Consider the following 56,082-nt stretch of genomic DNA (forward strand, 5'->3'; position numbering starts at 1 on the left):
GGTGGCGTCGCCGGGCGGGTCGGTCGCGGCGGAATACTGGGTGGGGAATGGGTTTGTATCGGTGAAACGCACCGAGAACAGTTTTCTCGCGACCATGAGCAATCTGCACAAAGGCGTGGGATTGAGCGTGGGCTGGGTGCTGCTCATCGATACCTTGGCGGGCAGCATTATTTTGCTGTCGCTGACAGGCGTGTTGCTGTGGACCGAGTTGAATAAACGCAAGACGGTGGGCGCGGTGATTGTGATGGCGTCGATTGTCGCGATGGTTTGTATGGGGTTGATGTGAGCAGTAGTAAGCATTAGTGCTTGAATGTCAAACCAGCGGCTTCCATAGCGCCACCTACTCGTCAGCAATCCGTGAGCAATCGGAAAACCCCGCCATCGACGCGTTCGATGCTCTCAGATTGATCCGCGCACCGCCGCCAACGGCAAGAACATCGTCAACGGCGTATCGGGTAGCGCAATAAAGCCGTGATGCGCGTAAAACGCCGCAGCCGTTTCATCTTTCGCATCGACTACAAGCGCAAACGCCGCAATTTCCGAGCGCGCGGCACGCTCAAGCGCATCAGCCAGCAACGCGCCGCCAAGCCCTTGCCCCTTGAACGCCTGATCGACCGCCAGACGCCCCATGCGTATCGCCGGAACACTCGGGTAGCGCGGCAACTTGTTCGCCGTCGCTCCGGGAAGCTCTGCCAACAACACACTGGTCGCTGCTAACGTGTAATAACCGGCCACGCGTTGCTCGCCGTCCAGCGCCACGAAGCACGCGGCAACCCGGCGCCGTACGTCCTGCGTAACCTGTTGAAGGAAGTAGCGATTCAACGTCTCTGAATCGCTCGCGAACGTCGTTCGTTCCTGCTCGCTCTCAAGCGCTACGACTCGATAAGGCGCGCTACTCATCGGCACCCAGCAGCTTGCGCCGGCGTGCGAACGCGCGCTTGAGCGCAGGCGTGGGCTTGGGCGGGGACAGCAACGCCTGCGCGAAACACGCCTGATCGGCCAGCGACAGACGCATCACCTCCGCTTGCTCAATCGCGCGCTGCGCCGCGTCTTGCACCGCCGCAACCACGAAGTCAGTCATCGTGCGCCCCTGCAGTTCGGCCGCGCGCTTGAGCATAGTGTGCAAATCGGTGCTGATACGCGCTTCGAGTCGGGCAGTGGATTGGACGGTGGGCATAGTGAAATCCTCCTGTATTTGCATAGAATACGGCAATCCGCCGTACATTTCAAGACAATTGATCTCTCCGTTGCCGCGTATGACGAACCAACTTCGACGTGCAAAGTTGCTGCACGCACGCCGCCATTTGTTGAAGTCAGAACGCCCCTCTCTTTCTATTTCCGTTCCCGCGCGATAACCACAGATAAAGCCCGCTCCCCAACACGACAATAGTCAGTACATCGAATGCCGCCCAGAAGACCTTCAGCGGCATGCCGCCGAAATCGCCGAAATGCAGTGGTTGCGAACCGAGCAGCAGTTTCAGATACCACGGCAATTCACGCGAATCCGTGAGCGCACCCGTTTCTGCATCGATTAGAACCGGGCGCAGCAATCGCGTCGTCAAAATGCCATCGCCGCGCATGAAAACCGTGTAATGGTGCGGACTGCTGAAACGCGTACCGGGAAAAGCGACGAACGATGGAATCATCGAAGGCGCTGTGTCGCGGGCGATCTTGATGGCTTCATCGACGGATGCCGTCGCCTTCACCGGCGGCTTGCCTTGATAAGGCGCAAGCATTTGCGCGAGTTGATCGTTGCGCCAGGCATCGAGGAGGAGATCGGCGAGCGTGTTGATCGACCCCGTTACGCCGACCAATAGCGCCCACACGAGCGTCAACATGCCCAGCGCGTTATGGCCATCGAGCCAGGCGATTCGACGCGACTTTTTGATCCGTACGCGACCGAGACCGACCTTCTTCCAGAACGGCAGATAGACGATTACGCCCGAGATAATCGCCATGACAAAACTCACGCCCATCGCGCCGAAAAACAGCTTGCCAGGCAAGCCGGCGAACAAATCCACATGCAGTTTCAGCAGAACGAATTTCAGCGATCCTTTCCCCGGTGGTGCGCCCAGCGCCTGAGCGGTGCGAGCATCGACGGTCGTGCTTTGAGTATCGTCGGGCGGCGTATCGGCGCGCGGCGCTGTGACGATGATCGGAAGCATTGGCTCATCCGGTTCCCAAATCATGTATTGCGGCACGTGGTCCGGGTTCTTTGCCAGTGCTGAATTCAGGATTGCGTCGTAACTCGCGCGGGCGCTGGATTGATGCGCGGGGAGTTCAGGCGCTTCGATGCCATCGCCTAAAAGCACATCGAGCTCGTGGCCGAACACGAGCGGCAATCCCGTCAGGCAGAGCAACAGCATGAACGCCGTGCAAACGATGCTCGTCCATCGATGAATAAAGGACCAGATGCGAAGGGATTGCGGAGAGGGCATGGAGCGATGGGGGGGTCGTCAGTTCGGTGGCGAGAAGCGGCGCGGCGACAGGAATAAATGCATCGCTGGCGAATTTGATCGGAGATGGACGTTGGAGGCGGTACCGACCCGTCTGGAATCGGTGGGTTTACATCGCTCAAATGAGAATGATTATTATATACGGCGAGTGTGAGGCGGCGTTCAATTTGCTTAATCTTTACGTTTCGCCGATAGGTGGTGGAGATGGGGCCGCGCCTTCCACCCCCGATTGAAACTCTTTGCGACCTTCGACAGCAAACAAAACGAAACGATCCTGGTCCGCACAACATGTACCATCGAGGGTTCAATCCTCGCGCAACTCTTTCGCATCGCTAAATTTTTCACAATCGACTATGTCCAACCACCACGTCCTCATCTGCCTCCCCACCTACAGTGAAGAAGTGCACATCAACTTCGCCTTCTCTCTACTGGACTTGACTCACGCATTGACCAAATCTGGCGCGACGTACGAGACGTTGCATGTTGCGTCGTCGCAGATCATTCGCGCACTTCTTCGCGAATTATTTCTTGAATCACCCTAAATTCACGCATCTGCTTTTCCTCGATACCGACATGAAGTTTCCCGCCGAAGCTGTCCTCAAGCTTCTGGCCGCGAACAAAACGCTCTCGGGCGTTGCGTATCCGTTTAGACGCTTCAGTTTGGATCGTGCCGTAGAGCCCGGCGATGCCGGCCTCTGCATGCATCAATGGCTGGAAAGCCATGCCGACTACACGTTTGCGCCTATTACCAATGCGGACGGAGATCTCGACTTCGCGAATGGATTTGCTGAAGCGCGGCACATTGGCACCCGCGTTTTCCTCGCACAGCGAGAAGCGTTTGAGGTAACGAAACCCTTCTCCGATTGCTATTCGCCGCCGAAACAATATGCGTCGTTGCTACCCAGCGGCAAGTTCTACGGATTCTTCGAAACGATTGAAGAAGACGGCGTTTATCTGGGTGAAGACGTGTCGTTCTGCATCCGCGCGCGTCAGGCGGGATTATCGATTTGTGCACTGATTAATCAAACCGTGGTCCATTACGGCGCGTCGGAGGTATCCGGCCAATACCTTCAATCCATGCGGCTCAACGGCAAAGTGACCTGACTCTCACGAACGCCGCGCTGGTGTTTGAAGCGATCCAAAGCGCGGCAATACCGCATCAATCTATATCCCGCAAACCTCCCCCGTTCCTTCAAGTTCCCGCGCCGCTTTCGCGCCTTCAACCTGCAGAATAGTCGGCAACGAAACACCGTTTTTAGCCGCCGTTACCTCAGCGAGAATAGACACCGCAATCTCCGGCGGCGTCCGGCTGCCGATATAAATCCCCACCGGTCCATGCAGACGCGACAACTCGGCATCGGAGAGATCGAACTCTTTCAGCCTTTCCCTGCGTGCCGCATTGTTCTTCCGCGATCCCAACGCGCCGACATAAAACGCCGGCGTCTTCAACGCCTCCATTAATGCGAGATCGTCAAGCTTCGGATCGTGCGTCAATGCGATCACCGCACAGCGTTCATCGAGTTTCATTTCCATCACGGTATCGTCGGGCATGGTGCGCACGATCTTCGTGCCCGGCACATCCCATTCGTCCGTGTACTCCTCACGCGGATCGCACACCGTCACGTGATAATCCAGCCCGACCGCGATGCTGCATAAATACCGCGACAACTGCCCCGCGCCAATCACGAGCATCCGATACCGCGGCCCGTGAATAGTCGAGAGCGTGGTTTCATCGAACGTAACGCCATCTGTTTCCCGCGCCGCTTCCAGCTTGACGGCGCCGTTGTTCATATCGAGCGTGCGTGTCACCAGCCGTCCCGCGAGAACGGCCTCGCACAATTCCGCGATACCGCTCGCCATCGACAAGGGTTCAAGCACCAGTTGAATGGTCCCGCCGCAAGGCAATCCGAACCGATGCGCTTCTTCCGCCGAGATTCCATATTTCACGCTTTCGGGCTTCGTCTGCTCAATACCGCGCTGCCTGACGCGCTCGATCAAGTCGTCTTCAATACACCCGCCCGACACCGATCCCATCACCGCGCCGTCATCGCGCACGGCGAGCATCGCGCCTTCTGGCCGGGGCGACGAGCCCCAGGTTTTCACCACCGTCACCAGCAACACGCGATGCCCACGTTCGAGCCATCGCGCGCTGTTTCTCAGGACTTCGAGATCCACGCTGTCCATGATCTTTTCCCCTTCTTCTCTTCACCTGCATCGTCCGCAGAATCGGCGCCGAGTTCACTTTCGGTATCGTCGCCCTGCGTCAACTGCGCACTGAAGCGCTTGAAAAATTCCCCGGCAATCTTCCGGGCCGCGCCATCCACGAGCCGCGAGCCGATCTGCGCGAGCTTGCCGCCCACCTGGGCATTCGCCGTGTAAGACAACATGGTTGAATCCGCATTGTCGCCCGGTTCCAGATTGACCTTCGCCTGCCCCTTGCCGAAACCGGCCGTGCCGCCTTGCCCCTCGAACACGATGGTGTACGTGTGCGGCGCGTCGATGTCCACCAAATTCATGCGTCCCTTAAATTTCGCTTTCACGGGTCCAACCGATGCCGTCATGGCTACCGCATACGCATTTTCGCCATCGGCTTCGATGCTTTCGCAACCCGGAATGCACGCGCGCAAGATTTCGGTATTGTTCAGCGCTTCCCACGCAACATTCTGCGGCACGGGCAGATTATGCGTCTCGGTCAGTTCCATGATGTGTCTCCGGCTGATTTCCGGTCTGCTCGACGCGTGACCGCCGCGAGCTCCCGGCCGACAGCGTTCAGGCTGTCGAGGTTATGAGCCGCAAGCATCGCATCGACATGCGGCAGGATCGCCCGCACGCCCCGCGCGCGCGGGGTGAAATCGGTGTATCGAAGCAACGGATTGAGCCACACCAGCCGATGCGCAAAACGGCGCAGACGTTGCATCTCGGTTTCGAGGACATCGATTGCTTCGTGATCGAGCCCGTCCGTGACAAACAGAACCGTCGCCCGACCGCTCAGCACACGCCGCGCCCAGCGCCGGTTGAACTCGGCCAGCGCCGCGCCAATCCGCGTGCCGCCCGACCAGTCGACGACCTGATCGGAGATCGCGGCGATCGCCACGTCGGGATCGCGTTCGCGTAACGCGCGCGTGGCGTTGGTCAGGCGCGTGCCGAACAGGAAAACCTGCAGGCGTTCGCGCGATTGCAACAAAGCATGGCAGAAGTAAAGCACAGCCCGGGAATACGCGCTCATCGACCCGGAAATGTCGAGCAACAGGACAAGCGGTGGGCGGCGTTCGACCACTTTCTTGTATTTCCACGTTGTCCAGTCGCCGCCCGAGCGCACCGCGCTCCGGGCGCTGGCGCGCAAATCGGCGTGCGTGCCGTGCGATGCGGTTTTTAAGCGGCGTGTGGGCTCGGTGGCAAGCGGCATTCTGTGCGAACGAATTTGATGCCGAAGCGCGCGCCATTCATCGGATGTAAGGGTGTCGAAATCGCGATGGCTCAACCGTTCTTGCGCGCTGAACGTAAAACGCGCGTGGAGATGTTCAACGTTATCCGGCTGTTTGTTCGGCGGCTTCAGTTCAGCCGCGCGTGCGGCGAGGGCATCGGCGAGACGATTGTTGCGCTTGGGCGGCGGCACGCCGTTCGTCACTTTTGGCAGCAATAACGCGCGCAGTTTCCCTTCCCAATCGGGATCGCGCCAGAAAAGATCGAAGGCCTGGTGGAAGAGTTTGCGCTCATCGGGCGCGTGGACAAGCAGCGCGGCGAGCGCGGCGCGGACATCGTCGCGACGGGTGATATCGATCCAGCGCAGCGCTTCGAGCGCGTCCACGCTGTGGGCCGGCGACATCGCCAAACCCGCGCCGCGCAGCAATCGCACGAAATGCACGACATTGCGCGCAAGTGTTGGGGTTTCAATCGTTTCCATGGTCGTTCATGCAGGTGCGGCGAGGCACTGCGCGATCTCGGCGGCGTCCACGCGCACGAGATCGTCCTGGTACTTCAGCAGTACGCCCAATGTGTCCTGCACCGATTGCGGATCGAGCTCGCTGACAGAAAGCGCCGCCAACGCTCGACACCAGTCGATAGTCTCCGCCACGCCCGGCGCCTTGAACAAATCGAGCGTCCTCAACCGATGCACAAACGCCACCGCTCGCACCTGCAAGTCCGCGCTGGCCTCGGGCGCGCGCGCGGCCACAATCTGCAGTTCCACATCGCGAGCCGGATACCCGATCCATTGATATAAACAGCGCCGCTTGAGCGCGTCGTGGACCTCGCGCGTGCGATTCGATGTCATCACGACCAGCGGCGGCCGCTCGGCGCGCACGGTTCCGTATTCGGGAATCGAAACTTGAAAATCCGACAGTAACTCGAGCAGGAACGCTTCGAACGGTTCATCGGCGCGATCGATTTCATCGATGAGCAAAACGCGTCGAGTGCCCGGATTCAACGGGTCGGGCAAAAGCGCTTGCAATAATGGGCGCTTGAGCAGGAACTCGCTTCTATAAAGCGAATCGTTCGAAGGTTGTTCGCCAGAGGATTCGGCCACGCGCAGCGCCATGATCTGGCGCGGATAGTCCCATTCGTAGAGCGCACTGGCTGTGTCGAGACCTTCGTAGCATTGCAGCCGCAGCATTTGCGTCCCGAGCATGCCGGCAGCCGCCTTCGCCAGCTCGGTCTTGCCAACGCCCGGTTCGCCTTCCAGAAATAGCGGGCGCTGCATTTTCAGCGCAAGAAAAAGCCCCGTCGCGAGTTCTCGGCTGGCGAAGTATTGCTGCCCGCTCAGCGCGGCGAGGGTTTCATCGATGGATGCCGGGTCCATGAGGTTCCTGGGTCTTGGGTAGGTCGGTGTTTATTTCGCTCACGCCGGGAGAACCCCAGCCCGTTCATCGGCGCGAGCAAAAAGAACTGAAACGCTAAAACGCATTGGCCCGCTCGACCGCCCTACCGGCAAGAATCGGGATCAAATGCGCCCGATACGCCGCGCTCGCGTGCATGTCCTCGTTGAGGGTATCGGCGGAAATCGATGTACTGCGCGCCGATGCAACCGAGAAATCCTTCGACAATGCGTCCTCAAGTGCCGATGCCCGAAACACCGACGCCGCCGCGCCCGTGATCGCCACGCGCACGCCGCCGTCATGCTTTGCAACGAACACGCCGACCAGCGCAAAGTGCGACGCAGGATTGCGAAACTTCTCGTACCCGGCGCGCTCGGCAATCGGAAACTCAACCGACGTAATCAGCTCATCAGGTTCCAACGCCGTCTCGTACATGCCGAGGAAAAAGTCATCGGCGGCGATACGCCTTCTATCCGTCACGATCGTCGCGTTCAACGCCAGGACAGCCGCCGGATAACACGCCGCCGGATCGTCGTTGGCAAGCGATCCGCCGATCGTTCCGCGCTCCCGAACCTGCCGGTCGCCAATATGGCCGGCAAGGTCAGCCAACCCCGGCAGCGCGCGCTGCACCTCCGGGTTCGCCGCAACCTGCGCATGACATACGGCGCCGCCAATCGTCACCCTGTCACCCGTCACGGTGATGTCCTTCATCGAACCGATACGCGTCACATCCACCAGCGCCGAGGGCTGCGCGAGCCGCAAGCGCATGGTCGGCAGCAAGCTCTGCCCGCCCGAGAGATATTTGGCGTCATCGTGTTGCTTGAGGAATGCCACCGCTGCGTCGGATTGATCCGGCCGTTGATAATCGAATGAGTACATGTCGAAGTCCTCTCAAGCGGGAGTCGAAGCGCCACGAGCGGCTGAAGCATCGGCGGCGGCATGCATTGCGGCCCACACGCGATGCGGCGTGGCAGGCATCTGCAGGTCGGTCACGCCGAGCGGCGAAAGTGCGTCGATGATCGCGTTGATCACCGCCGGCGGCGAACCGATCGCGCCCGCTTCGCCGCAGCCTTTCACGCCCAGCGGGTTATGCACGCACGGTGTACCCTTCGACGTTTCCACATCGAAATTCGGCAGGTCGGACGCGTGCGGCATGGCGTAGTCCATGAACGAGCCGGACATCAACTGGCCGCTTTCGTTGTCGTACACGGCGCGCTCCAGCATCGCCTGACCAATTCCCTGCCCGATCCCTCCATGCACCTGTCCTTCGACGATCATCGGATTGATGATGTTGCCGAAATCATCGACGGCGGTAAACTTCTGGATCCGCGTTTCGCCGGTGTCCTGATCGACTTCCACCTCGCACAAATACGCGCCCGATGGATACGTGAAGTTGCTCGGATCGTAGAACGCGTTTTCGTTGAGGCCGGGTTCGAGTTTGTCGAGCGGGAAGTTGTGCGGCACGTAAGCCGCCAGCGATACCTCCGCGAACGCCTTAGTCCGGTCGGTCCCCACCACGCGAAAAATCCCGTCCTTAAACTCGATATCTTCCGCCGATGCCTCCAGCAAATGCGCCGCGATTTTCTTGGCCTTGTCCTCGATCTTGTCTAGCGCCTTCATGATCGCCGAGCCGCCCACCGCGATAGACCGTGAGCCATACGTGCCCATGCCGAACGGAATCCTACCGGTGTCGCCGTGGACGATCTCGATGTTATCCATCGATACCCCCAGCCGGTCCGCCACCACTTGCGCGAAGGTGGTTTCGTGCCCTTGCCCGTGGCTATGCGAGCCGGTGAACACGGTGACCGAACCCGTGGGATGCACCCGGATTTCGCCGGCTTCGAACAAGCCCGCCCGCGCGCCCAACGCGCCCGCCAGATTCGACGGCGCCAGCCCGCACGCCTCGATATAGCAGGAATACCCAAGCCCGCGCAGCTTGCCGTTTTTCTTCGATTCCTCGCGCCGGGAAGGAAACCCATTTACGTCGGCGAGTTCCATTGCACGGTCGAGCAATGCCGAGTAATCGCCGGAATCGTAGGTCAGGCCAACCGGCGTGGCATACGGCCACGAACGGATGAAGTTGCGCCGCCGCAATTCCGCCGGATCGATGTTCATCTCGCGCGCCGCCGTCTCCACGATGCGCTCAAGCACATAGGTCGCTTCGGGACGTCCTGCGCCGCGGTAAGCATCGACGGGAACCGTGTTCGTGAAGACCGCCTTCACCTCGGCGTAGATCGCGGGCGTGGTGTACTGGCCGGCAAGCAGCGTGGCGTACAGGATGGTCGGAATCGCGGACGCGAACGTCGATAAATACGCGCCCATGTTCGCCGTCGTATGAACACGAAGGCCGAGGAACTTGCCGTCGGCGTCCATTGCGAGTTCGGCTTTAGTGACGTGATCGCGGCCGTGTGCATCGGAGAGAAATGCTTCCGAGCGCTCGCACGTCCACTTGATCGGCCGCCTGACTTTCTTCGATGCCCACGTCAACGCCACATCTTCCGCATAGAGATAAATCTTCGAGCCGAAACCGCCGCCCACATCGGGCGCAATGATCCTCAGTTTCGATTCCGGCAACGACAACACGAACGCCGCCATCAACAAACGCTCGACGTGCGGATTCTGGTTCGCGACGTACACCGTGTAGCTATCATCGGACTTCGAATAACTCGCGTTCACGGCGCGCGGTTCGATCGCGTTCGGCACCAGGCGCTGATTCACGATATCCAGCGTGGTCACGTGCGCGGCCTTCGCGAACGCGGCGTCGGTGGCGGTTTTATCGCCGTGGCCCCACGTGTAGCAGAGGTTGTTCGGCGCTTCATCGTGGACTTGCGGCTGGCCTGGATCGGCTGCGGTGGCGGTATCGACGCAAGCCGGCAGCACGTCGTAATCCACCTCGATCAACTCGAGCGCGTCCTTCGCTTCCTTCACCGATTCCGCCACGATCAACGCCACCTGATCGCCCACATGGCGCACTTTGGTATGCGCGATCACGGGATGCGGCGGCTCGTTCATCGGCTTTCCGTCGATGTTGTGAATCAGCCAGCCGCAAGGCAATCCGCCGACGCTCTCGCCGGCCATGTCGGCGCCGGCGAAGATCGCGACGACGCCGGGCGCTTCCTTGGCGGCGGTGATGTCGATGCTGCGGATCGTCGCGTGCGCGTAGGGCGAGCGCAGGAAGACGCCATAGGTTTGACGCGGGAGGACGACGTCGTCGGTGTACTGGCCGTTGCCCGTCAGGAAGCGATAGTCTTCCTTGCGTCGAACGGCGGCGCCAATCATGTGATGGGTATCGGGTGTCTCAGGGGCGTTCATCGCGGACTCCTGTTCAGGCGCGAATCTTCATCGGAAAGGTGAGTGCGGCTTCGTTACAGCTTTGGTTGAAGCGCGGACGGCAGCTCAGGGCGCGGCCTTCATGGCTTGGGCGCCCTGCACTATGGCTTTCACGATGTTGTGATACCCCGTACATCGGCAGAGATTGCCGTCGAGTTGTTCGCGGACATCGGCTTCGGAGAGATCGGGTTTTTGCGCGGCGAGGGAAGTCGCGCTCATTACCATGCCGGGCGTACAGAAGCCGCATTGGAGGCCGTGGCACTCCTTGAACGCCGCTTGCATGGGGTGGAGCTCGCCATCCTTTGCCATTCCTTCGATAGTCGTCACCGACGACCCGTCTGCCTGTACGGCGAGGATGTTGCACGACTTGATGGCGCGGCCATCCAGGTGGACTGTGCACGCGCCGCACTGAGCGGTGTCGCAGCCGATGTGCGTGCCCGTGAGACCCAACTCCTCACGGAGAAACTGGACTAGCGGGATATGAGGTTTGACGGTGGCGGTAACGGCTTTGCCGTTGACCGTCAGACTGATGCTGAGCGCCATGCTTCTATCTCCTTCGGGGGATGTTTCAGCCGAAGCTCACTCACCGTTTTTTCTTCACTGGCCTTGCGACTTCACGAGTGTGAGGGTCTGGCTGGGTTCGTGTTTATTGAATCTGGTAATTAGTAAAGCACAAAACGAAGATGGTCGCTATTGGGCTAAAGGCGGGTGGGGCGCGGGTTATCAAGACCTCCGAGAGCGCGAGCGTAAAAACGCCGCCTCAAAGGGCGGCGTAAGGCTTCTTAGCGAGGTTCAACCCGGGCGCGTCACACCTCCCCGCGCCCCAGTTTCGAATGCCGGCGTGAGTAGCCGAAATAAATCGCCAGCCCGATTGCCAGCCACGCCACGAACGCGATCCACGTCACGGCCTTCAGGTTCAGCATCAGGAACAGGCAAGCCGCGACCGCCAGCACCGGCACCACGGGCACGCCTGGGCAACGAAACGCACGCGGCAGATCCGGATGCGTACGACGCAGAATCAGCACGGCGATAGACACCATCGAAAACGCGGCCAGCGTGCCGATATTGATCAGTTCCGCCAGCACGTTGAGCGGCACGAGCGCACCGATCAGCCCGAAGAACAGGCCCACGAGCCACGTCGTGAAGAACGGCGTGCCGAACTTCGGATGCACGGTCGACAAACGCGCGGGCAACAAGCCATCGCGGGACATCGCGTAGATGATGCGCGTCTGACCGTAGCCCATCACCAGGATCACGGTCAGCATGCCAAGCACCGCGCCCAAATCGATGAAACCCGCCACCCAGTTTTGCCCCACGACCTGCAGCGCGTACGACACCGGATGCGAAACATTTGCGAACTGCGCCGCCGGGACAATGCCGGTCACCACCGCCGCCACCGCCACATAAAGCACGGCGCAAACCGCCAGCGACGAAATAATCCCGATCGGCAAATCGCGTCTCGGATTCTTCACTTCTTCCGCCGCCGACGACACCGAGTCGAAGCCGATAAACGCAAAGAACATCACGGCCGCCGCGCCAAACACGCCATGCCAGCCGTTAGGCATGAACGGGTGCCAGTTGGCCGGCGTGACGTGGAACACGCCGACGCCGATCACCATCAGCACGACCGCCACCTTGATCGCGACCATGATGTTGTTCACGCGTGCCGATTCCTTGATACCAATCGACAGCAGCGACGTGATCACCATCATCACGAGAAACGCGGGAAGGTTGAACAGCGTGAAATGTCCGGGCACGGCGCCGGGCGCCGCGGTGAGAACCGTGGGCAACGAGATGCCGAAGCCTGACAGCAGCGACTGCAAATAGCCCGACCAGCCAACCGATACGGCAGACGTCGCCAGCCCGTATTCGAGCATCAAATCCCACCCGATGACCCACGCAGCTAGTTCGCCGAGCGTGGCATACGAATACGTATAGATAGATCCGGCGACGGGAATTGTCGATGCAAATTCCGCGTACGCGAGCGCCGCGAGAGCGCATGCGATGGCCGCCAAAATAAACGACACCATCAGCGCCGGTCCGGCTTGCACCGCGCCGGTCCCGGTCAGCACGAAAATCCCCGTGCCGATAATCGCGCCAACACCCAGAAACGTCAGATCGAGCGCCCCCAGCGTTTTTTTGAGTCCGGCGCGTTGCGCCCCGGCGAGCATGTGCTCGATGCTTTTCTTGCGGAACAGGGACATGAACGGGTGACTCCTCAAACCTCGGGCGCAATGCGCCAAATCGATTGGAAAACCCGCGATTTTATCGGATTGAGGAGGTGAAGCGCCGCAAAACGTTGCACACAATTGATTTTTGACTTCCCGGTGTCAGCGTAAATTTCTAAAAATCGTTCGAAAATTGCTTAATGGCGCTAATTTGAGATGAGATCGGCTTTCCTCAACTCAACCAATAGTAAAAGCCGCTCATTAGGGCTTCTCATCGCAATGCGGAGTTGCATATCGCGATTGGTTTAAAGCACGGCCCAAATGAAAAAACCGAAGCACAAAGGCTTCGGTTTTCGTTTCCAGCGCGCCGCGGCAAGGCAGCACCCGCCAAGCTCAACCCACGAAGGCCTTCTCCACGACGTAATGTCCCGGATGATTGTTGCTGCCTTCCTGGAAGCCCATTTCATCGAGAAGCTGACGCGTGTCGCGCAGCATGTGCGGGCTGCCGCAAAGCATGACGCGGTCGTTTTCCACCGAGAACGGCGCTACGTCCAGATCGGCGAACAGTTTCTTCGTTTCGATCAGGTCCGTAATCCGGCCGCGATTGGCGAACTCTTCACGGGTAACCGTCGGGTAATACACCAGCTTTTCCTGGATTAGCTCGCCCAGATGCTCGTGCGCCGGAAGATGCTCGGTGATGAAATCCTTGTACGCGAGTTCATCGACGAAACGGCAGGTATGCGTGAGAACGATCTTGTCGAAACGATCGTAGACGTCCGGGTCCTTGATGATCGACATGAACGGCGCCAGGCCCGTACCCGTCGACAACAGCCACAGCGTCTTGCCCGGCAGGAGGTTATCGGCGACCAGCGTACCCACCGGTTTCTTGCCGATCAGCACCGGATCGCCGACCTTCAAATGCTGAAGACGCGATGTGAGCGGACCGTCCTGCACCTTGATGCTGAGAAACTCGAGATGCTCTTCGTAATTCGCGCTCGCGAGGCTATAAGCGCGGAGCAGCGGCTTGCCATCGACTTCGAGGCCGACCATGGTGAACTGGCCGTTTTCGAAACGGAACGCGGAATCGCGCGTGCAAGTGAAGCTGAACAGCGTGTCGGTCCAGTGATGGACGCTAAGAACGGTTTGAGGATTAAGGTTGCTCATGGCTTCATGGATAGTGCGGAATCAGGGCGGCGCAGTAGTGCGTTCCGGCGGCCGTTGTTGCTTGATAACTCGGGCTCGATTCCGGCGACAACACATAGAAGGCGCAACGAAAGCAATGTGTGATGCTAAAGCGGAATTTCTGGCGATATACGCAAACCGGGGCGATTGCTTCGAAGACCCGAACGTTCCGCCGAATGTCGAATCTACTGCATTCCCCGCTTGCGTCACGCGTAATCCGCTATTTTACCGCACACGCGATTTCCGGGTTTAGGGCGCTTTCTTTCCGCGCGTAGCACTGGAACGGCCGATGGAGGAAACCCTCAGGCGGACATAGAGCAAGGAAGCAAGCGTTCCGGAGTCCGCATGATAGCAACCCGTGCGCGCAGCAAGGCAAAGGCCCTGCTGCCGTCAGGCTGGTATAGGCGAAACGGAAAGGAAGGTGGCGCTGATCAGCCGGTTTTGCACCGGCCGTGAGTATCGAAGCAACGATTCGGCTTCGGCTTCGGCTTCGGCTTCGATCAATAGTCAGGGAACGCAGCGATAACCGCGTCCCCCATGCTTATCGATACAGCTTTAAATCCGCTGATCCGTCGATGGCTTTTCCCACAGGTTGATCCCGCCTTCGGTCGCGTGCTGATCGATTTCGGCGAGTTCTTCCTTCGAAAACTCCAGGTTTTTCAACGCGCCGACGTTCTCCGTCACTTGTTCCGGACGGCTCGCACCGATCAGCACCGATGTCACGCGCCCGCCGCGCAACGCCCACGCCAGCGCCATTTGCGCGAGGCTCTGACCGCGCCGTTGCGCGAGTTCATTAAGCTTGCGCACGTGCTCGATATTCTTCCCGCTCAAATGCTCCTGCTTCAGCGACCCGCCGCCCGGCTTGTTGACGCGCGCATCGGCCGGAATGCCGTTCAGATACTTGCCCGTCAGCAGCCCTTGCGCCAATGGCGTGAACGCGATACTGCCAGCGCCCACGTCATCGAGCGTATCGAGCAGATCTTCTTCGATCCATCGGTTCAGCATGTTGTACGACGGCTGATGAATCAGCAGCGGCACTTTATGCTCGCCCAGCAGCTTTGCCATCTCGCGCGTTTTAGCCGACGAATACGACGAAATACCCACGTACAGCGCCTTGCCTGAATGCACGGCGGTCGCCAGAGCACCGGCGGTTTCTTCGAGCGGCGTGTCGGCATCGAAACGATGCGAATAGAAGATGTCGACGTAATCCAGCCCCATGCGCTGCAGGCTCTGATCCAACGATGCCAGCACGTACTTGCGCGAGCCGCCGCCCTGGCCGTAGGGGCCCGGCCACATGTCCCATCCCGCCTTCGACGAAATCAGCAATTCGTCACGATACGGCCGGAAATCGTCCTTGAACAAGCGTCCGAAGTTCGTTTCCGCGCTGCCGTACGGCGGGCCGTAGTTGTTCGCGAGATCGAAGTGCGTAATGCCGAGATCGAACGCGGTGCGCAGGATGTCGCGCTGCGTGGAGATCGGCGTGGTGTCGCCGAAGTTGTGCCAAAGACCCAGCGACAACGCCGGCAACTTCAGGCCGCTCTTGCCGCAGGTGCGGTAAGTCATCTCTGAATAGCGTTCGGAAGCTGCTTCGTAAGCCATGACGGAATCCTCGAATTGGTGAAGGGACAAAATGGGGTGTGCGAGCACAGGCAAGCAACAATCGCGCGGTTCATGTCGTCTGACGTGCGCCGAGTCCGTCATGGTAGCGAATCGCGCGGACTTGCGTCGACCTTGACCTGAAACACTTCAAGGCTATCCCGATTTTCGGGACATGGCCAAATGCCCAGCAAGGGGAACGATTAGGGGCCGGAGCCAGCCCAACCCTGTTCATTCGAATGAGGAGAAGTTTCATGGACCCGCTGGACAAACTACGCCCTGCCTACGATTTTCTACTGACAGCAGGCGTAACGTACGGATTCAACGTATTGATGGCCGTCGTGATTTTGCTGGTCGGCTGGTGGGTATCGAACCGCGTGGCAAACGCGGTGAAACGCGCGCTCGGCCGCACGAACGCTGACGCCACCTTCACGCCCGTCATGGCGAGCCTCGTGCAATGGGCGATCCGGGTGGTCGCCATTGTCGCGGCGCTGGGCAAATTCGGCGTGGCGGCGGCCAGCATCCTGACCGTGCTCGGCGCGGCCGGACTGGCTATCGGCCTGGCGTTGCAAGGCACGTTGCAGAATATTGCAGCCGGTTTGATGCTGTTACTGCTACGGCCGTTCAAGGTCGGGGACTACATTGAAGGCGCCGGCGCGACGGCTGGAACCGTTAACGAAATCGGCCTGTTCACCACTCGTCTGACGAAAAGCGACGGTGTCATCATGTTCGTGCCGAACAGCACGATCTGGGCGAATCCGGTCACCAACTTCACCGCGAACGACCGTCGTCGCGTGGTGCTGAACGTGGTTATTCCGGAGGATCAAAATATCGAAGAGTCGCTGGCGTCGCTGCATCGGATTGTGGAAACCGATCCGCGCATCATCAACGACGAGAAGACCAAACCGTGGATTGCTGTGTCGGAATACACCGATACCGGCGTGAAGCTCAATGTTGGCGCCTGGACGAACCGCACCGATTACGCGAACGTGCAAGCCGACTTGCTGCGCCAGATCAAGCCGGGGATCAAGCCAGCGCCGAATCCAACGCCACCCGAGCCTCAAGAAGCTGCCGCGGCGCTGGACTCATCGGCCAAGGCCCAATAAGCTGGGCGCCCGCACATTGACGAGATTTTCATGACCAAGGCGATATCCATTGCACTGATCGCAGGCGGCATCGTGCTGCTGTATTTCGGCGGCCAGTCGTACCATTCGCTGGGCAACGACGTTTCGCGTTTCTTCACCGGCGCGCCGACCAACAAGACGATCTGGCTGATCGCAGCAGGCGCGGTTGCCATGCTGGCCGGGTTGATCGGGCTGGCGATCCCGGCCAAACGCTGATGCGTTCAGGCGCAGGCGTCAAATAAGCGGCACGTCTTGCATCGACGCCGACCGTGTTCCCGGCAACGGCAAGTTGCTGGCGCCACGGTAGGTGTAGACCAGCGAGAATTTCACTTGATCCGTGAGATTCTTGCCGGCCGAATGCAGCGTGTTGCAGTGGAAGAAGACGACGTCCCCGGCATTCAGTTTCGGCGATACCGCGCTGCGAATCAGCACTTCGTTCTCGGGAAGATCGGAACGGAAGAACTTGGCGTTATCGAAACGTTCGGACGTGAATGGCAACTTGTGCGACATCGGCACGAACCACAATGCGCCGTTCTCGACCGTCTCGTTACCGAGCGCCACCCACGCCGACACGAGATCATCCCGCTCGAAGTTCCAGTAACGCACATCGCGATGCCAGCCGGTCAGGCTGCCGTAAGCCGGGTGCTTCGTCATCACGCAGTTGTGGTGAGCGCGCGAAAGCGTCGGTGCCTCGCCGAAATACACTTCCATCCAGCCACGCACGTCGGGCGACGTAGCCCAAGCGGCGAAGCGTGGATCGCGCCCGTATGCATCGAGCAAGCGCCGCACGGTATGCCCGCCGGGCGCGTCTTTTGAATTCGGCGCGCCGGGATATTGCAGGTCGGCTTCAAACTCCACCGGCGCTGCCGCTTCCACCAATTGCTGCTTCGCCACGTTGCGCATGGCTTCGCAGCGCTCCGGCGAGACCAGGCCGGGCACCACCACGTAGCCGTTCTCACGCAGCTCGCGGACTTGTTCCATCTTCGATTGATTCGGCATATCGACTCACAGGGAAAGCGTCTGGCCGGCTGGCTTCATCGTGCTGCAAGAGAGCCGGCTAATTAGGGCGAATACATCGATTGTAAATCGCCCGGGGCGTCCGGCGCTCCGTCCTGCGGGTTCTGGCCGTCGAACATCCGTGCGGGAAAATGCCGACTTCCGGCAGTAACAATTCTTCTATAACCTGCCGTCGTGCATTGAGAGAGCCCATCGAAAATTCCGCTCGATGAAAATCTATTAAATAAGTGCGCGCTTCAAGTTCGCAACTTTTATTGTGTTCAATCGATCAAACTATTGAACGCTTTTTTTGATCCGACTAATGTCGGGTTGCAGCCATTGCGAACCCGAGCCTGTGAAATCCATGAATATCCGTTTCACGAATCGTCTTACCCGTGCCGCCGTCCGTGCTGCACGTCCCGCCGGCCGCAGCGTTGTTCGGGCCTTACGCCATCATTCCGCGCGCACCCAGTTGCTCGCAGGACAATTCAGGAATACCCATCCCGTCAATGGCATTCGTTCCTGGTTTCACGGATTTTTTTCAAATCTGCGATTAAGGGCGGCATCGCGTCAGGCCGCATTTAAAGCGTTATTGCGAAAACCAACGCAATTACGCGCACCCGTGGCTAAATTGAAATTGGCACCCGGTGTAATTAATACGACGAGTCGTCGTCCGCGAAGGCTTTCGACCAGCAACGAATGGTTTGCATTTGGTGCACGCTGATTATTTCTGAAGACGCCTGGTCTGGATTCGCTCGCGCGTGCGTGCGCGGTTTTGCCGCTGTGATCGCGAGATGAAGCAGCGTGCGCTGCCAGCGGACAGGTCGGCGTCAACCGCAACAATAAAAAAAGCCCGCTGAGCGTGATGCTCAGCGGGCTTTTTACATACTCAAGCTCAAACTAGACGTTCAGGCTGTTTCAACAACCGGTTCTGTGCCGGCGGCTTCTGCCAGCAACAGCGCTTTGTCCGTGGCTTCCCACGAGAATTCCGGCTCTTCACGGCCAAAGTGACCATACGCCGCAGACTTCTCATAGATAGGACGCAGCAGGTCGAGCATCTGGATGATGCCCTTCGGACGCAGGTCGAAATGCTCGAGGACGAGCTCCTGGATCCTTGCATCCGACACGCGGCCCGTGCCGAACGTGTTGACCATGACCGAAGTCGGACGCGCCACGCCAATTGCGTAGGACACCTGGATCAGGCAGCGCGAAGCCAGTCCTGCCGCGACAATGTTCTTCGCGACATAACGGCCGGCATACGCTGCCGAGCGATCAACCTTAGACGGGTCTTTGCCCGAGAACGCGCCGCCGCCGTGAGGCGCTGCACCACCGTATGTATCGACAATGATCTTGCGACCCGTCAATCCGCAATCGCCTTGCGGACCGCCGATCACGAAACGACCGGTCGGATTCACCAGGAACTTGATGTCGCCCTTGATCAGATCGGCCGGCAGGACCGGCTTGATGATCTCTTCGATCACGGCTTCACGCAGCGCCTTCAGTTCGATTTCCGGTGCATGTTGCGTGGAGAGCACGACAGTGTCGATGCTATGCGCCTTGCCATCGACATAACGCACGGTCACCTGGGACTTCGCGTCCGGACGCAGCCAGTTCAGGCGGCCATCGCGACGCAGATTCGCCTGACGCTCAACCAAACGGTGCGCGAGGTGAATAGGCAACGGCATGAGTTCGGGCGTTTCGTCGCATGCGTAGCCGAACATCAGGCCTTGGTCGCCTGCGCCCTGATCAAGGTTGTCGTCATGAGCGGCGTCCACGCCTTGCGCAATGTCGCGCGACTGCTTGTCATACGCGACGAGCACCGCGCAACCGCGATAGTCGATGCCGTATTCCGTATTGTCGTAGCCGATGCGCTTGATGGTGTCCCGCGCGACCTGGATGTAGTCGACGTTCGCCTGCGTGGTGATTTCACCCGCCAACACGACAAGACCCGTGTTGCAAAGGGTTTCGGCCGCGACGCGCGAATACTTGTCCTGCGCCAGGATGGCGTCGAGGATGGCGTCGGAGATCTGGTCGGCTACCTTGTCCGGGTGGCCTTCGGAGACGGATTCAGAGGTAAAGAAATAATCGTTTGACACGCTTCAGACTCCATTTGAGTACGGGTAAGTTGCTCACGTAGCCGACTTCGTCTGGAGTCTGAAGCGGCGACGCTTTAGCGGAAAACATGGTCCGGATAGCGCCGTAAACGCTATCCAGCTTCGCCCCGCAAGTTGTCCATTAACTCGGCGAAGGTTTTATTATAGCGGCTTCTCACTTTTGTCACAGAGCCGAACGTTTGCTGCCATCCCAGAAATACCCTCACCCGCGTCATGCCCGGAACGCTCCCGGGCAGAGTCGAAACCCCGTTTTCCTGACCCATGGGAGCGTCACATGTTAGGTCGCATTGGCGTCGCCCTCGCAGTGGGCTTCCTGAAACTGCTCGCCCTCATTCCCTACGGCATCACCGCACGTTTCGGCGATGGCCTCGGATGGCTGCTTTATCAGATTCCAAGCCACCGCAAACGGATCGTACATATCAATCTCGGCCTGTGTTTCCCCGAGTGGACGCCTGAGCGCCGGGAAGAAGTCGCCCAGAAGCATTTCCGGCACGCGATCCGCAGTTACGTGGAGCGCAGCGTGCAATGGTTCGGCTCGGCGGAAAAGCTCGCCAAGCTGATCGAGGTGGACAGCGAAGTGGATCTCCTCGATCCCGACATGCCGCCCACGTTGTTGCTCGGTTTCCACTTCGTCGCAATCGAGGCGGCTTCGGTGTGGATCAACTACTCGCTGCACAGGACCTGCGGATCGCTGTATCAGCCGATGTCGAACAAAGCGCTCGACGACATCGCGAAGAAACAACGCGGCCGTTTCGACGCCGAAATGGCGAGCCGCGCGGACAGCGCGCGGATCGTGCTGCGCTGGCTGCGGGACCGCAAGCCCGTCATGCTTGGCGCCGATATGGACTACGGCATGCGCAATTCCACCTTCGTGCCGTTTTTCGGCGTGCAAGCCTGCACGCTGACCGCGGTCGGCCGTCTCGCCAAGACCGGGCATGCGCAAATCATGCCGTTCGTGGGCGAAGTGCTGCCGAACTACAAGGGTTACCGCCTGCGGGTATTCAAACCCTGGGAAAACTACCCGACCGGCGACGACGCAGCCGACGCCCGCCGCATGAACGCGTTCCTTGAGGATCAGGTCCGGCTGATACCGGAGCAGTATTACTGGGTGCACAAGCGCTTCAAGACGCGACCGCCGGGCGAACCGGGCTTCTATTGACCGGCTGATACCAGTCTGCGGGAAACAATGGGCAATTGCAGTACAAGTTCGGGGTCATCGGCCATTTGGTCTAGTGCATGCCCTTGCTGCGCGTCACTTACAATAGCGGCATGAAACTCGAATTCACCAAAATGCACGGCGCGGGCAACGACTTTGTCGTGCTCGACGGCTATTCCAAACCACTCTCGCTGAGCGGAGCGCAAGTGCGCGCGCTCGCGGATCGGCATTTCGGCGTCGGCGCGGATCAATTGCTGCTGGTCGAGAAACCGGACATCGACGGCGTTGATTTCAAATATCGCATCTTCAATTGCGACGGCGGCGAAGTGGAGCATTGCGGTAATGGCGCGCGCTGCTTTGTGAAGTTCGTGCGCGACCGGGGCCTCACCAGCAAGACAAGCGTTCGAGTACAGGTACATCAAGGCGTGATCGTGCTGACCATGCAGGAGAACGGCGACGTGGTGGCGGACATGGGCCGTCCGGAGTTCGAACCCGCCTTGGTTCCCTTCAACCCGGAAGGTTTGCAAGGACGCTCCGAAGGCGCCGACACGCTCTGGCCGCTCGACGTTCAAGCAGAAACCCGCTGGGTTTCGGTGGTGTCGATGGGAAATCCGCACGCCGTACAGATCGTGGCCGACGTGGAAAACGCGCCGGTATTGATCGAAGGGCCGGTGATCGAACATCACGCGCGCTTTCCTAACCGAGTGAACGCCGGATTCATGCAGATCGTGAACCGCAACGCGGTCAAGCTGCGTGTTTTCGAACGCGGCGCCGGCGAAACGTTGGCATGCGGCACCGGTGCATGCGCAGCGGTCGCTGCCGGTATCCGGCGCGGTCTGCTCGACTCGCCTGTGCAGGTCGAGACCCACGGCGGCACGCTGACCATCACCTGGGCTGGCGCGCGCAACGCCGAGGCGCCGCTCTTTATGGCCGGCCCCGCCACCACCGTATTCGAAGGCGAGATCGAGCTTGATCCCACACTTGCGAATGCTGAATAAAGCCGACTGACCGTCAGGAACCCGATGCTGCCCGATACCATGAACGAACGCGAAGTCGCCGATTACCTGATTGCGAATCCTGATTTCTTTGCCGAACACGCCGAGTTGCTCGGCACGATCCGGCTGTCCAATCCGCATGGCAAGTCGGCGGTGTCGCTGCAAGAGCGCCAGATGCAAATGCTGCGCGACAAGAACAAGCAGATCGAACGCCGGCTGGCCGAATTGCTTCGTTACGGACATGAGAACGACAGCATCGCCGCGAAGTTTCATCGATGGACAATTCGCGTAATGTCCGAGCGCGATCCCCATGCGTTGCCGAAAACCATTCCCGCTGGCCTGTGTGAAATTTTCGAGGTGCCACAAGCCGCGCTGCGGGTGTGGGATGTCGCCGAGCCCTACGCGCAAGCCGAATTTGCAAGGACCACGAGCGAGGAAGTCCGCTCCTTCACGAGCGGTCTGACTACGCCGTATTGCGGGCCGAATACCGGCTTCGAGGCCGCTCAGTGGCTGACATCGGCGAGTTCGGTCTCGGTGGCATCGGCTACAACGGATGGTGTCGTCGATACCGCCAACACCACGGAATCCATCGCCCTGCTCGCGCTGCGTGACCCGTCGGCCGGCCCCGAAGCGCCTGCATTCGGCTTGCTGGTCATGGGTTCGCCCGATCCGCGCCGGTTCCACGAAGGCATGGCGACCGACTTCCTGACGCAAATCGGCACGCTCGCCAGCGCCGCGCTCAGCCGCTTGCTGCCCCACTAACATGACCGACGATCCGGTAACCGCCTATCTTTCGATGCTCGAGCACGAGCGACGGTTATCGGATCACACGCTGCGCGGTTATACGCACGAACTCGACGAACTGAAGAAGCTGGCGAACGGCCGGGCGCTGGAGTCGCTGACCGCCACCGACATGCGGGGCGCTGTAGCCCGCGCTCACGGCGGCGGATTGTCGGCGCGCTCAATTGCGCATCGGTTATCGGCGTGGCGGGCGTTTTATCGGTGGCTTGCCGAGCAGGTTGAAATGCAAGCCAATCCGGTCGCGACCGTGCGCGCGCCGAAACGCGCGAAGTCCTTGCCCAAGGCGCTTTCCGTCGATGACGCCAACGCACTGATGGAAGCGCCTCAAGGCGATACACCCGAAGCGCTGCGGGACCACGCCATCCTCGAATTGTTCTATTCGTCCGGCTTGCGGCTCGCCGAACTGGTCGGGTTGGACGTGCATTTTGTGCAATCCGAAGGGCATTTGTCGGCGGGATGGCTTGACCTCGCCAGCACCGAAGTCAATGTGCTCGGCAAGGGAAACCGGCGGCGGTCCGTGCCCGTGGGCAGCAAGGCGATCACCGCGCTGCGTGCGTGGATCGAAGTGCGCGGGCAATTTGTGAAAGACGATCCCCACGCGCTGTTTCTGTCTGTGCGTGGCAATCGGATGTCGCCGAATGTGGTCCGTGATCGGGTGAAACGCATGGCGTTGCTGGCCGGCGTGCCGTCGAATGTGCATCCGCACGTCTTGCGGCATTCGTTCGCCACGCACGTGCTGCAATCCAGCGGCGACCTTCGGGCCGTGCAGGAACTGCTCGGCCACGCGAGTATTGCGGCCACGCAGGTTTATACATCGCTCGATTTCCAGCATCTGGCCCGCGTGTACGACCAGACGCATCCGCGCGCAAAAAAACGCGACTAACCTGGCATTTGGCGGCAAGCAACAAGATGTCGGCGCGGCGCCGCGCCCAAAAACGCGGCCCACTCACCGCGAAACTAACATAACCGACGGACCCACCCGATTCTCCCGCTGCCAATAGAAACAGACACAAAACGCGGCCCGAACCTGCACCGGCGTTCACTCCGACGTTCAGTCAGCGCTTTCACCGAAGACCCGAATGAACATCATTACGCTGAAAGCGGCGAACGAAAAGTCGCTTGCGCGCCGCCATCCGTGGATCTATTCAAATGCGATCGAGCACGTGGAAGGTAAGCCCGCGCCCGGTGCAACCGTGCTGATCCGCGCCCACGATGGCCGGTTTCTGGCGCGTGCGTCGTACAGCCCGATCTCGCAGATTCGCGCCCGCGTCTGGAGTTTCGACGAGAGCGAGCCCATCGATCACGCGTTTTTCAAGCGCCGTGTACAGCGGGCAATCGCGCACCGGCAAACAATGGTGCGCGACACAGGCGCCACGCGGCTGATTTTCGGCGAGGCGGACGGGCTGCCGGGCTTGATCGTCGATTACTACGTCGCGGACGATGAAAGTCAACGTGGCCAGTTGGTCTGCCAGTTCATGGCGACGGGCGTGGAACACTGGAAAGAGGCGATCGTGCAAGCGCTGATCGGCGCAACCGGCTGTCCGAACGTCTATGAACGCTCCGACGTGTCGATCCGTCAGAAGGAAGGGCTCGAACAGATCACCGGCGTGCTGGCCGGCGATCCGCCCCCAGCCACCCTGATCGCGAATGAAGGCGGCGTGCGGTATCACATCGACGTCGAACGGGGCCATAAGACGGGTTTTTACATCGATCAACGCGACAATCGCGCGCTCGTGCGCCAATACGCCGACGGCCGCGACGTCCTAAACTGCTTCTGCTACACCGGCGGTTTTTCGCTGGCGGCGCTGAAAGGCGGCGCAAAACGCGTGGTATCGATCGACTCCTCCGGTGACGCGCTGGCGCTCGCCCAGCAAAACGTCACGGCAAACGGTTTCGATCCGCAACGCGCCGAATGGCTCGACGCCGACGCGTTCAAGACCTTGCGCCGCTTGCATGAGGGAGGCGACCGCTTTGACCTGATCGTGCTCGATCCGCCCAAGTTCGCGCCGTCGCGAGAACACGTGGACCGCGCCGCGCGTGCGTACAAGGACATCAACCTGACCGCCTTCAAACTGTTGCGCCCGGGCGGCTTGCTGTTCACCTATTCGTGCTCGGGCGCAATCGACGCCGATCTGTTCCAGAAGATCGTTGCGGGCGCCGCGGCCGACGCGAAAGTTGACGCGCGTATCCTGAAGCGCCTTGGCACAGGCATCGATCACCCGCTTTTAACCGCGTTTCCCGAAGGGGAATACCTGAAAGGCCTATTGTTGCAAATCGCGTGATCGCCCATAGTTGAACGCTTCGGACGGCGCGCGTTCAAGGGGGCACAGAGGAGCGCAAAGCGTCCGCTTGACAAATATGTTTCAATAATCGACCGACCGCATGTTTTCGGGCGTAGCGCGGGAGTCTTAGATCACGCCCCCAGCCTGAAAACATGCCGCACGATCCTTCGACTTTAAAGAACAGGGCGACCACCATGATTCCCGTTACCATCCTGACCGGCTTTCTAGGCAGCGGCAAAACCACGTTGCTCAAGCGCATCCTGAACGACAAGCACGGCATGAAGATCGCCGTGATCGAGAACGAGTTCGGCGAAGAAAATATCGACAACGAGATCCTCGTCCAGGAAACGAACGAGCAGATCATCCAGATGAGCAACGGCTGCATCTGCTGCACGATCCGCGGCGACCTCGCGCGCGCGCTTGAAGATCTCGCCGATCGCAAGAAGGCCGGCACGCTGAACTTCGATCGCGTGGTCATCGAGACAACTGGACTCGCCAATCCGGGCCCGGTTGCGCAGACGTTCTTCATGGACAACGCCATCGCCGACGAATTTCTGCTCGACGCAATCATCACGCTTGTCGATGCAAAGCACGCCAACCATCAGCTTGACGAACACGAAGTCGTGCAGCGCCAAGTGGGTTTCGCGGACCGCCTGTTCATCACGAAGTCCGATCTGGTCGACGCCGCCGCGCTTGACGCGCTCAAGCACCGTCTGGTTCACATGAACCCGCGCGCCGCGATCAAAGTGGTGAACTTCGGCGAAGCGGACATCAAGGAAATCTTCGATCTGCGCGGCTTCAACCTGAATTCGAAGCTCGAAATCGATCCTGATTTCCTCGCGGAAGACGATCACGCGCATGACCACGATCACGCCGGGCACGACCATGCGCACGACGACGATCACGACCACGCCACTTGCGGCCACGACCACAGTCACGACCACGAGCATGGCCACGCGAACCACCACCACGCGCACCACGACGACAAGATCAAGTCGTTTGTATTTCGCAGCGACCGCGCCTTCGATCCCAACCGCCTTGAAGACTTCCTCGGCGGCATCCTGCAGATCTACGGTGAGCGACTGCTGCGGTACAAAGGCGTGCTGTATATGAAGGGCGTCGATCGCAAGGTCGTGTTCCAGGGCGTGCATCAAATGATGGGCAGCGATCTTGCCGCGAAATGGCAACCGATCGAAAAGAAGAACAGCAAGATGGTGTTCATTGGCATTGAGCTGCCGCAGGATTTGATCATCGACGGGCTGACCGCCTGCCTGGTCTGATCGAATACGCTGAAGAAAACGGCGAAACCGAAGAAAACGGCGAAACGCGAAGCCCTTAAACGACAGCTTCGCGTCGCCGCTCAATCCGAAAAGCGCCATTTCCGGCACAGTTCTCGCTATTTCTCCCCTGAAGCGCAATCATGCCGACACGGCGGCGAGGCTAAAATCGCTGCGCTTCCAGGAGCCGGCGCTTTTTGGCGATGAACGTCGTTGCAATATGTGTTCACGCTCACCGAGAACCATCGCTTTTTAAACGTCAGCGCGTTATATTTTTGAGATAACGAACGAATTGCGGCAGTGTTTTGCTCAGGTGTAGTACGCAATTGCGATTCAGTTACAATACAGCCCCACTGGAGAATCCGGGACACCGCCAAGCCTTGACTACAAAGCCCGGCGCAATTGCTACTGAAAAAGAAGCGGGCCGGACGGAAGTGAAAGGGCAGAAGTGAACAGTAAAGTGTTGTTCCGAACATCGGGCACCGGTCGAATCGCTTGAAAATCAGTCCAGATGAATTGATCAGAATGCAGTGTTCCAGATGAAATTGGCCCCACGTGGCGCCGCGAGAGTCGCAGCCCGTTTAGCGTAGTAAGTGCATGCAGTAATTGTTGGCGAATATCGCCGGAGTGCGGGAAATCCGGACAACGGCGGCGGCGAGCGCGGCGAGCGACCGCGAAGATGGCGAACGACATCGCCCCACATTGAAGAAGCAAGCCAGATGACGACGAAACGATTGTTGACTGAAGACGAAATCCAGAAGATGGCCGACAAGGACTACATGAACGAGGATCAGCTCGCGTTCTTCAGGGTCCGACTGGAACAGTTGCAGGCCGACATTCTTAAGAATGCGGGCCAGACGACGGAAAACCTGCGCGAAACGGTCATCGTTCCGGATCCGGCCGATCGCGCGACGATCGAGGAAGAGCACGCGCTCGAACTGCGCACGCGCGACCGCGAACGCAAGCTGCTGAAGAAAGTGCAGCAGTCGCTTGCGCGCATCGAGTCGGGCGATTACGGCTGGTGCGAGGAAACGGGCGAGCCGATCGGCATTCCGCGCCTGATCGCGCGCCCGACGGCCACGCTCTCGCTCGAAGCGCAGGAGCGACGCGAACTGCGCCAGAAGCTGTTCGGCGACTGATCTGTCCCAGGCAGCGTTCGCCGCGGCCTCGGTCGCGGCGGGAAACCTGCCGGCCGGGATTTGGTCCGACGAGGTTGGACAGCGCTCGAAACACGTTGAAAAAACAAAAGGCACACGAAAAATCGTGTGCCTTTTGTTTTTGTGCCGCGTTTTTTGCGCCCGGCAAGGCGTGTTCCGTCGTACCGGTGCGCTACAAACCTGGCCCAATGGCCAACGCACACAAGATGCCGCGCGAAGCGCCTTGATAAATTCCGCTGCGCCCTAAAATAAACTGGACGCGCTCTCGTGGCGCGGGCGTGGCGAATGTCCGCTGGAGCGCAACATTGCAGCGCACCCGGCCTTCTCACGCTGCCAAAGGATTCCCCGGCGGCGCGGCGGCATACGGGTTTTCCAACTGCCGCGCCCACTCCGCTTTCAAAGGAATGCACATGGAACAGTTTCACGGCACGACCATCGTCTCCGTACGACGCGGTGACAAGGTCGCCCTCGGTGGCGACGGCCAGGTCACCCTCGGCAATATCGTGATGAAAGGCGGCGCGAAGAAAGTGCGCCGCATCTATGGCGGCAAGGTCCTGGTCGGTTTCGCGGGCGGCACGGCCGACGCGTTTTCCCTGCTCGACCGCTTCGAAGCCAAGCTGGAAAAGCACCAGGGCAACCTGACACGCGCTGCCGTCGAGCTCGCCAAAGATTGGCGCACCGACCGCATGCTGCGCCGGCTGGAGGCCATGCTGATTGCCGCCGACGCGCAAACCACGCTCGTCATCACGGGTAACGGCGACGTGCTCGATCCGGAAAACGGCATTTGTGCGATCGGTTCGGGCGGTGCCTATGCGCAGGCCGCGGCGCAGGCGCTCGCCGAAAACACCGAACTCTCGCCACGCGATATCGTCGAAAAGGCACTCACCATCGCGGGCGATATGTGCATTTATACGAATCACAATCGCGTCATCGAGACGATCGAGTAACACGGCTTTCGCGTAACACGCGAGCACAGGACAAGGACCAACGATGACCACCATGACTCCCGCCGAGATCGTCTCGGAACTCGATAAACACATCATCGGCCAGGGCCGCGCGAAAAAAGCGGTCGCTGTCGCGTTGCGCAACCGGTGGCGGCGTCAGCAAGTCGCCGAACCGCTGCGCCAGGAAATTACCCCGAAGAACATCCTGATGATCGGACCGACAGGCGTCGGCAAGACGGAAATCGCGCGCCGCCTGGCGAAACTCGCCGACGCGCCGTTCATCAAGATCGAAGCAACGAAGTTCACCGAGGTCGGCTACGTGGGTCGCGACGTGGACAGCATCGTGCGTGACCTGATCGAGATTTCGGTCAAGCAGACGCGTGAGAGCGAGATGCGCAAAGTGCGTTCGCGGGCCATCGACCGCGCCGAGGACCGGATCCTGGACATCCTGCTACCAAGTGCGCGGCCGACCGCGGGTTTCGGCACGGCCGAATTGCAGGACGACAGCGCGAACAGCACGCGCCAGACATTCCGCAAGCGCCTGCGCGAAGGCCTGCTCGACGACAAGGAAGTGGAGATCGACATCGAGGCGCCGCAAGCGACCATGGACATCATGGGGCCGCCGGGCATGGAGGAAATGACGGACCAGATCCGTTCCATGTTTGCGAATATCGGCGGCGGCAAGAAGACGCAGCGCAAGGTGAAGGTCAAGGATGCGCTGAAACTGCTCACCGACGAAGAAGCCAGCAAGCTGCTCAATGACGAAGAGGTCAAGACCAAGGCGATTCAGAACGTCGAGCAGAACGGCATTGTGTTCCTGGACGAGATCGACAAGATCGCTTCGCGCAGTGAAACGGGCGGCGCGGAAGTGTCGCGTGCTGGTGTGCAGCGCGACCTGCTGCCGCTTGTGGAAGGCACGACCATCAATACGAAATACGGGATGATCAAGACGGATCACATCCTGTTTATCGCTAGCGGTGCGTTCCACTTGGCCAAGCCGAGCGATCTGATCCCCGAACTGCAAGGACGTTTTCCGATTCGCGTCGAACTGGATTCGCTGTCCGTGGAGGATTTCGAATCCATCCTGAATACGACCGATGCCAGCCTCGTGAAGCAATACACGGCGCTGTTGGCGACCGAAGATGTCGAGCTGGATTTCAGCTCGGACGGGATTCGCCGGATGGCTGAGATTGCGTTTTCGGTGAACGAGAAGACCGAGAATATCGGCGCGCGGCGGCTTTATACCGTGATCGAAAAGCTGCTTGAGGAAGTGTCGTTCGCGGCGGGCAATCACACGGGTCATCCGGTGAAGATCGATGCCGCTTATGTCGACAAGGCGCTGAACGATGTAGCCGAAGACGAAGATTTGTCGCGCTACGTGCTGTAAAGCGCGTTTGAATCAAAAAAGGGCGGTTCATGATTTCAGCAAATGACTGAAATCATGAACCGCTCTTTTACGTTCTACATAACGTTTATTGCCGCACGGGTTTCTTAGCCAGCTTGCGCTGCAGTGTACGTCGATGCATGTTTAACGCTCGCGCCGTGGCTGAAATATTGCCGCTGTTCTCGGCCAGCACGCGCTGGATGTGCTCCCACTCCAGCCGCGCGACCGACAGCAGCGCCGGATGCTCGATAGCCTCTTCCGCCGTCTGCTCGCTGGCTTCTTCCTGCAACGCGGAGAGGATTGTCTCGACGTTCGCCGGCTTCGCCAGATAGTTATCGGCGCCATCTTTCACGGCCTGAACTGCCGTCGCGATGCTCGCATAACCCGTCAGCACGAGAATCCGTGCATCGGGCTGAAGATCGCGCAAAGGCGCGACGAGCGTCAACCCGGAATCGTGCCCGAGGTGCAAGTCGACCGTGATCTGGCCGAACTTCTGCGTGTTCGCCAATCTCAACGCCGTGGCGGCGTCATGCGCCTGATGCGGCGTATAGCCGCGCCGTGTCAGACCGCGCGCGAGAATGCCCGAGAAAACCTCGTCGTCATCGATGACCAAAAAATTTGTATCGCTCATGCTCTTTTCTCCGTAGTGACGGAAGCGGCGACGCCGCCGCGGCCCGTCCTTGCTGCTTTTTCCCGCGATGCTGGGGCGCTTGTGTCGGCGAGACGCAGGATGGCGTGCGTACCGTGCGGGTTGGCTGGCGTGAGCTCGATCGACCCTCCAAGCCGCGTTGCCGCCGAGAATGCCAGATACAGGCCGACACCGTGGCCACCCTGCGTACTGTCGACGGGCATCGCGCCGAGCGAACCCCGCAATGCCGCCGGAATGCCGGGGCCCTGATCGCGGATATCGAATTGAATCACGGGCTCGCCAAGATGCCGGCTCGCCGACGTCGCGAGCGTCACCGAATCGCTGCTGGCCCGCGCCGCATTATCCAGCAGAATGGTCAGTATTTGCCCTACCGCGACGGGATCGCTCAGAAACTGCCCCGCCCGCTTGCGCTCCTTCGTTTCGTCTCCCGACTCATCTTTCGCTTCATCGTACGGCTCGATCAATTCAAAACGCACGTGCGGATGGCGTAAGCGCCATTGTTCAACAAACCCATGCAGCCAGTCATCCAGCGGTTGCCGCGGCGCGGGTCCGGTCGCACGGCTGCGCAGGCGCGCGAGGGCGGACGTGCACAACGTCATTTGCTGCTCGAGCAGTTCGATATCGGCGGAATAGGGGGCGAGATTCGGATCGTGGCGGGCGGAGTCGCGTAACTCCTCGCTCAGCATCGCGATGGTCGACAGCGGCGTGCCAATCTCATGCGCAACCGTGGCTGCCTGGACACCCAGCGCCACGGCGCGCTCGTCGCGCAGCAGCCGCTCCTGGGCGTCGGCCAGCGCAAAATCCCGCGCGCGCAGCGCCCGCGACATCCGCGCCACGAACCAGCCGATCAAGCCCACGCTGACCATGAAGTTCACCCACAGCCCGATGCGGAAATACTCGAACAAATTCAGCGGGTCTTCCATGTTCAGCGGGACGTAGCTGACCGTCAGCAGTGAATAACAGACGACCGCGAACAATGCGAGCCAGATGGTCAGACGCCACGGCAGCACCGCGGCGGCGATCGCGAGCGACGGGAGGTAAAGCGTGACAAACGGATTCGTCGCGCCGCCGCTCAGGAACAGCAGCGCGGACAGCGCGCCGAGATCGACCCCGAGCTGCCCGAACAGTTCGAGATTCGTTTCAGGCTGCGCGCGCGCAACGCGCACCCATGTCAGCGCGTTGAACAATACCTCCAGCGCGACAATGGTCAGCATGGCCGCTAGTGGCAGATGCGCTCCGTAGAACTCCTGTACGACGGCGATCGTGACCAGTTGGCCGATGATCGCAAGGCTGCGAAGCCAAAACAGGTGACCGAGATTGACGCGGCCTGTGTTCGTTATTCGATGCATCGCGGTGAATTTCACCTCTAATTTCAGAATAGTCTAATGGTTGGATATAGCCACTTGCCGCACCATCTAGCGTTGTCTAGTACAGGGCGGCAAGGCCGCATACACAAAATGACTAACAGCCCATCGTCCCGCCCCATTCAGCTTCTCAGCGAAGCGCCACAAGCGGATGCACTTCAAGACACCATTATCCCGCGTGCGCTGAAAGTGTTCATTGACAACGCGCGCAGCATGAACGCGCAAGGCAACCAGGTCGAGCGCGCCGTGTGGCTGCAGGCCGCCATGACGTTGCAACCTGACCAGCCCGAGACTGGCCTTGATCTGATCGATGCAATGCTGAAGCAGAATCGCATTGGCGACGGCATTCAGCTCGCGGCTCAACTTGTTGATCGGCATCCGCAACATGCGCTCGCGCTCTGGCATCTCGGTTATGCGCTTCAGCTCGCCAACCGTCACGCCGATGCAATTCCCTTCTACGAACGCGCCCATACAATCAATCCGGCCGTCCCGACCTTGCGCAACAATCTCGCGGTCGCCTACGAAGTCACGGGCAGCGAAGGCAAAGCGTTGACCATGCTGTAAGAGGCTGTCGCTGCGAATGCCGGCGATATTGAAGCGTGGACGAATCTGTCGCGCGTCTATCCGCGCCGCCGGGAACTCGAGCGTGCGCTTGCGGCAGGCAAGCGTTCGGTTGAAATCAATCCGTCGAATTCGCTCGCGTTGTCGAACTACAGCCTCGCCTTGAAAGAAGCGCAGCGTTGGCCGGAGGCCACTGCAGCCGCCGAAGCGGCGGCCAATATCGCGCCCGGAATGCCGCGTCTTCCGTTCAATCTCTCCATTCTCGATCTCGTGCAGGGCATTTACGCGCGTGGATGGGCCAATTTCGAATCGCGCTGGGACGGTTCAAGCGAACTGCGCAATTCGCATCCCGAGTTCCCGGTGCCGCGATGGAACGGCGAAGCATTGCGGGGCAAAACCTTGTTGTTGTGGGGTGAACAAGGTTTCGGCGACGCGCTGCAGTTCTCGCGTTTCGTCCCCCTGCTCGCGAAAAAGGTTCACGCGCAGGGCGGCACGCTCGTGTGGGCTGCCTTCAAGGCGGTGCATCCGCTGATGGCGCGCATGGCGCCGAAGGGCGTCGAATGCCTGCCGCACGACGGGCCGTTGCCCGCGTTCGACTTCCATTTTCCGCTGCTGAGCCTGCCGCTGCATTTCGGCATCGACGCGGAGACCATTCCGGCGAAGCGCGCGTATCTTTCCGCCGATGCCGACCTCACCACTGAATGGCGCACTGAATTCGCCGCCGACAAACGCCTGCGCGTCGGCCTTGTATGGAGCGGCAACGAAGGCCATCAGCGCAACATGTTCCGCAGCGTGGGCATCGAGCGGTATGCGAAAGCGTTCGCCGGGATCGAGAATGTCGCGTTCTTCTCGCTGCAGAAGGATGCGTCGGGCGCGGTATCCACGGCGCGGGACAGTGGCTTCGAGATCGCTGACCGCACCGGAAAATTTGAAACGTTCGACGATACGGCGGCGTTTATCGATTCACCCGATCTCGTGATTACCGTGTGCACGAACGTCGCGCATCTGGCGGCGGCGCTCGGCAAGCCGACCTGGATTCTCCTCGACACCAATCCACACTGAGTCTGGCAACTGGAGCGCACGGACAGCCCGTGGTATCCGACCGCGACGTTGTACCGGCAGGCGGAATTTTCGGCGTGGGAACCGGTGATGGACAACGTCGCGCGCGACCTGGCCGCGCTCGCGGCAACGCACACGGGTGCGGCGCCGCGTAATCGGGCGGCGAAGAAAGCGGCCACGTAAGCACTACGTCGGGTGCAGTCAGCAAAAAAGCGGTGATCCGGCAACGAATCACTGCTTTTTTTCGTGCTCGATTCCTCCTCAGGCCGTTTCCGGCAACTCCCCTGATAACGCGCCCTTCACATGTTTATGCTACGTTGCGTTTCTTCACGCAGACAATCCGGGCAAAGACATGTCATGCCAGGATTCGATCGCGCGGCGGGCAAAGCGGGAAGCGCTGCGCACCAGCACTGCGCATCGCCGGTTTGCTGGGCACAGCGAAAAAACGCTCCGCACAGCGCGCAGCGTTGAGGAGTGGGATCGGTTGAGCTCATGATCGGGGCCAAGCCTTTTGAAAACGGAACACACAGTCACGCGCCGCATTGCGCACGACGCGGCCGTTGCCGAAGCGCCACGTTTTGACCCACCCACGCACGCTCGATCACATTATTATTTCACGCGCCAATCCCATACTGGCGCGACCAAAGGCTAACTTTCACCCGTCATCGGAATGCTATCGGAAACGCATGATGCAGCGCGTCAGTCCTGTACAATTCCGCCTGTTTAAACTGCTCCTCGCCTTATCGCCGCCATGTCCGAGCTTCCCGACCTTACGCAGATCGCGCCGACCCTGAAAGCCGAAATCCTGGCCGAGGCGTTGCCCTATATCAAGCAGTATCACGGCAAGACGATCGTGATCAAATATGGCGGCAACGCGATGACCGAGGAGCGCCTGAAACAGGGCTTCGCGCGCGACGTGATCCTGCTGAAATTGGTCGGTATCAATCCGGTGATCGTGCACGGCGGTGGCCCGCAGATCGACCAGGCGCTCAAGAAGATCGGCAAGCAGGGCACGTTTATCCAGGGCATGCGCGTCACCGACGAAGAGACCATGGAAGTGGTCGAATGGGTGCTCGGCGGTGAAGTGCAGCAGGACATCGTCACGCTGATCAATCATTTCGGCGGCCATGCGGTTGGTCTCACCGGCAAGGACGGCGGCCTGATCCACGCGCGCAAGCTGCTGATGCCGGATCGCGACAACCCGGGCGAATTCATCGATATCGGTCAGGTGGGTGAAGTCGAAGCCATCAATCCGGCTGTCGTGAAAGCGCTGCAAGACGACGCGTTCATTCCGGTCATCTCGCCAATCGGCTTCGGTGAAGATGGTTTGTCGTACAACATCAACGCCGATCTGGTCGCGGGCAAGCTGGCCGTCGTGCTGAACGCCGAGAAGCTCGTGATGATGACAAATATTCCCGGCGTGATGGACAAGGAAGGCAATCTGCTGACCGATCTCTCGGCGCGCGAGATTGACGCGCTATTCGCCGATGGCACCATTTCCGGCGGCATGCTGCCGAAGATTTCATCGGCACTTGATGCCGCGAAGAGCGGCGTGCGCTCGGTGCATATTATCGACGGGCGAATAGAGCATTCGGTGTTGCTCGAGATCCTGACCGAACAGCCGTTCGGGACGATGATTCGCTCGCATTGAGCATGGATCCTGCTGGCGTCCGAACCGGACCATTGCGTTCCTCACGACGCCGGTTGAACACGCACAAGCGCCCCGTCTGGTTATTCGATCTCGACAACACGCTGCATCACGCGTCGCATGCGATCTTCCCCGCGATCAATCGCGGGATGACGCAGTACATCATCGACCGGTTGGGTGTGGATGTTGACGAGGCCAACCGCTTGCGTACCGGTTATACGCAGCGATACGGCGCCACCCTGCTCGGCCTGGTGCGCCATCATCCCGTCGACGCTGCGGACTTCCTGCATGTCGTGCATGACTTCGCCGATCTCGGCTCCATGGTGCGTGCCGAACGCGGCCTCGCGCGGATGATCCGCGGGCTGCCGGGTCGCAAGATCGTGTTGACCAACGGGCCTTCAATTTATGCCCACGCCGTGCTCAATGAACTGGGTATCGCCAAGCTGTTTGAGCGCGTGATTGCGATCGAGGATATGCAGGATCGAAGCGGTTATTGGCGCGCGAAACCCGATGCGTCAATGCTTCGACGTGCAATGCGGCGCGCTAACGTGCCACTCGCCGATGCCGTTCTTGTTGAAGATACGCGCGGGCATTTGAAACGGTACAAGCGCTTGGGCATTCGCACGGTCTGGATCACCGGGCATCTGCCGTCGGTTTTGAATGCCAGCGGAGCGAAGTCGCTTCGGTCGCCGACTAGCGGCCGTCCTCATTATGTCGATCTGAAGATCCGGTCGTTAAAAGGCCTGCGCGGTCTCGCCTAAACCCAAACGTATTTCGAAGTAGTACGGACTTCAAACGGCATCGCCTGAGGTGACCGCTCCGTGCCGCCGTAGCGCCCTTTCCTGTTTTTCCGATATACTTCACCGCTATCTTGATTTGTTTCAACGCGCCGATTTGCTGACTCGATTGCGGGCGCGCGAACCCTGACCCGGTTCACTATAAATGCGGCTAAAGAGGTTGTCAGCCGCGCCGCTTATCTTTCTCAGCGCATCGCCGACGCCATTTAGCCGCCCTGTTTTCTCTAGGCGGATGAATGGAATCAATCGGCATCGTCACTCCCCAAACACTGCATTTCACCGAACCGCTGCGCATGCAAAATGGCAGCTTGCTCGGTGACTATGATCTCGTCGTCGAAACCTACGGCACGCTCAACGCCGCCCGCTCAAACGCTGTGCTCGTCTGCCATGCGCTGAACGCTTCGCATCACGTGGCGGGCGTCTACGCCGGCGACCCCAAGAACGTCGGCTGGTGGGACAACATGGTGGGTCCGGGCAAGCCGTTGGATACGAACAAGTTCTTCGTGATCGGCATTAACAACCTGGGCTCGTGTTTTGGCTCGACCGGCCCGATGAGCGTGAACGCCGTCACCGGCAAACCCTACGGCGCGAGTTTCCCCGTGGTCACGGTCGAAGACTGGGTTCACGCACAGGCGCGCGTAGCTGATTTGTATGGCATTGAAAAATTCGCCGCAGTGATGGGCGGCAGCCTTGGTGGCATGCAGGCGCTGGCGTGGAGCATGATGTATCCGGATCGCGTGGCGCACTGCATTGTGGTGGCATCGACGCCGAAACTCTCCGCGCAGAACATCGCGTTCAACGAAGTCGCGCGTTCCGCCATCCTCTCCGATCCCGATTTCCACGGCGGCGATTACTACGCGCATAACATCAAGCCGCGTCGCGGATTGCGGGTCGCGCGGATGATCGGCCACATCACATATCTGTCGGACGACGACATGGCCGCCAAGTTCGGCCGCGCGTTGCGACGTGCGGAAGGTGCGCTGGATGCGTACAACTTCAACTTCGATGTCGAGTTCGAAGTTGAATCGTATTTGCGATATCAAGGCGATAAATTCGCCGAATACTTCGATGCCAACACGTATCTGCTGATCACGCGCGCGCTGGATTATTTCGATCCCGCCAAGGCATTCGATGGCGACCTGACCAAGTCGCTCGCCCACACCACGGCGAAATATTTGATCGCCAGCTTCTCCACCGATTGGCGTTTTGCGCCCGTGCGTTCGCGCGAACTGGTGAAAGCGCTGCTCGATCACAAACGCACGGTGAGCTACGCCGAAATCGATGCGCCGCACGGCCACGACGCCTTCCTGCTCGACGACGCGCGTTATCACAACCTGATGCGCGCCTATTACGAACGCATTGCCGCCGAGGTGGGCGCATGAACCAAATCACGCTGGACTCCCTCTCCTTGCGCTCGGACTTTCGGGCGATCGCGCGCTGGGTTGAACCGAACTCATCGGTGCTGGATCTGGGTTGCGGCGATGGGTCGCTGCTCTCGCTGCTCGCCGAAGAACTCGATGTCAAAGGTTATGGCATTGAAATCAACGATGCCGGTGTCCTTGCCTGCGCCCAGAAAGGCGTCAACGTTATCCAGCAGAATCTGGAAGACGGATTACGCCTGTTCGAAGACGATAGTTTCGATTTCGCGATCCTCTCGCAGACGCTGCAAACGATCCATCAAACCGCCGCGATCCTGCGTGAAACCGTGCGTGTGGGACGCGAGTGCATTGTCTCGTTTCCTAATTTCGGCTACTGGCGGCATCGGCTGACCGTGTTGCAGGGACGCATGCCGGTGTCGAAAACGCTGCCGTATCAATGGCATAACACGCCGAACGTGCGTGTTCTCACCATCCGGGATTTTGAGGCGCTGGCGCCGGAAGTGGGTATCGAGATCCTCGATCGCGCGGTGCTGCATGGCGGGCAGTCCGTCCGTTGGGGGGCGAACTGGCGTGGTAGCCTTGCGGTCTATCGCGTAAAGCGAAGCTGAACTGAGCTTGCCGGTTCGTCGCTCGCGCACCGCTTACTGCTTCGAATCGACCCTATGTCCAACTCGCCACACGAGGCGCCCGCTCTTACCGCTCACGAAGAACACCCCGGCTGGCGCGCCTTTCTGAACAAACGCATGTTGATTTGCGTGTTTATCGGCTTCACGTCGGGGCTGCCGCTCTTCACGCTCGTCTATCTCGTCCAGGCGTGGTTGCGCACTGAAGGCGTGAACCTGAAGGAAATTGGCCTGTTCGCGCTGATCCAGTTTCCCTACACCTGGAAGTTCATCTGGGCGCCAATGATGGACCGCTACGTGCCGCGCCTGCCCGGCTCGCGGCCCGGACGGCGGCGAGGATGGATGCTCGTCACGCAGTTGCTGGTGGCCGTGGCCATTGGCGCGCTTGGGTTTACATCGCCGAAAGACCAGATCTGGACCGTCGCCGCACTGACTGCGCTCGTCGCGTTCTTCGGCGCGAGCCAGGATATTTCAATCGATGCGTATCGTCGCGAACTCCTGGCGGACACCGAGCAGGGACTCGGCAACGCCGTCTTCGTCAACGCGTACAAGATCGCAGCGCTCGTCCCCGGTTCGCTGGGGTTGATTCTCGCCGATCACTTGCCGTGGACCACGGTTTTCATGGTCACGGCGGCGTTCATGCTGCCGGGCATGGTGCTGACGCTCGTAGTTAAAGAGCCCGAAATCCATGGCACGCCGCCCAAGAATCTACGCGATGCCATCGTCCAGCCGTTTCGCGAATTTATCGCCCGGGACGGCTGGCGCACGGCAATGCTGATCCTCGGTTTCATCTTCCTGTACAAGCTCGGCGACACGATGGCGACCACGCTCTCCACGTCGTTCTTCCTCGATATCGGCTTCAACAAGACTCAGATCGGCGTAATTGCGAAGACCGTCGCGTTCTGGGCGAGTCTGGCGGGCGGGATTGTTGGCGGCGTGTGGCTGATGAAGATCGGCATTTCACGCGGGTTATGGATCTTTGGCGTGCTGCAGATCGTCTCCACGCTCGGCTTTGCGTGGCTGGCGAAAATCGGGCCGTCGCCGCTGGCGCTGGCCGGGCTCTACGGGTTCGAAACCTTCGCTACCGGCCTCACCATGGCCGCGTTCGTGGCTTATATCGCGAGCACGACCGATCCGCGCTATACCGCCACGCAATTCGCGCTATTTACGAGCCTGGCTTCGGTGCCGCGCACGCTGGCGTCGGCATCGAGCGGCTTTGTGGTCGCGCAAACCGGCTGGTTCGAGTACTTCATGATCTGCGCTGCGCTGTCTATTCCGGGCATGTTACTGTTGCCGAAAATCGCGCCCTGGAGACCTGTCCGATGACGGTGCACGCCCCCATCCGCGTTGCCGCTTGCGCCGTGTTGCTACACGCCGGCTTGAGCTTCGCGGCGTCCGTAGCGTCCGGAACTTCCGATGCGGCGCCGCCCGCTGCACCTAATGCACAACCGCCCTATTCCACGGCCACCGACCAGATCCGCTTCGGCAATGCGGCGTTGTTTCGCAACCTGATTCCATCGGCGACATTAGAGCAGCAGTCCGCCGATGAATACGCTCAAATCCTTCGCGAAGCCCGGCGCACGAAACATCTTCTCGGCGACGATAATCCGCTTGTAAAGCGCGCACGCGAAATTTCCAATCGCGAGATTCCGTTTGCGCTGAAGTGGAATGACCGCTCGAAGAACTGGAAATGGGACGTGAATGTGGTGCGTTCCGACGAGATCCGCATGTATTGCCTGCCGGGCGGCAAGATTGTGATTTATAGCGGACTGATAGACCGTTTGCGTCTCAACGATAACGAACTCGGCATGATGATCGGCCATGAGATTGCGCATGCGTTGCGTGAACATGCGCGTGATCGGCTGGGGCGTCAGCAGGCGGCGCAATTGAGTACGGGAACGATTCCGCCGTTATTCGGTTTCGCCGATATCAGCTCGACCCCGCTGGGAATTGGCGAGCAATTGCTGGCCATGCGATACACGCCCGCCGATGAAACCGAAGCCGATGTCATCGGTAGCGAATTAGCATCGCGTGCGGGTTACGATCCGCGCGCCGCCATCACGTTATGGCAAAAGATTGATGCGCGCACGCGGCGCACGCCGAACGGTTTTATCTGGATGCATCCGTATGGCACTGCACGCGTACACGACCTGATGAAGCGCTTGCCCGACATGATGCCGCTCTACGCAAAAGCGATCGGGAAAACCGTGGACCAGCTGCCCAACTACGCGGGAATGGGCCGCTTTAAAAAGCCGCGGCTTTAAACCTTCCAGTCGTAATCAATGATCAGCGGTGCGTGATCGCTGAACTTGATATCGCGGAAAACGGAAGTTGCCGCGGCCGTGTCCGCCACGCCTTTCGTCGCAATCTGATAATCGATCCGCCACCCGACGTTCTTCGCGTAAGCCTGCCCGCGATTGCTCCACCACGTATATTGCTCAGGTCGCTGGTCCAGCGTTCTGAAGACGTCCACATATGCTTTTTCGTCGAAGAGTTGAGTGAGCCACGCGCGCTCTTCTGGCAAGCAACCCGAGTTCTTCTGATTGCTTTTCCAGTTCTTGATGTCGATTTCCTTGTGCACGATATTCACGTCGCCACACAAGATCACTTCGCGCTTCGTGGCCAGTTTCTCAAGATGTGGCATGAACTCGCCCATGAAACGGTATTTGGCCTGCTGCCGTTCTTCACCGCTGGACCCTGACGGCACATACACCGAGATCACCGACAGATCCCCAAAGCGCGCTTCCACATAACGCCCTTCCGGATCGAATTCCTCGCTGCCAAAGCCGATGATCACTTCATCCGGTTCGTGCTTCGTATAAAGCCCCGCACCGGAATAACCCTTTTTCACGGCGTGCTGGAAGTAACCCTGGAAACCGTGCGGCGCGAGAAATTCCGGCGTGAGATCGTCTTGCGAACACTTGATCTCCTGCACGCAGACAACGTCAGCATCCTGCTCGCCAAACCAGTCGAAGAAACCCTTCTTCGCGGCCGACCGAATGCCGTTCAAATTAGCGGTGATGACACGAAACATGAAGCATCCTTGTATGTTGGTGAACTACTCGACCTTGATCCCTTTCAGCGACTCTTTCGCCGGCGGATATTCGAGTTTCAAATCCTGCAGCGTGCGCACCATCAACTCTGCAACCATGACGTTGCGATGCGTCTTTGAATCGGCGGGAATCACGTACCAAGGCGCAATATCCGTCGATGTCGCCCCAAGCGCGTCTTCATAAGCCTTGCAATACTCGTCCCACTGTTTGCGGGCATCGAGATCCGATGGATCGAACTTCCAGTGCTTCTCGGGATTATCGATACGCGCCTGCAAACGCACTTTCTGCTCGTCCTTCGATATATGCAAAAAGCACTTCACGATAGTCGTGCCGTTCTCGGCAAGCATCGATTCAAAGTCGCGAATCTGGCGGTATCGGCCTTCCCACGCTTCCTGGTCGATCTGTTTCAGCACGCGCGGCACCAGCACGTCTTCATACTGGCTTCGATTAAAAATGGCGAACTCGCCGACCGCCGGGACTTGCGAATGAACGCGCCAGAGAAAGTCGTGCGCGGCTTCTGTTTCGGATGGCGCCTTGAATGGCACGACGCGCAAACCGAGCGGATCGACTTCGTGGAATACGCCTCGAACCGTGCCGTCCTTGCCGCTCGTATCCATGCCTTGAAGAATGAGCAGAATGCGATGCGAACGTTGCGCGTGCAGCTTCTCCTGCAGCCCGTCGAGAGTCGTGCTCAACTCGCTGAGACGCTCGCGATCCGCGTCTTTTCCGCCAGCCGAAAACGGCTTCGACGCGGTATCGATCGATGCCAGGTCAAACGGCTTGATCTTCTTGCCGTCGAAATACGGCACGCGATATTCATCCAGTTCAGGTTTTTTAGCCACGCGTGCGTTCCCGGTTGGTCACGTTTCATAAAATAAAGGGTTGCTGCCAGACGAACCCGGCAGCAACCCGCGTTTTACATCAGCCGTCAGCTCAAGAGGATAGTTTCTTCTTCAAAAGCTCGTTGACCTGCTGCGGATTCGCCTTGCCCTTGGTTGCTTTCATCGCCTGGCCGATCAGCGCGTTAAACGCTTTCTCCTTGCCCGAACGGTATTCATCAACAGACTTCTGGTTCGCGGCCATCACTTCGTCGATGATCGCGTCCAACGCGCCGGTATCCGAGATCTGCTTCAAACCCTTCGCTTCGATAATCCGGTCGGCGGCGTTGTCGTCGGTGGCTTTCTCTTCCCACATCGCCTGGAAAATATCCTTGGCGATCTTGTTCGATATCGTGCCGTCAGCCACGCGCTGAATCACCAGCCCGAGTTGCGCGGGAGAAACCGGCGAGTCCGCAATTTCCAGCGAATCGCGATTCAGTTGCGACGATACTTCGCCCATCAGCCAGTTGGCCGCGAGCTTCGCATGCGCTGCACCCACCACGCCAACGACGCCTTCGAAATACGCCGACATTCCCTTCGATGACGTCAGCCCCGCCGCGTCATACGGCGTCAAACCGTATTGCTTGACGAAACGCGTTTGCATGGCTTCGGGCAATTCGGGCAACTCGCTGCGAACCCGCGCGATCCACGCTTCATCGATGACTAAAGGCATCAGGTCGGGATCGGGGAAATAGCGGTAATCGTGCGCGTCTTCCTTGCTGCGCATGGACCGCGTTTCGCGCTTGTCGGGATCGTAGAGACGCGTTTCCTGCACCACCGTCCCGCCGTCTTCGATCAACTCGATTTGCCGCCGCACTTCGTACTGAATGGCTTCTTCGAGGAAGCGGAACGAGTTCAGGTTCTTGATCTCGGCGCGCGTGCCGAATGCCTCTTGTCCGACCGGGCGCACGGAGACGTTCGCGTCGCAACGGAACGAGCCTTCCTGCATATTGCCGTCGCAGATTCCGAGCCATTGCACGAGACTGTGCAGGCTTTTCGCGTAGGCCACGGCTTCGGCGGCACTGCGCATTTCAGGTTCCGTCACGATCTCGAGCAGCGGCGTGCCGGCCCGATTCAAGTCGATACCCGTCATGCCCGCGAAGTCTTCGTGCAGCGACTTGCCGGCGTCTTCTTCCAGATGCGCGCGCGTCAGGTTCACGGTCTTTTCATACGCGGGCTTGCCGGTTTTCTCGTTGGCCGGAACCTGAATCGTGAGGCTGCCGCCCTGGACGACCGGAATCTCGAACTGGCTGATCTGATAACCCTTCGGCAGATCGGGATAGAAATAATTCTTGCGCGCGAAAATGCTGCGCGGCGAAATAGTCGAGCCGATTGCCAACCCCAGGCGAATCGCGCGCTCCACGGCGCCGCGGTTCATCACGGGCAACGAACCCGGCAACGCCAGATCCACAGGGCAAGCCTGTGTGTTCGGCTTAGCGCCGAATTGCGTGGCCGCGCCTGAAAAAATCTTGGAGACGGTCGACAACTGCGCGTGCGTCTCTAGTCCTATAACTACTTCCCATTGCGTAGCCATGCTCATACTCCTGCCGGTGATTGCACGTGCCAGTCGGTTGCGCGCTGAAATGCGTCGGCGACCTGGAGCAACCGGGCTTCGTTGAAATAGTTGCCAATGATCTGCAAGCCGACCGGCCGCTTGGCATGGCCGCTGCCCGCCGCGCCGAAACCGCAAGGCACGCTCATGCCTGGCAAGCCGGCAAGGCTGATCGACAGCGTGTAGATATCGGCGAGATACATCTGGACGGGGTCATCGGCTTTTTCGCCAAGATTCCACGCCACCGATGGCGCCACCGGTCCCATGATCACATCGCAGTGATTGAAGGCTTCCTGGAAATCCTGCGCGATGATGCGGCGGATTTTCTGCGCCTGCAGGTAATACGCGTCGTAATAACCGTGCGACAACACGTACGCGCCCACGAGAATCCGGCGCTTCACCTCCGGCCCGAAACCTTCGGCACGCGACTTCTTGTACATATCGAGAAGGTCGGTGTATTCAGCCGCGCGATGCCCGTAGCGCACGCCATCGAAACGCGACAGGTTCGACGAAGCTTCCGCCGGCGCGATGATGTAATACACCGGAATGGACAGCTCGGTCTTCGGCAACGTGACTTCAACCAGCGTCGCGCCCAGTGCTTCGTATTGCTTGAGAGCCGCGTCGATTGCGCTTCGCACTTCTGCGCTCAGGCCCTCGCCGAAGAACTCTTTCGGCAAGCCGATGCGCAAGCCGGCAAGCGGCTTGGCCTTGTCCGTGCCGCTCCAGTTCTGACCGATGTAGCGTGTGTAGTCTTCGTCTTCGCGCTGAAGGCTGGTCGAGTCGCGCGGATCGAACGATGCAATGGCGTTGAGCAACAGCGCGCAATCCGAGGCGCTGCGGGCCATGGGTCCGCCCTGATCCAGCGATGACGCGAACGCGATCATGCCGTAACGCGAAACGCGTCCGTACGTTGGCTTGATTCCGGTAATGCCGGTGAACGACGCGGGCTGGCGAATCGAACCGCCGGTATCGGTGCCAGTGGCTGCGGGCGCGAGGCGCGCGGCGACGGCGGCGGCCGAGCCGCCCGACGAGCCGCCCGGAACGGCCTTCAAATCCCACGGATTCTTGACCGGGCCGAAGTACGAATTCTCATTCGACGAGCCCATCGCGAATTCGTCCATATTCGTCTTGCCGAGCGTCACGACGCCTGCATTCTTGAGGCGTTCGACAACGGTGGCGTCGAACGGGCTCGCGTAGTTGGCGAGCATTTTCGAGCCGGCGGTGGAGGTCCATCCGCGCGTGACAAACACGTCTTTATGGGCGATCGGCAGGCCGGTCAGCACGCCTGCTTCGCCCTTGGCGATCAGCGCATCCGCCGCTTTCGCCTGCTCGAGCGTGAGCTCGTGGTCGACACTGATAAACGCGTTGAGATTCTTGGCTGCATCGATGCGCTGCAAAAAGAGCTGCGCAAGTTCGACGGCGGAGAGGGTCTTGGCATCGAGTGCCGCGCGCAGTTCGGTCAAGCTTTTCTGATGCATTGCGTTCTTCCTGATAGGCGCCGCCTTCCAGAAACCTGGTGACGGGCGCCTTATGTTTTCGTGCGTTATTGCATGGCCTCGATTGCATGGCGCAGAGGCGCTGCCTCAAAACACCACACTTATTCGATAACCTTGGGCACGAGATACAGCCCGTCGCGCACGGCGGGTGCAGGCCGTTGGAACTCTTCGCGATTTACATGCTCAGTAACAGCATCGTTTCGCAAACGCAGTTCGGCCTTCTCGATCTGTTCGATCGGATGAGCAAGCGGTTCGATACCCGTGGTATCCACGGCCTGCATTTGCTCGACGAGACCGAAGAAATCGTTCAGTCGCGCAAGCGTGGGTTCGGCCTCGTGCTCGGGCAATTCGAGCCGCGCGAGGTGCGCAATGCGTTTTACATCGGTCAGGGTCAGAGACATTCGATCACCGGTTTTTTCGACTTACACGCTGATAAACGGCGCGACTGCGAGAGCGACTACAAGAGTGACTGCAATTCGAGATAAAGGAGCCCTGAAAAGCAGGCTTGACGGTGGCAAAATGTACCGTCCTTTTCCTTCGAACACCCCAAAATTATAAGGTATCATTACGCGTTCGACCCAAATCCGGATCGACTTACCAGCAGCCTGTTCTTAGTTACAGATTTTTAAGAAAAGTGCACGCCTGGTTCGCTTGCATCCTCCGGTAGATTTCTCCGCAGTCTTGCAATTTGCGTGGCCAAAAAATGGGGCCCGCTGCAGGCTGTCATTTTTTTCCGCTGCCGTCCTTTGGCGCTCGAAGCGAGGCACGGCTCCCAGCGAGACAGGATTTTGAATGTTCGGTTTTTTGCGCAGCTACTTTTCAAACGATCTGGCGATTGATCTTGGCACAGCCAACACGCTGATCTACATGCGGGGCAAGGGCATCGTTCTTGACGAGCCATCGGTGGTTTCAATTCGCCAGGAAGGCGGTCCCAATGGTAAGAAAACCATTCAGGCTGTCGGCCGCGAAGCGAAGCAGATGCTCGGCAAGGTGCCGGGCAACATTGAAGCTATCCGGCCTATGAAGGACGGCGTTATCGCCGACTTCACCGTCACGGAACAGATGATCAAGCAGTTCATCAAGACTGCGCACGAATCGCGTATGTTTTCGCCTTCGCCGCGCATCATCATCTGCGTGCCGTGCGGTTCGACCCAGGTCGAACGCCGCGCAATCAAGGAAGCGGCACATGGCGCGGGTGCGTCGCAGGTGTACCTGATCGAAGAACCCATGGCTGCGGCTATCGGCGCCGGCTTGCCGGTGTCCGAGGCAACGGGCTCCATGGTTGTCGACATCGGCGGCGGCACGACCGAAGTGGGCGTGATTTCGCTCGGCGGTATCGTGTACAAGGGCTCCGTGCGCGTGGGCGGTGACAAGTTCGACGAAGCGATCGTCAATTACATCCGTCGCAATTACGGCATGTTGATCGGTGAGCAGACGGCTGAAGCCATCAAGAAGGAAATCGGTTCGGCTTTCCCGGGCTCCGAAGTCAAGGAGATGGAAGTCAAGGGCCGTAATCTTTCGGAAGGCATTCCGCGCAGCTTCACCATTTCGAGCAATGAAATTCTCGAAGCACTGACCGATCCGTTGAACCAGATCGTTTCGTCGGTGAAAATTGCGCTGGAACAGACGCCGCCGGAACTGGGCGCTGACATCGCCGAACGCGGCATGATGCTGACCGGCGGTGGCGCTTTGCTGCGCGACCTGGACCGGTTGCTGGCTGAAGAGACCGGCTTGCCGGTGCTCGTCGCTGAAGATCCGCTGACGTGCGTCGTGCGTGGTTCGGGCATGGCGCTCGAACGCATGGACAAGCTCGGCAGCATCTTCTCCTACGAGTAAGCCTTGACGCCTTTCATCAAGGCGCCAACAGCACGCACTCGCTCAATGCAACAACGGCGACGTGCGCGAAGTATGCGACTTGCGCAATGGTTCACGTGGTCCGGCTTGGTCCGGGTCACGCAGGACAGCGCTGGGCAGGGCCGCGCCTCCACGCGGACCCGCAGCATCGACCCAACCGATCACGCCCTCGGCGCCGACCATGGAATACAGTCCGCCGCCACTCTTTAAGCAAGGTCCATCCGCTCTCGCGCGATTGATCTTCTTCGTGGTGCTTGCCCTCGCCCTGCTGATCTCCGACGCGCGTTTCAATACGCTCGAGATCGTGCGCGGCGTGCTGGGAGCGGGTTTGTATCCGCTTCAGCGCGCCGCGCTCGTACCGCGCGACATCTTCATGGGTGCGGCCGATCTGGCCGTCACCAGCGCAAACCTGCGCAATGAGAACACCAAGCTGAAAGCAAAGAACCTCGATTTGTCGGTGAAAGCGGGCGATGCAACCCAGCTCGCTGCTGAGAACGCGCATCTTCGTGCGCTGCTGCAGCTCGGCTCGCGCGCCAGCACGCAAACCACGCCCGTCGAAGTCCAGTACGATACCCGCGATCCTTTCACGCAGAAAGTCGTGATCGGCAAGGGTTCGCAGCAAGGCATCCAGGACGGCGCACCGGTGGTGAACGAAGACGGCGTGATCGGGCAGGTGACGCGTGTGTTCCCGCTGCAATCGGAAGTCACGCTGCTCTCCGACAAAGACCAGGCCGTGCCCGTGCAGATCGTGCGGACCGGATTGCGCAGCGTGATCTACGGCACGCCGAAGGGCGACACGCTGGATCTGCGATTCGTGCCCATCAGCGCCGACGTGCAAACAGGCGACGAACTCGTGACCAGCGGTCTGGACGGCATTTATCCGCCGGGATTACCGGTGGCAAAAGTGGTTCGCGTCGATAAACAAGCGGATACCGCGTTCGCCCGCGTCGTCTGCCTGCCGATCGCCCCAGTCCGCGGTGCGCGCCAGCTGCTCGTGCTGCATTACGAGATCAACCAGCCGCCGAATCCTGAAGAAGCAGAGGAAGCTGCTGCGGCCAAGGAAGCGAAGGACAACAAGGGCAAGAAGGCAGCGCCGGCGAAAGGCGCCAGCGCAGCCGCCCCTGCGGCGGCTGCCCCAGCAAGTGCGCCCGCTGCGAAGAAATCCGAACCGCCCGTGGCGGAGAAGAAATCCGAACCCGCCAGCGCGAAGAAAGCCGAGAAATCCGGGCACAGCAGGAAAGCTGAACCTGCCGCCAAACCCGCGCCCGGAGCAGCACCATGAACCGTCCGCAATACATCCTGCAGCCGGTCAATCCGTACTTCATCACGTTCAGTCTGGCCGTGGCGTTCCTGTTGAACCTGATTCCCTGGGGCAGGACCTTCGGCATCCCGGATTTCGTGGCGGTCGTGCTGCTGTTCTGGAACGTCCATCAGCCGCGTCGCGTGGGCATGGGTATCGCGTTCATGCTCGGCATGCTCATGGACGTTCACAATGCCAGTCTGCTCGGTGAGCACGCGCTCGCGTATACGCTGTTGTCCTATGGCGCCATCACCATTCACAGGCGCGTATTGTGGATGTCTCTGCCCGTGCAAACGTTCGTGGTCGCGCCTTTGCTGATCGGTGCGCAAATCGTGCCGTTCGTGATCCGCCTGCTGACCGGCGCGGCGTTTCCCGGCTGGGGGTATCTGATCGATGGGTTCGTCGAGGCAATTTTGTGGCCGCTCGCGAGTTTCCTGCTTCTGATTCCGCAGCGCCGCGCCACGGATCCGGACGACACGCGGCCAATCTGAGTTTAGTAAGTTTAGTTGAGCGTCTGCCGCAACCGCTGCACGCTGATTACGGCACACCCGACGCCACACACGCGGTCCCCGCGAACATTGCATGACCGAATTTCAGAACGCCGAACAACAGTTATCGAAGTTTCGCCTGCGTGTGGCTGCCGCCGGCCTGTTCGTGTTCGTCTGTTTCGGGCTGATCGGCGTGCGCTTCCTGTACCTGCAGGTCTGGCATTTCAGCAAATACTCGCTGCAAGCCGATGAAAACCGCATCTCGGTCGCGCCCATCGTGCCGAACCGCGGCATCATCACCGACCGCAACGGCGTGGTGCTGGCGAAGAATTATTCGGCTTACACGCTGGAAATCACGCCATCGAAGATCAACACCACGCTCGACGATGAAATCGACCGCATTGGAACCGTGATTCCTGTCGACCAACGCGATCGGCGGCGTTTCAAGAAGCTGCTCGAAGACTCGAAGAATTTCGAAAGCCTGCCAATCCGAACGCGTCTGACGGACGAAGAAGTCGCCCGTTTCACCGCCCAGAAATATCTCTTCCCGGGCGTGGAAGTGCGTGCGCGGCTGTTCCGGCAATATCCGCTGGGACCGACGGCGGCGCATGTGATCGGTTATATCGGGCGGATTTCGCAGCGCGATCAGGAACGGATCGACGAAGCGAGCGACCAGAATGACGCCGATACCGATCACTACGATCCCCGCGTGGACGCGAACAACTACAAGGGCACGGACTACATCGGCAAGATTGGTGTGGAGCAGAGCTATGAAACCGAGTTGCATGGCCTGACGGGCTTCGAGGAAGTGGAAGTCACCGCGGGCGGACGGCCCGTGCGCACGCTTTCCCGCACGCAGGCCACGCCGGGTAACAACCTGGTGTTATCGCTGGATATCGGCTTGCAGCAGGTCGCCGAGCAGGCGTTCGCGGGCAAGCGCGGCGCGCTGGTCGCTATCGAACCGGCAACGGGCGACGTGCTCGCGTTCGTATCGGCGCCCAGTTTTGACCCGAATTCGTTCGTCGATGGCATCGACCAGCAGACCTGGGATTCGCTCAACAATTCGCCCGATCACCCGCTGCTGAACCGGCCGCTGCACGGCACCTATCCGCCGGGTTCCACCTACAAGCCCTTCATGGCGCTCGCCGCGCTGACGCTGCACAAGCGCACGACCGGCTGGGGTTTCCAGGACCCGGGTTCGTACACGTTCGGCGGCCACACGTTCCGCAACGACGTGCGCGCGGGTCAGGGCTGGGTCGACATGAACCGCGCGATCGTGGTCTCTAACGACACGTATTTCTACATGCTCGCGCACGATCTGGGCGTGAACGCGATGGCCGGCTTCATGAAGCCGTGGGGATTCGGCCAGATCACGGGTATCGATATCAACGGCGAAGCGCGCGGCATCCTTCCGTCCACCGAGTGGAAAAAGAAGGCGTACCGGAAGCCCGAACAACAACGCTGGTATGAAGGCGAGACGATCAGCCTGGGTATTGGGCAGGGTTACAACTCGTTCACGATCCTGCAACTCGCGCACGCCACGGCGACGCTCGCTAACGATGGCGTGGTCATGAAGCCGCATCTGGTCAAGGAAGTCGAGAATCCGATCAACAAGGCGGTCCGCGTCACCGTGCGCGACCCGAGTTACAGGATTCCGGTCAAGCAGGTGGACGTCGACTTCATCAAGCGGGCGATGGAAGGCGTAGTGACCAACGGAACGGCCTCCAAGATCTTCCGCGGCGCGCCCTATGTGGCGGCCGGTAAAACCGGTACGGCTCAGGTTTATTCGCTGCAAGGCGCGAATTATTCACACAGCGCGATCGCCGAACATTTGCGCGATCACGCGCTGTTTATTGCGTTCGCGCCGGCGGATCATCCGACTATCGCGGTTGCGCTGATCGTGGAAAACGGCGGCTGGGGCGCGGAATCCGCAGGCCCGATCGCGCGAAAAGTGCTGGATTATTATCTCGTCGACCGCATGAAGCCGGGTGCGGAAGCAGCGGCCGTGGCAGCGGCGGCATCGGCGACGGAAGATGCGAACGCACCCGTGATCGGGGGCGCGCAAAGCCCCGTGGATGCAGCGCTGCGCGCTTCGGTGACCAGTGCGTCGCCAGCGTTCAAGCCAGTGGCTGCATCTAATGCGACAGCGGCAAGTGCGGCTGCGTCCGATTCGGCTGCGTCCGCAAGCAGCGGGGCCGCAGCGGCGTCCAGCGCGCCGGCTGCATCGGCTGCATCGGCTGGTTCGGCGGCGTCGGCCGCTCCTGTCGCGCCGAGCATGCTGCGCGCGCTGGAAGCGCCGCGCGTGCCGGTCACGCCTATCGCCACGGAAGCGCGGGAAACCGCGCACCCGCCAGCGGGATCGAAAGCGCCCGGTGTGGTCAACGTGAAGGAAACCACCCGACCCACCGATGTCCGCAAGGCGCCGGCCACTAAAACACCGCCAACGCCCCCATCGCCGCCGAAAGAACCGCCGCCGACCGCCGCGATCCCACGTAACACGGGCAAAAGCGCCATCCAGACATTGACGCCGTCTGGCGGCATCGACGAGTAAAGGAGAATCTCCATGGAAGCGCTGCATTTCGACAAGCGCGTCTGGCTCGACCGTACGAAGCGCATGTTCGCGGGCTTCGATAAACCGCTCGCGCTGATCGTGTTCCTGCTGCTGTGCGTGGGTATCGTGACGCTGTACAGCGCGAGTCTCGATGTCCCCGGCCGCGTAGAAGACCAGTTGCGCAACATCATGCTGACGTTCGGCCTGATGTGGATTCTCGCCAATGTGCCGCCGCCCACGCTGATGCGTTTCGCCGTGCCGCTTTACACCATCGGCATGGCGCTGCTGATCGCGGTCGCCACGTTCGGGTTGACGCGCAAGGGCGCGAAACGCTGGCTGAACGTGGGCGTGGTGATCCAGCCGTCGGAGATCATGAAGATCGCGATGCCGCTGATGCTCGCGTGGTATTTCCAGCGGCGTGAGGGCGGTATCCGGTGGTGGGATTATCTGGTCGGCTTCCTGATCCTGATGCTGCCGGTCGCGATCATCGCCAAGCAGCCCGACCTCGGTACCGCCGTGCTGGTGTTCGCGGCGGGCCTCTTCGTGATCTATTTCGCGGGCCTGAGTTTCAAGCTGATCGTGCCGGTGCTGGTGGCCGTCGTGCTGATGGTTGCGAGTATCGGCGTGTTCCAGGATCGCATTTGCCAGCCGGAAGTGAACTGGCCACTGATGCACGATTACCAGAAGCATCGGATCTGTACGCTGCTCGATCCAACGTCCGATCCACTCGGCAAGGGCTTCCACACCATTCAGGCTGTCATTGCAATCGGCTCGGGCGGGACCTTCGGAAAAGGCTGGTTGAAGGGCACGCAGTCGCACCTTGAGTTCATTCCTGAAAAACACACCGACTTCATTTTCGCGGTGTTTTCGGAGGAGTTCGGGCTCGCGGGCGGACTGGTGCTGCTGTTCCTTTATATGGCGTTGATCGCGCGAGGGCTGTTTATCGCGGCAGCCGGGGCGACGTTGTTCGGACGCCTCCTGGCCGGATCGCTGACCATGGCGTTCTTTACGTACGCGTTCGTGAATATCGGGATGGTGAGCGGGATCTTGCCGGTCGTCGGCGTGCCGCTACCGTTCATGAGTTACGGCGGAACCGCGCTCACAACGCTTGGCGTTGCGATCGGACTCATCATGAGCGTGTCACGACAAAAGCGGCTGATGAAAGGCTAGTGTTTTTCTACGGCAAGCGTTGTTAAAGCAAAGCCCACGATGATTGGCTTCATCGCGGGCTTTTGTTTATTGCGGCTGTTCGTGCGCGAGTTCCGCGCTGAGTTGCTGGAACTTCAGCTTCGCCGCAGGATCGCCCTGCGCTGCCGCGGCCGCGTAATACGCGCGTGCCACGTTGATGTTCTTCTGCACGCCATCGCCGCCGCGTTCGTAAAACGATCCGGCCACGTATTGCGCGGTCATGTCGCCGCCTTCTGCCGCCTTCTTGTACCAGACGAACGCCTGGGCGTTATCGCGAGGCGTGCCGCGGCCATCGAGGAACTGATTGGCCAGCGCAAGCTCCGCTAAAACATGGCCCTGGTTCGCCGCCCGCAAGAACCAGCGATGCGCCTCCGCCGGATCACGCGCGACAAACTCGCCATCGTCGTACATTTTCCCGTACACGTACTGCGCTTGCGTCATGTTGGCATCGGCGGCTTTGCGCAGCCACTTCTTGCCTTCTTCCACATCCGCCGCGCCGCCTTCGCCGTTCACCAGCATCATCGCGTAATTGAATTCGGCTAGACGGCTGCCGTTCTTCGCCGCACTCAGGAACTCCGAGCGCGCGACACCGAAATTGCCCGCGTTGTAATCGGCGACGGCGTTTTGCGTCGCCCTGTCACTGCCCTTGACCGTCTGTGCGCTTGCCGCGCTGCACGCCATCACCAACGCTACCGATACTGCGCCCAATATTCCGGGTTTCATGCCCTTGCCTCCTGCAACGCCTGTCGCGTCGCCTTTAACAACCAACCCACATCCGCCGATAAGGCGATGACCTTCACGCCCGCTTCCGCATAGGAGCGTGCACTCGCAACATCGAGCGCAAAAATGCCGCTCGCGATGCCGGCTTGTTTGGCGGTATCGATAATTTTCGTGATTGCCGCGTGGACGTCGGGATGTTTCGTATCGCCGAGATGACCGAGACTCGCGGCCAGATCGGCCGGTCCAATGAACAGGCAATCGACGCCCGGCGTCGCCGCGATTGCTTCCACGTTCGCGAGCGCCTGCTCGGATTCAATCTGCACGATCGTCGATATCTGCGCGTTCGCCGAACTCACGTAATCGCGCCGGACGCCGTATGCCGCCGCGCGCACTGCGCCAGCGGCGCCGCGCAGGCCATCGCGGGCATCGGCGTCTGGATACTGCGTCAGCCGCACGACGTGTGCCGCCTCTTCCGCCGTTTCCACGTTCGGGAACATCAGGGTGCGCGCTCCCGCGTCGAGCACGCGCTTGACCAGCCAACCTTCATGCGCCGGCACGCGGACGATCGGTTCGGTCGGCAAGTGCGCAGCGGCAATCGCGCGAAGTTGCGCGACGACGTCATGGCTGTCGTTCGGCGAATGCTCCATGTCGATACACAGCCAGTCGAAACCCGCGTGCGCGACGGCTTCGGCCACGTCCGCGCTGCCCAGCGATAACCACAGGCCGAACAAGGTGCCGGATTCGGTGAAACGCTGTTTGAGGAGGTTGGTGTAGGTGCTCATCGCGTGGTCCCTGACAGGTCAGGCGCGGCGGGATGGCTGGCAGGCATGTCTCGCTCCAATAGGCTATGTCGCTGAATGCGCCGCAACAAAACGTGCGGCTTGTCCAAAGATCATACCGTGACAAAAGAGCGCTGGCAGGAGCGCGCCTTGGAGACGTGTGAAGCGTCAGACGCCTTCGACGTCCGCCCAGCAATTCGGCGTTTCGTACAGACGTACGCGCTTGAGTTTCAAGTCGACGCCGTAGTGGTCGTTGTAGACGCCGGAGAGAATGCGGAACGCTTCGGCAGCAAGATTTTCAACGGTCGGAATACGGTCAAGCACGACGGTCTTGTGGTCGGCCATTTGCTCGAGAAAGCTGCGCACGACTTCGTCGCGTGCATAGACGATAAACGCGTGGTCCCACTTGTTGACCAGATGTTCCATGGCGAGCGCCTTGACGTCGGCGAAATCCATCACCATGCCGCGATCCGGCGCGCCTTCCGTTTCAACGAGCTCACCCTGCAGCGTGATCTCCAGCACATACCGATGACCGTGCAGGTTACGGCACTGGCTGCGGTGATCGGGGATGCGGTGGCCCGCATCGAATTCAAGTTTTCGGGTAATCGTCTGCACGTCTGCTCAGCTAGGGGCTTGATTCGCGTTAGGGGATGTTCAGGTACTTGTGCGTCTGCATGGACAGGCGCCATTGCGGATGCCGCTTGCACCAGTCGATAGCGAGCTTCGTATTAATGTCGCGCGACGGGCCGTCCATGGGTTGCACGAGGAAATACTCGAAGTCGAGTTTGGCGTAATCGGCCAGCGGCTGATTGTCTTGCGGCACGACGACCTTCAACTCGTTGCCCTTCGTCACGACCAGCGGCGCACCGGCTTTCGGGCTCACGCAAATCCAGTCGATGCTATCCAGCACCGGCAGCGATCCATTCGTTTCTATCGCCATTTCGAAGCCGGCTGCATGCAGGGCATCGACGAAGGGCTGGTCGATCTGCAACATGGGCTCGCCGCCTGTGCAGACCACGAACTTGTGCGCTTCACCTTCCGGCCATTGCGATGAAATCATGGCGACGAGGTCTGCCGGCGTTTTGTATTTGCCGCCGTTCTCGCCATCCGTGCCGACGAAATCCGTGTCGCAAAACTGGCAGACTGCGTCCGCACGATCTTCCTCGCGACCAGACCAGAGATTGCAGCCAGTAAAGCGGCAAAACACAGCCGGGCGGCCGGCATTTGCGCCTTCGCCCTGCAACGTGTAGAAAATTTCCTTTACTGCGTACGTCATGATCAGACCGGTTCGATAGTGACTTGCTCACCCGACTTGTAGGCTTCGTAGCCGCGCTTGCGCAGCTTGCACGCCGGACATTGGCCACAGCCAAAACCCCATTCATGCAACTCGGCGCGCTCGCCGACATAACACGTGTGCGTCTCGACGCGCACCAGTTCCACCAGCGCCTCGCCGCCTAGCTCTTCGGCCAGGCGCCAAGTGTCGGCTTTATCGAGCCACATGAGCGGTGTCTCGAGCAGGAAGCGGCTGTCCATGCCGAGGTTGAGGGCGACTTGCAGCGCCTTCATGGTGTCGTCGCGGCAATCGGGATAGCCCGAGAAATCTGTTTCGCACATGCCGCCGACGAGCACCTTCAACCCGCGCCTGTACGCAATAGCAGCGGCGATCGTCATGAACATGAGATTGCGGCCGGGCACGAAGGTGTTGGGCAACCCGTTCGCGGTGGCTTCGATTTCGATCTCGCGCGTCATGGCGGTGTCGCTGATCGCGCCGAGCACGGACAGGTCGATCATGTGGTCTTCGCCGAGCCGTTCGGCCCACTGCGGAAACTGCTGTCTCAGCGATTCACGGAAGCCCTCCCGGCATTCGAGTTCCACACGATGCCGCTGTCCATAGTCAAAGCCGAGCGTCTCGACGGTTGTAAAACGGTCGAGCGCCCAGGCGAGGCATGTGGCCGAATCCTGGCCGCCGGAAAACAGCACCAGTGCGCTGTCTTTAGCGTCTGTCCGAGTCACCGTGAAACTCCAATGGAGAAGATGAAGTGCGCGATATGGCTAATGTTCAGGAGCGGCCGCAGCGCGGTTCGCCGCGCAGTTTTATCCCGATCCTATCTTAGCCAAGTCTTTGAAGAACCAAGGATTTTACCATGATGGCCGATCTTCGCTCTCGGCCAAGGCTTGACCCAAAACCAGAAGGAGCACGAACGACGAAACCCAATTGAAAATGCCCGGAAACCTTACGGTTTCCGGGCATTTTTTGCAACTGTGGTGGCCTGGGACGGAATCGAACCATCGACACGCGGATTTTCAATCCGCTGCTCTACCAACTGAGCTACCGGGCCACGAAGAACGAAAGTATATCAAAGGGGA

General features: G+C 59.9%; 56 protein-coding genes and 1 tRNA gene (1 of these 57 cut by a window edge). 27 read left to right on the top strand and 30 right to left on the bottom strand.

Going from position 1 to position 56,082, the window contains the following annotated elements; genetic code table 11:
- On the top strand, positions 1 to 286 hold the final stretch of the coding sequence (locus ACMX25_RS00280; protein WP_414947586.1) for a PepSY-associated TM helix domain-containing protein. It extends 440 nt beyond the left edge of the window; only the last 286 of its 726 coding nucleotides appear in the window; its start codon lies beyond the left edge, outside the window; its stop codon occupies positions 284 to 286.
- Between the two features lie 113 nt (positions 287 to 399).
- On the opposite strand, the gene ACMX25_RS00285 is transcribed toward ACMX25_RS00280, so the two are convergent.
- From ACMX25_RS00285 to ACMX25_RS00295, 3 genes are all read right to left on the bottom strand, one after another.
- On the bottom strand, positions 400 to 900 hold the full coding sequence (locus tag ACMX25_RS00285) for a GNAT family N-acetyltransferase (RefSeq protein ID WP_414947587.1): 501 nt from the start codon (positions 898 to 900) through the stop codon (positions 400 to 402).
- The gene (locus ACMX25_RS00290; protein WP_414947588.1) at positions 893 to 1,177 is read right to left on the bottom strand and encodes a type II toxin-antitoxin system TacA family antitoxin; all 285 of its coding nucleotides are present in this window, start codon (positions 1,175 to 1,177) and stop codon (positions 893 to 895) included. The genes ACMX25_RS00285 and ACMX25_RS00290 overlap by 8 nt, the downstream gene beginning before the upstream one ends.
- A 136-nt stretch (positions 1,178 to 1,313) precedes the next feature.
- On the bottom strand, positions 1,314 to 2,438 hold the full coding sequence (locus tag ACMX25_RS00295) for a PepSY-associated TM helix domain-containing protein (protein ID WP_414947589.1): 1,125 nt from the start codon (positions 2,436 to 2,438) through the stop codon (positions 1,314 to 1,316).
- Positions 2,439 to 2,936: 498 nt separating this feature from the next.
- Here ACMX25_RS00295 and ACMX25_RS00300 point away from each other — a divergent pair, with 498 nt between their 5' ends.
- Positions 2,937 to 3,560, top strand: a complete 624-nt coding sequence (locus tag ACMX25_RS00300) for a hypothetical protein (protein WP_414947590.1) — start codon at positions 2,937 to 2,939, stop codon at positions 3,558 to 3,560.
- 60 nt (positions 3,561 to 3,620) lie between these two features.
- Here the strand turns inward: ACMX25_RS00300 and ACMX25_RS00305 are convergent, their stop codons facing one another.
- The 10 genes from ACMX25_RS00305 to mgrA form a co-directional block, all read right to left on the bottom strand.
- Positions 3,621 to 4,640 carry an XdhC family protein gene (locus ACMX25_RS00305; protein WP_414947591.1) on the bottom strand — a complete coding sequence of 340 codons (1,020 nt, stop codon included), beginning with the start codon at positions 4,638 to 4,640 and terminating at the stop codon, positions 3,621 to 3,623.
- Positions 4,613 to 5,158 carry a CoxG family protein gene (locus tag ACMX25_RS00310; protein WP_414947592.1) on the bottom strand — a complete coding sequence of 182 codons (546 nt, stop codon included), beginning with the start codon at positions 5,156 to 5,158 and terminating at the stop codon, positions 4,613 to 4,615. Before ACMX25_RS00310 ends, ACMX25_RS00305 begins: the two co-directional genes overlap by 28 nt.
- On the bottom strand, positions 5,149 to 6,360 hold the full coding sequence (locus tag ACMX25_RS00315; RefSeq protein WP_414947593.1) for a vWA domain-containing protein: 1,212 nt from the start codon (positions 6,358 to 6,360) through the stop codon (positions 5,149 to 5,151). The genes ACMX25_RS00310 and ACMX25_RS00315 overlap by 10 nt, the downstream gene beginning before the upstream one ends.
- A 6-nt stretch (positions 6,361 to 6,366) precedes the next feature.
- Entirely contained in the window at positions 6,367 to 7,254 is an 888-nt protein-coding gene (locus tag ACMX25_RS00320; protein WP_414947594.1) for an AAA family ATPase, read from the bottom strand.
- A gap of 94 nt (positions 7,255 to 7,348) precedes the next feature.
- On the bottom strand, positions 7,349 to 8,149 hold the full coding sequence (locus ACMX25_RS00325) for an FAD binding domain-containing protein (RefSeq protein ID WP_414947595.1): 801 nt from the start codon (positions 8,147 to 8,149) through the stop codon (positions 7,349 to 7,351).
- Positions 8,150 to 8,161: 12 nt separating this feature from the next.
- Entirely contained in the window at positions 8,162 to 10,582 is a 2,421-nt protein-coding gene (locus tag ACMX25_RS00330; protein ID WP_414947596.1) for a xanthine dehydrogenase family protein molybdopterin-binding subunit, read from the bottom strand.
- 84 nt (positions 10,583 to 10,666) lie between these two features.
- A complete protein-coding gene (locus ACMX25_RS00335; protein ID WP_414947597.1) occupies positions 10,667 to 11,143 on the bottom strand; it encodes a (2Fe-2S)-binding protein in 477 nt (158 codons plus the stop codon).
- A gap of 263 nt (positions 11,144 to 11,406) precedes the next feature.
- Positions 11,407 to 12,804, bottom strand: a complete 1,398-nt coding sequence (locus ACMX25_RS00340; protein WP_414947598.1) for an amino acid permease — start codon at positions 12,802 to 12,804, stop codon at positions 11,407 to 11,409.
- 357 nt (positions 12,805 to 13,161) lie between these two features.
- Positions 13,162 to 13,932 (bottom strand): ferredoxin--NADP reductase, encoded by a 771-nt coding sequence (locus ACMX25_RS00345; protein ID WP_089166527.1) that lies wholly within the window; start codon positions 13,930 to 13,932, stop codon positions 13,162 to 13,164.
- Positions 13,933 to 14,505: 573 nt separating this feature from the next.
- On the bottom strand, positions 14,506 to 15,549 hold the full coding sequence (gene mgrA, locus ACMX25_RS00350; protein ID WP_414947599.1) for an L-glyceraldehyde 3-phosphate reductase: 1,044 nt from the start codon (positions 15,547 to 15,549) through the stop codon (positions 14,506 to 14,508).
- Positions 15,550 to 15,800: 251 nt separating this feature from the next.
- Here mgrA and ACMX25_RS00355 point away from each other — a divergent pair, with 251 nt between their 5' ends.
- Positions 15,801 to 16,652, top strand: coding sequence for a mechanosensitive ion channel family protein (locus ACMX25_RS00355; protein WP_414947600.1), 852 nt, complete (start codon positions 15,801 to 15,803; stop codon positions 16,650 to 16,652).
- A gap of 30 nt (positions 16,653 to 16,682) precedes the next feature.
- Positions 16,683 to 16,886: a DUF3185 family protein gene (locus tag ACMX25_RS00360; protein ID WP_414947601.1), complete on the top strand. Its 204-nt coding sequence runs from the start codon at positions 16,683 to 16,685 to the stop codon at positions 16,884 to 16,886.
- Between the two features lie 18 nt (positions 16,887 to 16,904).
- Here the strand turns inward: ACMX25_RS00360 and ACMX25_RS00365 are convergent, their stop codons facing one another.
- Complete coding sequence (locus tag ACMX25_RS00365) at positions 16,905 to 17,669, bottom strand: phytanoyl-CoA dioxygenase family protein (protein WP_414947602.1); 765 nt, start codon at positions 17,667 to 17,669, stop codon at positions 16,905 to 16,907.
- 361 nt (positions 17,670 to 18,030) lie between these two features.
- Between ACMX25_RS00365 and ACMX25_RS00370 the strand changes: the two genes are divergently transcribed.
- On the top strand, positions 18,031 to 18,390 hold the full coding sequence (locus tag ACMX25_RS00370; RefSeq protein ID WP_414947603.1) for a hypothetical protein: 360 nt from the start codon (positions 18,031 to 18,033) through the stop codon (positions 18,388 to 18,390).
- Between the two features lie 184 nt (positions 18,391 to 18,574).
- Here ACMX25_RS00370 and metK read toward each other — a convergent pair whose 3' ends face one another.
- Positions 18,575 to 19,762 carry a methionine adenosyltransferase gene (gene metK, locus ACMX25_RS00375; RefSeq protein ID WP_414947604.1) on the bottom strand — a complete coding sequence of 396 codons (1,188 nt, stop codon included), beginning with the start codon at positions 19,760 to 19,762 and terminating at the stop codon, positions 18,575 to 18,577.
- A gap of 292 nt (positions 19,763 to 20,054) precedes the next feature.
- Here metK and ACMX25_RS00380 point away from each other — a divergent pair, with 292 nt between their 5' ends.
- The 9 genes from ACMX25_RS00380 to hslU all read left to right on the top strand — a co-directional run bounded on the left by ACMX25_RS00380 (position 20,055) and on the right by hslU (position 29,779).
- Complete coding sequence (locus ACMX25_RS00380) at positions 20,055 to 20,939, top strand: lipid A biosynthesis lauroyl acyltransferase (protein ID WP_414947605.1); 885 nt, start codon at positions 20,055 to 20,057, stop codon at positions 20,937 to 20,939.
- A 110-nt stretch (positions 20,940 to 21,049) separates the two neighbouring features.
- Positions 21,050 to 21,934 carry a diaminopimelate epimerase gene (dapF, locus tag ACMX25_RS00385; RefSeq protein ID WP_414947606.1) on the top strand — a complete coding sequence of 295 codons (885 nt, stop codon included), beginning with the start codon at positions 21,050 to 21,052 and terminating at the stop codon, positions 21,932 to 21,934.
- A 39-nt stretch (positions 21,935 to 21,973) separates the two neighbouring features.
- Positions 21,974 to 22,693 carry a DUF484 family protein gene (locus ACMX25_RS00390; RefSeq protein WP_414947925.1) on the top strand — a complete coding sequence of 240 codons (720 nt, stop codon included), beginning with the start codon at positions 21,974 to 21,976 and terminating at the stop codon, positions 22,691 to 22,693.
- 1 nt (position 22,694) lies between these two features.
- Positions 22,695 to 23,615, top strand: coding sequence for a tyrosine recombinase XerC (gene xerC / locus ACMX25_RS00395; protein WP_414947608.1), 921 nt, complete (start codon positions 22,695 to 22,697; stop codon positions 23,613 to 23,615).
- Between the two features lie 196 nt (positions 23,616 to 23,811).
- On the top strand, positions 23,812 to 25,014 hold the full coding sequence (locus tag ACMX25_RS00400; protein WP_414947609.1) for a class I SAM-dependent rRNA methyltransferase: 1,203 nt from the start codon (positions 23,812 to 23,814) through the stop codon (positions 25,012 to 25,014).
- 194 nt (positions 25,015 to 25,208) lie between these two features.
- Positions 25,209 to 26,294 carry a CobW family GTP-binding protein gene (locus tag ACMX25_RS00405; RefSeq protein WP_299708333.1) on the top strand — a complete coding sequence of 362 codons (1,086 nt, stop codon included), beginning with the start codon at positions 25,209 to 25,211 and terminating at the stop codon, positions 26,292 to 26,294.
- A gap of 716 nt (positions 26,295 to 27,010) precedes the next feature.
- Entirely contained in the window at positions 27,011 to 27,430 is a 420-nt protein-coding gene (gene dksA / locus ACMX25_RS00410; RefSeq protein WP_089166517.1) for an RNA polymerase-binding protein DksA, read from the top strand.
- 428 nt (positions 27,431 to 27,858) lie between these two features.
- Positions 27,859 to 28,395: an ATP-dependent protease subunit HslV gene (gene hslV / locus ACMX25_RS00415; protein WP_047895365.1), complete on the top strand. Its 537-nt coding sequence runs from the start codon at positions 27,859 to 27,861 to the stop codon at positions 28,393 to 28,395.
- 43 nt (positions 28,396 to 28,438) lie between these two features.
- The gene (gene hslU, locus ACMX25_RS00420; RefSeq protein WP_414947610.1) at positions 28,439 to 29,779 is read left to right on the top strand and encodes an ATP-dependent protease ATPase subunit HslU; all 1,341 of its coding nucleotides are present in this window, start codon (positions 28,439 to 28,441) and stop codon (positions 29,777 to 29,779) included.
- Between the two features lie 85 nt (positions 29,780 to 29,864).
- Here hslU and ACMX25_RS00425 read toward each other — a convergent pair whose 3' ends face one another.
- Together ACMX25_RS00425 and ACMX25_RS00430 are read right to left on the bottom strand one after the other, a co-directional pair.
- Positions 29,865 to 30,407, bottom strand: coding sequence for a response regulator transcription factor (locus ACMX25_RS00425; RefSeq protein WP_414947611.1), 543 nt, complete (start codon positions 30,405 to 30,407; stop codon positions 29,865 to 29,867).
- Positions 30,404 to 31,774: an ATP-binding protein gene (locus ACMX25_RS00430; protein ID WP_414947612.1), complete on the bottom strand. Its 1,371-nt coding sequence runs from the start codon at positions 31,772 to 31,774 to the stop codon at positions 30,404 to 30,406. Before ACMX25_RS00430 ends, ACMX25_RS00425 begins: the two co-directional genes overlap by 4 nt.
- Before the next feature lie 108 nt (positions 31,775 to 31,882).
- Here ACMX25_RS00430 and ACMX25_RS00435 point away from each other — a divergent pair, with 108 nt between their 5' ends.
- Entirely contained in the window at positions 31,883 to 32,353 is a 471-nt protein-coding gene (locus tag ACMX25_RS00435; protein WP_414947613.1) for a tetratricopeptide repeat protein, read from the top strand.
- Between the two features lie 138 nt (positions 32,354 to 32,491).
- Positions 32,492 to 33,412, top strand: a complete 921-nt coding sequence (locus tag ACMX25_RS00440) for a glycosyltransferase family 9 protein (protein WP_414947614.1) — start codon at positions 32,492 to 32,494, stop codon at positions 33,410 to 33,412.
- A 296-nt stretch (positions 33,413 to 33,708) separates the two neighbouring features.
- Here ACMX25_RS00440 and ACMX25_RS00445 read toward each other — a convergent pair whose 3' ends face one another.
- Positions 33,709 to 33,903 carry a cysteine-rich CWC family protein gene (locus ACMX25_RS00445; protein WP_414947615.1) on the bottom strand — a complete coding sequence of 65 codons (195 nt, stop codon included), beginning with the start codon at positions 33,901 to 33,903 and terminating at the stop codon, positions 33,709 to 33,711.
- Positions 33,904 to 34,160: 257 nt separating this feature from the next.
- Between ACMX25_RS00445 and argB the strand changes: the two genes are divergently transcribed.
- The 6 genes from argB to ACMX25_RS00475 all read left to right on the top strand — a co-directional run bounded on the left by argB (position 34,161) and on the right by ACMX25_RS00475 (position 40,120).
- A complete protein-coding gene (argB, locus tag ACMX25_RS00450) occupies positions 34,161 to 35,060 on the top strand; it encodes an acetylglutamate kinase (protein WP_414947616.1) in 900 nt (299 codons plus the stop codon).
- Positions 35,061 to 35,062: 2 nt separating this feature from the next.
- On the top strand, positions 35,063 to 35,818 hold the full coding sequence (locus ACMX25_RS00455; RefSeq protein WP_414947617.1) for a pyrimidine 5'-nucleotidase: 756 nt from the start codon (positions 35,063 to 35,065) through the stop codon (positions 35,816 to 35,818).
- Positions 35,819 to 36,090: 272 nt separating this feature from the next.
- Positions 36,091 to 37,236 (top strand): homoserine O-succinyltransferase MetX, encoded by a 1,146-nt coding sequence (gene metX, locus ACMX25_RS00460; RefSeq protein ID WP_414947618.1) that lies wholly within the window; start codon positions 36,091 to 36,093, stop codon positions 37,234 to 37,236.
- Positions 37,233 to 37,841 (top strand): methionine biosynthesis protein MetW, encoded by a 609-nt coding sequence (metW, locus tag ACMX25_RS00465; protein WP_414947619.1) that lies wholly within the window; start codon positions 37,233 to 37,235, stop codon positions 37,839 to 37,841. Before metX ends, metW begins: the two co-directional genes overlap by 4 nt.
- Positions 37,842 to 37,895: 54 nt before the next feature.
- Positions 37,896 to 39,182, top strand: a complete 1,287-nt coding sequence (locus ACMX25_RS00470; protein WP_414947620.1) for an AmpG family muropeptide MFS transporter — start codon at positions 37,896 to 37,898, stop codon at positions 39,180 to 39,182.
- Positions 39,179 to 40,120, top strand: coding sequence for a M48 family metallopeptidase (locus tag ACMX25_RS00475; RefSeq protein WP_414947621.1), 942 nt, complete (start codon positions 39,179 to 39,181; stop codon positions 40,118 to 40,120). The genes ACMX25_RS00470 and ACMX25_RS00475 overlap by 4 nt, the downstream gene beginning before the upstream one ends.
- On the opposite strand, the gene ACMX25_RS00480 is transcribed toward ACMX25_RS00475, so the two are convergent.
- The 5 genes from ACMX25_RS00480 to gatC all read right to left on the bottom strand — a co-directional run bounded on the left by ACMX25_RS00480 (position 40,117) and on the right by gatC (position 45,236).
- Positions 40,117 to 40,890, bottom strand: a complete 774-nt coding sequence (locus ACMX25_RS00480; RefSeq protein WP_414947622.1) for an exodeoxyribonuclease III — start codon at positions 40,888 to 40,890, stop codon at positions 40,117 to 40,119. The genes ACMX25_RS00475 and ACMX25_RS00480 overlap by 4 nt on opposite strands.
- A 24-nt stretch (positions 40,891 to 40,914) precedes the next feature.
- Complete coding sequence (locus ACMX25_RS00485; RefSeq protein WP_414947623.1) at positions 40,915 to 41,751, bottom strand: polyphosphate kinase 2 family protein; 837 nt, start codon at positions 41,749 to 41,751, stop codon at positions 40,915 to 40,917.
- 91 nt (positions 41,752 to 41,842) lie between these two features.
- Positions 41,843 to 43,321 (bottom strand): Asp-tRNA(Asn)/Glu-tRNA(Gln) amidotransferase subunit GatB, encoded by a 1,479-nt coding sequence (gatB, locus tag ACMX25_RS00490; protein ID WP_414947624.1) that lies wholly within the window; start codon positions 43,319 to 43,321, stop codon positions 41,843 to 41,845.
- A gap of 2 nt (positions 43,322 to 43,323) precedes the next feature.
- Positions 43,324 to 44,817, bottom strand: a complete 1,494-nt coding sequence (gene gatA, locus ACMX25_RS00495; protein WP_414947625.1) for an Asp-tRNA(Asn)/Glu-tRNA(Gln) amidotransferase subunit GatA — start codon at positions 44,815 to 44,817, stop codon at positions 43,324 to 43,326.
- A gap of 119 nt (positions 44,818 to 44,936) precedes the next feature.
- Positions 44,937 to 45,236: an Asp-tRNA(Asn)/Glu-tRNA(Gln) amidotransferase subunit GatC gene (gene gatC, locus ACMX25_RS00500; RefSeq protein WP_165085397.1), complete on the bottom strand. Its 300-nt coding sequence runs from the start codon at positions 45,234 to 45,236 to the stop codon at positions 44,937 to 44,939.
- A 391-nt stretch (positions 45,237 to 45,627) separates the two neighbouring features.
- On the opposite strand from gatC, the gene ACMX25_RS00505 reads away from it, so the two are divergent.
- Entirely contained in the window at positions 45,628 to 46,671 is a 1,044-nt protein-coding gene (locus ACMX25_RS00505; RefSeq protein ID WP_017772379.1) for a rod shape-determining protein, read from the top strand.
- Between the two features lie 42 nt (positions 46,672 to 46,713).
- Here ACMX25_RS00505 and ACMX25_RS00510 read toward each other — a convergent pair whose 3' ends face one another.
- Positions 46,714 to 46,872, bottom strand: coding sequence for a hypothetical protein (locus ACMX25_RS00510; RefSeq protein ID WP_414947626.1), 159 nt, complete (start codon positions 46,870 to 46,872; stop codon positions 46,714 to 46,716).
- Here ACMX25_RS00510 and mreC point away from each other — a divergent pair.
- The 4 genes from mreC (at position 46,871) to rodA (ending at position 52,198) form a co-directional block, all read left to right on the top strand.
- Entirely contained in the window at positions 46,871 to 47,971 is a 1,101-nt protein-coding gene (gene mreC, locus ACMX25_RS00515) for a rod shape-determining protein MreC (RefSeq protein WP_414947627.1), read from the top strand. The two genes, ACMX25_RS00510 and mreC, sit on opposite strands and share 2 nt — an antisense overlap.
- Positions 47,968 to 48,480, top strand: a complete 513-nt coding sequence (gene mreD, locus ACMX25_RS00520; RefSeq protein ID WP_414947628.1) for a rod shape-determining protein MreD — start codon at positions 47,968 to 47,970, stop codon at positions 48,478 to 48,480. The genes mreC and mreD overlap by 4 nt, the downstream gene beginning before the upstream one ends.
- A gap of 91 nt (positions 48,481 to 48,571) precedes the next feature.
- Positions 48,572 to 51,028, top strand: a complete 2,457-nt coding sequence (mrdA, locus tag ACMX25_RS00525; RefSeq protein ID WP_414947629.1) for a penicillin-binding protein 2 — start codon at positions 48,572 to 48,574, stop codon at positions 51,026 to 51,028.
- A 21-nt stretch (positions 51,029 to 51,049) separates the two neighbouring features.
- Positions 51,050 to 52,198, top strand: a complete 1,149-nt coding sequence (gene rodA, locus ACMX25_RS00530) for a rod shape-determining protein RodA (RefSeq protein ID WP_414947926.1) — start codon at positions 51,050 to 51,052, stop codon at positions 52,196 to 52,198.
- Positions 52,199 to 52,264: 66 nt separating this feature from the next.
- Here rodA and ACMX25_RS00535 read toward each other — a convergent pair whose 3' ends face one another.
- From ACMX25_RS00535 to ACMX25_RS00560, 6 genes are all read right to left on the bottom strand, one after another.
- Entirely contained in the window at positions 52,265 to 52,939 is a 675-nt protein-coding gene (locus ACMX25_RS00535; protein WP_414947630.1) for a tetratricopeptide repeat protein, read from the bottom strand.
- The gene (locus ACMX25_RS00540; protein ID WP_414947631.1) at positions 52,936 to 53,718 is read right to left on the bottom strand and encodes an HpcH/HpaI aldolase family protein; all 783 of its coding nucleotides are present in this window, start codon (positions 53,716 to 53,718) and stop codon (positions 52,936 to 52,938) included. Before ACMX25_RS00540 ends, ACMX25_RS00535 begins: the two co-directional genes overlap by 4 nt.
- Positions 53,719 to 53,883: 165 nt before the next feature.
- Entirely contained in the window at positions 53,884 to 54,330 is a 447-nt protein-coding gene (queD, locus tag ACMX25_RS00545; protein ID WP_062082379.1) for a 6-carboxytetrahydropterin synthase QueD, read from the bottom strand.
- Positions 54,331 to 54,358: 28 nt separating this feature from the next.
- Entirely contained in the window at positions 54,359 to 54,991 is a 633-nt protein-coding gene (queE, locus tag ACMX25_RS00550) for a 7-carboxy-7-deazaguanine synthase (RefSeq protein WP_414947632.1), read from the bottom strand.
- A gap of 2 nt (positions 54,992 to 54,993) precedes the next feature.
- Entirely contained in the window at positions 54,994 to 55,728 is a 735-nt protein-coding gene (gene queC, locus ACMX25_RS00555) for a 7-cyano-7-deazaguanine synthase QueC (RefSeq protein ID WP_414947633.1), read from the bottom strand.
- 250 nt (positions 55,729 to 55,978) lie between these two features.
- Positions 55,979 to 56,054, bottom strand: a tRNA-Phe gene (locus ACMX25_RS00560).
- Between the last annotated feature and the right edge of the window lie 28 nt (positions 56,055 to 56,082).

The organism is Caballeronia eucalypticola (genome assembly GCF_047608185.1).
GTDB lineage: Bacteria > Pseudomonadota > Gammaproteobacteria > Burkholderiales > Burkholderiaceae > Caballeronia.

Excerpts from the sequence above, each read along its gene's own strand:
- ACMX25_RS00475 (WP_414947621.1), top strand. The coding sequence starts at position 39,179 with ATGACGGTGCACGCCCCCATCCGCGTTGCCGCTTGCGCCGTGTTGCTA.
- mrdA (WP_414947629.1), top strand. The coding sequence starts at position 48,572 with ATGACCGAATTTCAGAACGCCGAACAACAGTTATCGAAGTTTCGCCTG.
- ACMX25_RS00290 (WP_414947588.1), bottom strand. The coding sequence starts at position 1,177 with ATGCCCACCGTCCAATCCACTGCCCGACTCGAAGCGCGTATCAGCACC.
- ACMX25_RS00400 (WP_414947609.1), top strand. The coding sequence starts at position 23,812 with ATGAACATCATTACGCTGAAAGCGGCGAACGAAAAGTCGCTTGCGCGC.
- ACMX25_RS00365 (WP_414947602.1), bottom strand. The coding sequence starts at position 17,669 with ATGCCGAATCAATCGAAGATGGAACAAGTCCGCGAGCTGCGTGAGAAC.
- mreD (WP_414947628.1), top strand. The coding sequence starts at position 47,968 with ATGAACCGTCCGCAATACATCCTGCAGCCGGTCAATCCGTACTTCATC.
- ACMX25_RS00455 (WP_414947617.1), top strand. The coding sequence starts at position 35,063 with ATGGATCCTGCTGGCGTCCGAACCGGACCATTGCGTTCCTCACGACGC.
- ACMX25_RS00330 (WP_414947596.1), bottom strand. The coding sequence starts at position 10,582 with ATGAACGCCCCTGAGACACCCGATACCCATCACATGATTGGCGCCGCC.
- ACMX25_RS00535 (WP_414947630.1), bottom strand. The coding sequence starts at position 52,939 with ATGAAACCCGGAATATTGGGCGCAGTATCGGTAGCGTTGGTGATGGCG.
- ACMX25_RS00390 (WP_414947925.1), top strand. The coding sequence starts at position 21,974 with ATGAACGAACGCGAAGTCGCCGATTACCTGATTGCGAATCCTGATTTC.
- ACMX25_RS00310 (WP_414947592.1), bottom strand. The coding sequence starts at position 5,158 with ATGGAACTGACCGAGACGCATAATCTGCCCGTGCCGCAGAATGTTGCG.
- ACMX25_RS00380 (WP_414947605.1), top strand. The coding sequence starts at position 20,055 with ATGTTAGGTCGCATTGGCGTCGCCCTCGCAGTGGGCTTCCTGAAACTG.
- ACMX25_RS00315 (WP_414947593.1), bottom strand. The coding sequence starts at position 6,360 with ATGGAAACGATTGAAACCCCAACACTTGCGCGCAATGTCGTGCATTTC.
- ACMX25_RS00480 (WP_414947622.1), bottom strand. The coding sequence starts at position 40,890 with ATGTTTCGTGTCATCACCGCTAATTTGAACGGCATTCGGTCGGCCGCG.
- queE (WP_414947632.1), bottom strand. The coding sequence starts at position 54,991 with ATGACGTACGCAGTAAAGGAAATTTTCTACACGTTGCAGGGCGAAGGC.
- ACMX25_RS00345 (WP_089166527.1), bottom strand. The coding sequence starts at position 13,932 with ATGAGCAACCTTAATCCTCAAACCGTTCTTAGCGTCCATCACTGGACC.
- ACMX25_RS00360 (WP_414947601.1), top strand. The coding sequence starts at position 16,683 with ATGACCAAGGCGATATCCATTGCACTGATCGCAGGCGGCATCGTGCTG.
- ACMX25_RS00540 (WP_414947631.1), bottom strand. The coding sequence starts at position 53,718 with ATGAGCACCTACACCAACCTCCTCAAACAGCGTTTCACCGAATCCGGC.
- ACMX25_RS00470 (WP_414947620.1), top strand. The coding sequence starts at position 37,896 with ATGTCCAACTCGCCACACGAGGCGCCCGCTCTTACCGCTCACGAAGAA.
- ACMX25_RS00340 (WP_414947598.1), bottom strand. The coding sequence starts at position 12,804 with ATGTCCCTGTTCCGCAAGAAAAGCATCGAGCACATGCTCGCCGGGGCG.
- ACMX25_RS00320 (WP_414947594.1), bottom strand. The coding sequence starts at position 7,254 with ATGGACCCGGCATCCATCGATGAAACCCTCGCCGCGCTGAGCGGGCAG.
- ACMX25_RS00445 (WP_414947615.1), bottom strand. The coding sequence starts at position 33,903 with ATGAGCTCAACCGATCCCACTCCTCAACGCTGCGCGCTGTGCGGAGCG.
- ACMX25_RS00355 (WP_414947600.1), top strand. The coding sequence starts at position 15,801 with ATGGACCCGCTGGACAAACTACGCCCTGCCTACGATTTTCTACTGACA.
- metX (WP_414947618.1), top strand. The coding sequence starts at position 36,091 with ATGGAATCAATCGGCATCGTCACTCCCCAAACACTGCATTTCACCGAA.
- ACMX25_RS00430 (WP_414947612.1), bottom strand. The coding sequence starts at position 31,774 with ATGCATCGAATAACGAACACAGGCCGCGTCAATCTCGGTCACCTGTTT.
- ACMX25_RS00335 (WP_414947597.1), bottom strand. The coding sequence starts at position 11,143 with ATGGCGCTCAGCATCAGTCTGACGGTCAACGGCAAAGCCGTTACCGCC.
- xerC (WP_414947608.1), top strand. The coding sequence starts at position 22,695 with ATGACCGACGATCCGGTAACCGCCTATCTTTCGATGCTCGAGCACGAG.
- ACMX25_RS00300 (WP_414947590.1), top strand. The coding sequence starts at position 2,937 with ATGTTGCGTCGTCGCAGATCATTCGCGCACTTCTTCGCGAATTATTTC.
- gatC (WP_165085397.1), bottom strand. The coding sequence starts at position 45,236 with ATGTCTCTGACCCTGACCGATGTAAAACGCATTGCGCACCTCGCGCGG.
- ACMX25_RS00505 (WP_017772379.1), top strand. The coding sequence starts at position 45,628 with ATGTTCGGTTTTTTGCGCAGCTACTTTTCAAACGATCTGGCGATTGAT.
- ACMX25_RS00435 (WP_414947613.1), top strand. The coding sequence starts at position 31,883 with ATGACTAACAGCCCATCGTCCCGCCCCATTCAGCTTCTCAGCGAAGCG.
- ACMX25_RS00295 (WP_414947589.1), bottom strand. The coding sequence starts at position 2,438 with ATGCCCTCTCCGCAATCCCTTCGCATCTGGTCCTTTATTCATCGATGG.
- ACMX25_RS00305 (WP_414947591.1), bottom strand. The coding sequence starts at position 4,640 with ATGGACAGCGTGGATCTCGAAGTCCTGAGAAACAGCGCGCGATGGCTC.
- mgrA (WP_414947599.1), bottom strand. The coding sequence starts at position 15,549 with ATGGCTTACGAAGCAGCTTCCGAACGCTATTCAGAGATGACTTACCGC.
- ACMX25_RS00285 (WP_414947587.1), bottom strand. The coding sequence starts at position 900 with ATGAGTAGCGCGCCTTATCGAGTCGTAGCGCTTGAGAGCGAGCAGGAA.
- hslU (WP_414947610.1), top strand. The coding sequence starts at position 28,439 with ATGACCACCATGACTCCCGCCGAGATCGTCTCGGAACTCGATAAACAC.
- gatB (WP_414947624.1), bottom strand. The coding sequence starts at position 43,321 with ATGGCTACGCAATGGGAAGTAGTTATAGGACTAGAGACGCACGCGCAG.
- ACMX25_RS00425 (WP_414947611.1), bottom strand. The coding sequence starts at position 30,407 with ATGAGCGATACAAATTTTTTGGTCATCGATGACGACGAGGTTTTCTCG.
- ACMX25_RS00405 (WP_299708333.1), top strand. The coding sequence starts at position 25,209 with ATGATTCCCGTTACCATCCTGACCGGCTTTCTAGGCAGCGGCAAAACC.
- ACMX25_RS00510 (WP_414947626.1), bottom strand. The coding sequence starts at position 46,872 with ATGGTCGGCGCCGAGGGCGTGATCGGTTGGGTCGATGCTGCGGGTCCG.
- ACMX25_RS00325 (WP_414947595.1), bottom strand. The coding sequence starts at position 8,149 with ATGTACTCATTCGATTATCAACGGCCGGATCAATCCGACGCAGCGGTG.
- gatA (WP_414947625.1), bottom strand. The coding sequence starts at position 44,817 with ATGCATCAGAAAAGCTTGACCGAACTGCGCGCGGCACTCGATGCCAAG.
- dksA (WP_089166517.1), top strand. The coding sequence starts at position 27,011 with ATGACGACGAAACGATTGTTGACTGAAGACGAAATCCAGAAGATGGCC.
- argB (WP_414947616.1), top strand. The coding sequence starts at position 34,161 with ATGTCCGAGCTTCCCGACCTTACGCAGATCGCGCCGACCCTGAAAGCC.
- metW (WP_414947619.1), top strand. The coding sequence starts at position 37,233 with ATGAACCAAATCACGCTGGACTCCCTCTCCTTGCGCTCGGACTTTCGG.
- mreC (WP_414947627.1), top strand. The coding sequence starts at position 46,871 with ATGGAATACAGTCCGCCGCCACTCTTTAAGCAAGGTCCATCCGCTCTC.
- ACMX25_RS00370 (WP_414947603.1), top strand. The coding sequence starts at position 18,031 with ATGAATATCCGTTTCACGAATCGTCTTACCCGTGCCGCCGTCCGTGCT.
- hslV (WP_047895365.1), top strand. The coding sequence starts at position 27,859 with ATGGAACAGTTTCACGGCACGACCATCGTCTCCGTACGACGCGGTGAC.
- dapF (WP_414947606.1), top strand. The coding sequence starts at position 21,050 with ATGAAACTCGAATTCACCAAAATGCACGGCGCGGGCAACGACTTTGTC.